The 57,211-nt window shown below is 73.4% G+C and carries 53 protein-coding genes (1 of these 53 running past the window's edge); 29 read left to right on the forward strand and 24 right to left on the reverse strand.

Features of this window, described 5'->3' with window-relative positions; all coding sequences use genetic code 11:
- Positions 1-2: 2 nt before the first annotated feature.
- The 5 genes from PP1_RS01660 (at position 3) to PP1_RS01680 (ending at position 5,113) form a co-directional block, all read left to right on the forward strand.
- A complete protein-coding gene (locus tag PP1_RS01660) occupies positions 3-1,136 on the forward strand; it encodes a M24 family metallopeptidase (RefSeq protein ID WP_010228284.1) in 1,134 nt (377 codons plus the stop codon).
- Positions 1,137-1,238: 102 nt separating this feature from the next.
- Positions 1,239-1,433, forward strand: coding sequence for a PspC domain-containing protein (locus PP1_RS01665; RefSeq protein WP_010228285.1), 195 nt, complete (start codon positions 1,239-1,241; stop codon positions 1,431-1,433).
- A gap of 296 nt (positions 1,434-1,729) precedes the next feature.
- On the forward strand, positions 1,730-2,575 hold the full coding sequence (locus PP1_RS01670) for a PIG-L deacetylase family protein (protein ID WP_060575952.1): 846 nt from the start codon (positions 1,730-1,732) through the stop codon (positions 2,573-2,575).
- 62 nt (positions 2,576-2,637) lie between these two features.
- Positions 2,638-4,347, forward strand: a complete 1,710-nt coding sequence (gene lnt, locus PP1_RS01675) for an apolipoprotein N-acyltransferase (RefSeq protein ID WP_249265985.1) — start codon at positions 2,638-2,640, stop codon at positions 4,345-4,347.
- Positions 4,340-5,113, forward strand: coding sequence for a polyprenol monophosphomannose synthase (locus tag PP1_RS01680; protein ID WP_033200745.1), 774 nt, complete (start codon positions 4,340-4,342; stop codon positions 5,111-5,113). Before lnt ends, PP1_RS01680 begins: the two co-directional genes overlap by 8 nt.
- 25 nt (positions 5,114-5,138) lie before the next feature.
- Here the strand turns inward: PP1_RS01680 and PP1_RS01685 are convergent, their stop codons facing one another.
- The 5 genes from PP1_RS01685 to ligD form a co-directional block, all read right to left on the reverse strand.
- Positions 5,139-6,881 (reverse strand): DUF885 domain-containing protein, encoded by a 1,743-nt coding sequence (locus PP1_RS01685; RefSeq protein ID WP_060576636.1) that lies wholly within the window; start codon positions 6,879-6,881, stop codon positions 5,139-5,141.
- Between the two features lie 77 nt (positions 6,882-6,958).
- Positions 6,959-7,300 carry an RNA polymerase-binding protein RbpA gene (locus PP1_RS01690; protein ID WP_010243772.1) on the reverse strand — a complete coding sequence of 114 codons (342 nt, stop codon included), beginning with the start codon at positions 7,298-7,300 and terminating at the stop codon, positions 6,959-6,961.
- Positions 7,301-7,546: 246 nt separating this feature from the next.
- A complete protein-coding gene (locus PP1_RS01695) occupies positions 7,547-8,863 on the reverse strand; it encodes an MFS transporter (RefSeq protein ID WP_050802589.1) in 1,317 nt (438 codons plus the stop codon).
- Between the two features lie 43 nt (positions 8,864-8,906).
- Positions 8,907-9,680, reverse strand: a complete 774-nt coding sequence (locus PP1_RS01700; protein WP_010243774.1) for a glycerophosphodiester phosphodiesterase family protein — start codon at positions 9,678-9,680, stop codon at positions 8,907-8,909.
- Between the two features lie 5 nt (positions 9,681-9,685).
- Positions 9,686-11,650, reverse strand: coding sequence for a non-homologous end-joining DNA ligase (gene ligD, locus PP1_RS01705; RefSeq protein WP_337819660.1), 1,965 nt, complete (start codon positions 11,648-11,650; stop codon positions 9,686-9,688).
- A gap of 109 nt (positions 11,651-11,759) precedes the next feature.
- On the opposite strand from ligD, the gene PP1_RS01710 reads away from it, so the two are divergent.
- Positions 11,760-11,984: a DUF3072 domain-containing protein gene (locus PP1_RS01710; protein WP_010231609.1), complete on the forward strand. Its 225-nt coding sequence runs from the start codon at positions 11,760-11,762 to the stop codon at positions 11,982-11,984.
- Positions 11,985-11,993: 9 nt separating this feature from the next.
- On the opposite strand, the gene PP1_RS01715 is transcribed toward PP1_RS01710, so the two are convergent.
- Genes PP1_RS01715 through solA form a run of 5 tightly spaced genes read right to left on the reverse strand, consistent with a single transcriptional unit; the run spans position 11,994 to position 17,136 of the window.
- Positions 11,994-12,218, reverse strand: a complete 225-nt coding sequence (locus PP1_RS01715) for a hypothetical protein (RefSeq protein ID WP_010231607.1) — start codon at positions 12,216-12,218, stop codon at positions 11,994-11,996.
- Complete coding sequence (locus PP1_RS01720) at positions 12,215-13,153, reverse strand: PDR/VanB family oxidoreductase (protein ID WP_010231605.1); 939 nt, start codon at positions 13,151-13,153, stop codon at positions 12,215-12,217. Before PP1_RS01720 ends, PP1_RS01715 begins: the two co-directional genes overlap by 4 nt.
- A 10-nt stretch (positions 13,154-13,163) precedes the next feature.
- A complete protein-coding gene (locus PP1_RS01725; protein ID WP_075314228.1) occupies positions 13,164-14,603 on the reverse strand; it encodes an aldehyde dehydrogenase family protein in 1,440 nt (479 codons plus the stop codon).
- Positions 14,600-15,922 (reverse strand): aromatic ring-hydroxylating oxygenase subunit alpha, encoded by a 1,323-nt coding sequence (locus PP1_RS01730; protein WP_010244114.1) that lies wholly within the window; start codon positions 15,920-15,922, stop codon positions 14,600-14,602. Before PP1_RS01730 ends, PP1_RS01725 begins: the two co-directional genes overlap by 4 nt.
- A 29-nt stretch (positions 15,923-15,951) precedes the next feature.
- Positions 15,952-17,136: an N-methyl-L-tryptophan oxidase gene (gene solA, locus PP1_RS01735; RefSeq protein WP_010244112.1), complete on the reverse strand. Its 1,185-nt coding sequence runs from the start codon at positions 17,134-17,136 to the stop codon at positions 15,952-15,954.
- Between the two features lie 141 nt (positions 17,137-17,277).
- Here solA and PP1_RS01740 point away from each other — a divergent pair, with 141 nt between their 5' ends.
- Positions 17,278-18,204 (forward strand): LysR substrate-binding domain-containing protein, encoded by a 927-nt coding sequence (locus PP1_RS01740; protein ID WP_075314227.1) that lies wholly within the window; start codon positions 17,278-17,280, stop codon positions 18,202-18,204.
- Positions 18,205-18,229: 25 nt separating this feature from the next.
- On the opposite strand, the gene PP1_RS01745 is transcribed toward PP1_RS01740, so the two are convergent.
- From PP1_RS01745 to PP1_RS01755, 3 genes are all read right to left on the reverse strand, one after another.
- A complete protein-coding gene (locus PP1_RS01745) occupies positions 18,230-18,655 on the reverse strand; it encodes a hypothetical protein (protein WP_010244110.1) in 426 nt (141 codons plus the stop codon).
- 102 nt (positions 18,656-18,757) lie between these two features.
- Positions 18,758-20,032, reverse strand: a complete 1,275-nt coding sequence (locus tag PP1_RS01750) for a sensor histidine kinase (RefSeq protein WP_010244109.1) — start codon at positions 20,030-20,032, stop codon at positions 18,758-18,760.
- Positions 20,032-20,745, reverse strand: coding sequence for a response regulator transcription factor (locus tag PP1_RS01755; RefSeq protein ID WP_010244107.1), 714 nt, complete (start codon positions 20,743-20,745; stop codon positions 20,032-20,034). The genes PP1_RS01750 and PP1_RS01755 overlap by 1 nt, the downstream gene beginning before the upstream one ends.
- A 541-nt stretch (positions 20,746-21,286) precedes the next feature.
- Here PP1_RS01755 and PP1_RS01760 point away from each other — a divergent pair.
- The gene (locus tag PP1_RS01760) at positions 21,287-22,078 is read left to right on the forward strand and encodes an MBL fold metallo-hydrolase (protein ID WP_249265984.1); all 792 of its coding nucleotides are present in this window, start codon (positions 21,287-21,289) and stop codon (positions 22,076-22,078) included.
- A gap of 67 nt (positions 22,079-22,145) precedes the next feature.
- Here PP1_RS01760 and PP1_RS01765 read toward each other — a convergent pair whose 3' ends face one another.
- The 5 genes from PP1_RS01765 to PP1_RS01785 all read right to left on the reverse strand — a co-directional run bounded on the left by PP1_RS01765 (position 22,146) and on the right by PP1_RS01785 (position 27,478).
- Complete coding sequence (locus PP1_RS01765) at positions 22,146-23,240, reverse strand: ABC transporter ATP-binding protein (protein WP_010244104.1); 1,095 nt, start codon at positions 23,238-23,240, stop codon at positions 22,146-22,148.
- Between the two features lies 1 nt (position 23,241).
- A complete protein-coding gene (locus PP1_RS01770) occupies positions 23,242-24,042 on the reverse strand; it encodes a carbohydrate ABC transporter permease (protein ID WP_010244102.1) in 801 nt (266 codons plus the stop codon).
- A complete protein-coding gene (locus PP1_RS01775) occupies positions 24,032-24,958 on the reverse strand; it encodes a carbohydrate ABC transporter permease (RefSeq protein ID WP_010244100.1) in 927 nt (308 codons plus the stop codon). The genes PP1_RS01770 and PP1_RS01775 overlap by 11 nt, the downstream gene beginning before the upstream one ends.
- Positions 24,955-26,259, reverse strand: coding sequence for an ABC transporter substrate-binding protein (locus PP1_RS01780; protein ID WP_050802600.1), 1,305 nt, complete (start codon positions 26,257-26,259; stop codon positions 24,955-24,957). The genes PP1_RS01775 and PP1_RS01780 overlap by 4 nt, the downstream gene beginning before the upstream one ends.
- Before the next feature lie 265 nt (positions 26,260-26,524).
- On the reverse strand, positions 26,525-27,478 hold the full coding sequence (locus PP1_RS01785; RefSeq protein ID WP_010244095.1) for a LysR substrate-binding domain-containing protein: 954 nt from the start codon (positions 27,476-27,478) through the stop codon (positions 26,525-26,527).
- A gap of 166 nt (positions 27,479-27,644) precedes the next feature.
- Here PP1_RS01785 and PP1_RS01790 point away from each other — a divergent pair, with 166 nt between their 5' ends.
- The 9 genes from PP1_RS01790 to PP1_RS01830 all read left to right on the forward strand — a co-directional run bounded on the left by PP1_RS01790 (position 27,645) and on the right by PP1_RS01830 (position 36,312).
- Positions 27,645-29,162 carry a S10 family peptidase gene (locus tag PP1_RS01790; RefSeq protein WP_010244093.1) on the forward strand — a complete coding sequence of 506 codons (1,518 nt, stop codon included), beginning with the start codon at positions 27,645-27,647 and terminating at the stop codon, positions 29,160-29,162.
- A gap of 134 nt (positions 29,163-29,296) precedes the next feature.
- The gene (locus tag PP1_RS01795; RefSeq protein ID WP_060576638.1) at positions 29,297-30,835 is read left to right on the forward strand and encodes an amidase; all 1,539 of its coding nucleotides are present in this window, start codon (positions 29,297-29,299) and stop codon (positions 30,833-30,835) included.
- A 73-nt stretch (positions 30,836-30,908) separates the two neighbouring features.
- Complete coding sequence (locus PP1_RS01800) at positions 30,909-31,268, forward strand: ArsR/SmtB family transcription factor (RefSeq protein WP_010244089.1); 360 nt, start codon at positions 30,909-30,911, stop codon at positions 31,266-31,268.
- Between the two features lie 16 nt (positions 31,269-31,284).
- Entirely contained in the window at positions 31,285-32,757 is a 1,473-nt protein-coding gene (locus PP1_RS01805) for an ABC transporter substrate-binding protein (RefSeq protein ID WP_010244087.1), read from the forward strand.
- A gap of 68 nt (positions 32,758-32,825) precedes the next feature.
- A complete protein-coding gene (gene nthB / locus PP1_RS01810; protein ID WP_010244085.1) occupies positions 32,826-33,509 on the forward strand; it encodes a nitrile hydratase subunit beta in 684 nt (227 codons plus the stop codon).
- Positions 33,510-33,559: 50 nt separating this feature from the next.
- Positions 33,560-34,177: a nitrile hydratase subunit alpha gene (gene nthA, locus PP1_RS01815; protein ID WP_010244083.1), complete on the forward strand. Its 618-nt coding sequence runs from the start codon at positions 33,560-33,562 to the stop codon at positions 34,175-34,177.
- A 184-nt stretch (positions 34,178-34,361) separates the two neighbouring features.
- Complete coding sequence (locus PP1_RS01820; protein ID WP_139323879.1) at positions 34,362-34,610, forward strand: SH3-like domain-containing protein; 249 nt, start codon at positions 34,362-34,364, stop codon at positions 34,608-34,610.
- The gene (locus PP1_RS01825; protein WP_139316779.1) at positions 34,610-34,858 is read left to right on the forward strand and encodes a hypothetical protein; all 249 of its coding nucleotides are present in this window, start codon (positions 34,610-34,612) and stop codon (positions 34,856-34,858) included. Before PP1_RS01820 ends, PP1_RS01825 begins: the two co-directional genes overlap by 1 nt.
- Positions 34,855-36,312 carry an amidase gene (locus PP1_RS01830; RefSeq protein WP_010244075.1) on the forward strand — a complete coding sequence of 486 codons (1,458 nt, stop codon included), beginning with the start codon at positions 34,855-34,857 and terminating at the stop codon, positions 36,310-36,312. Before PP1_RS01825 ends, PP1_RS01830 begins: the two co-directional genes overlap by 4 nt.
- A gap of 163 nt (positions 36,313-36,475) precedes the next feature.
- Here the strand turns inward: PP1_RS01830 and uxaC are convergent, their stop codons facing one another.
- Complete coding sequence (gene uxaC, locus PP1_RS01835) at positions 36,476-37,888, reverse strand: glucuronate isomerase (RefSeq protein ID WP_010244073.1); 1,413 nt, start codon at positions 37,886-37,888, stop codon at positions 36,476-36,478.
- A gap of 99 nt (positions 37,889-37,987) precedes the next feature.
- Between uxaC and PP1_RS01840 the strand changes: the two genes are divergently transcribed.
- Entirely contained in the window at positions 37,988-39,262 is a 1,275-nt protein-coding gene (locus tag PP1_RS01840) for a lactate racemase domain-containing protein (RefSeq protein ID WP_010244071.1), read from the forward strand.
- Here the strand turns inward: PP1_RS01840 and PP1_RS01845 are convergent.
- Positions 39,241-40,248, reverse strand: coding sequence for a LacI family DNA-binding transcriptional regulator (locus PP1_RS01845; RefSeq protein ID WP_010244069.1), 1,008 nt, complete (start codon positions 40,246-40,248; stop codon positions 39,241-39,243). The genes PP1_RS01840 and PP1_RS01845 overlap by 22 nt on opposite strands.
- A gap of 123 nt (positions 40,249-40,371) precedes the next feature.
- On the opposite strand from PP1_RS01845, the gene larE reads away from it, so the two are divergent.
- Positions 40,372-41,238, forward strand: coding sequence for an ATP-dependent sacrificial sulfur transferase LarE (larE, locus tag PP1_RS01850; protein ID WP_010244067.1), 867 nt, complete (start codon positions 40,372-40,374; stop codon positions 41,236-41,238).
- The gene (gene larB, locus PP1_RS01855) at positions 41,235-41,912 is read left to right on the forward strand and encodes a nickel pincer cofactor biosynthesis protein LarB (protein WP_010244065.1); all 678 of its coding nucleotides are present in this window, start codon (positions 41,235-41,237) and stop codon (positions 41,910-41,912) included. Before larE ends, larB begins: the two co-directional genes overlap by 4 nt.
- 7 nt (positions 41,913-41,919) lie before the next feature.
- Here larB and larC read toward each other — a convergent pair whose 3' ends face one another.
- From larC to PP1_RS01875, 4 genes are all read right to left on the reverse strand, one after another.
- Entirely contained in the window at positions 41,920-43,134 is a 1,215-nt protein-coding gene (gene larC, locus PP1_RS01860) for a nickel pincer cofactor biosynthesis protein LarC (protein WP_010244063.1), read from the reverse strand.
- A 3-nt stretch (positions 43,135-43,137) separates the two neighbouring features.
- On the reverse strand, positions 43,138-44,526 hold the full coding sequence (locus tag PP1_RS01865) for a mannitol dehydrogenase family protein (protein WP_010244061.1): 1,389 nt from the start codon (positions 44,524-44,526) through the stop codon (positions 43,138-43,140).
- An 86-nt stretch (positions 44,527-44,612) separates the two neighbouring features.
- Positions 44,613-45,614 carry a LacI family DNA-binding transcriptional regulator gene (locus PP1_RS01870; RefSeq protein WP_010244059.1) on the reverse strand — a complete coding sequence of 334 codons (1,002 nt, stop codon included), beginning with the start codon at positions 45,612-45,614 and terminating at the stop codon, positions 44,613-44,615.
- 116 nt (positions 45,615-45,730) lie between these two features.
- On the reverse strand, positions 45,731-46,915 hold the full coding sequence (locus PP1_RS01875; protein ID WP_010244057.1) for a Gfo/Idh/MocA family protein: 1,185 nt from the start codon (positions 46,913-46,915) through the stop codon (positions 45,731-45,733).
- Between the two features lie 201 nt (positions 46,916-47,116).
- Between PP1_RS01875 and PP1_RS01880 the strand changes: the two genes are divergently transcribed.
- The 9 genes from PP1_RS01880 to PP1_RS01920 form a co-directional block, all read left to right on the forward strand.
- Positions 47,117-47,944, forward strand: a complete 828-nt coding sequence (locus PP1_RS01880; RefSeq protein ID WP_010244055.1) for a sugar phosphate isomerase/epimerase family protein — start codon at positions 47,117-47,119, stop codon at positions 47,942-47,944.
- Positions 47,941-48,963, forward strand: a complete 1,023-nt coding sequence (locus PP1_RS01885) for a Gfo/Idh/MocA family protein (RefSeq protein WP_010244053.1) — start codon at positions 47,941-47,943, stop codon at positions 48,961-48,963. The genes PP1_RS01880 and PP1_RS01885 overlap by 4 nt, the downstream gene beginning before the upstream one ends.
- Positions 48,964-49,022: 59 nt before the next feature.
- Positions 49,023-49,874, forward strand: coding sequence for a sugar phosphate isomerase/epimerase family protein (locus tag PP1_RS01890; RefSeq protein ID WP_010244051.1), 852 nt, complete (start codon positions 49,023-49,025; stop codon positions 49,872-49,874).
- A 105-nt stretch (positions 49,875-49,979) separates the two neighbouring features.
- A complete protein-coding gene (locus tag PP1_RS01895) occupies positions 49,980-50,903 on the forward strand; it encodes a formylglycine-generating enzyme family protein (protein ID WP_075315076.1) in 924 nt (307 codons plus the stop codon).
- Between the two features lie 267 nt (positions 50,904-51,170).
- Positions 51,171-52,643 (forward strand): ABC transporter substrate-binding protein, encoded by a 1,473-nt coding sequence (locus PP1_RS01900; RefSeq protein WP_075314226.1) that lies wholly within the window; start codon positions 51,171-51,173, stop codon positions 52,641-52,643.
- A gap of 30 nt (positions 52,644-52,673) precedes the next feature.
- Positions 52,674-53,615, forward strand: a complete 942-nt coding sequence (locus PP1_RS01905; protein ID WP_010244045.1) for an ABC transporter permease — start codon at positions 52,674-52,676, stop codon at positions 53,613-53,615.
- A complete protein-coding gene (locus PP1_RS01910; RefSeq protein ID WP_083697139.1) occupies positions 53,612-55,441 on the forward strand; it encodes a dipeptide/oligopeptide/nickel ABC transporter permease/ATP-binding protein in 1,830 nt (609 codons plus the stop codon). Before PP1_RS01905 ends, PP1_RS01910 begins: the two co-directional genes overlap by 4 nt.
- Positions 55,438-56,262 (forward strand): ATP-binding cassette domain-containing protein, encoded by an 825-nt coding sequence (locus tag PP1_RS01915; protein ID WP_010244041.1) that lies wholly within the window; start codon positions 55,438-55,440, stop codon positions 56,260-56,262. Before PP1_RS01910 ends, PP1_RS01915 begins: the two co-directional genes overlap by 4 nt.
- Positions 56,259-57,211, forward strand: the 5' portion of a protein-coding gene (locus PP1_RS01920) for a sulfatase family protein (RefSeq protein ID WP_010244039.1). It continues 670 nt past the right edge of the window; the window shows 953 of its 1,623 coding nt (coding positions 1-953); it begins with the start codon at positions 56,259-56,261; the stop codon falls past the right edge of the window. The genes PP1_RS01915 and PP1_RS01920 overlap by 4 nt, the downstream gene beginning before the upstream one ends.

The raw sequence follows: 57,211 nt of genomic DNA on the forward strand, positions 1-57,211 counted from the left end.
CCATGACCGACGCCGTCCCCACCGAGCTGCTCGCCGACCGGCTGCGCCGGGCGGGTGAGCACGCCGCCGACCAGGGCACCGACGTGCTCTTCCTGACCCCCGGCACCGACCTGCGGTACCTGACCGGGTTCGACGGGTCCTCGCACGAGCGACTGACCTGCCTCGTCGTCCCGGCCGCCGGGCACCGTGCGCCGCCCGCGCTCGTCGTCCCCGCGCTGGAGGCGCCCGGCTTCGCCGGCGTGCCGCTCGAGGCGCTGGGCATCGACCTCGTCACCTGGACCGACGGCGAGGACCCCTACCTGCTGGTCAGCGACCTCGCCGGGGGCCCGACCCGGATGTCGGTCGACGACGACATGGCCGCCCGCCACGTCCTCGGCCTGCGCAACGCCTTCCCCGACGTCCCCCAGGTGCTCGCCGGCTCGGTGCTGCGCGAGCTCCGGATGTGCAAGGACACCGGGGAGATCGCGCGGCTGCGCGACGCCGGCGCCGCGATCGACCGGGTGCACGCCCGGATGGGCGAGTGGCTGCGTCCCGGCCGCACCGAGGCCGAGGTGGGCGCCGACGTCACCGCGGCGATCCTCGCCGAGGGGCACACCGAGGCCGCGTTCGTCATCGTCGGCTCCGGTCCCAACGGCGCCAGCCCGCACCACGACGTCTCGGACCGGGTGATCGAGGCCGGCGACGTCGTCGTCATCGACATCGGCGGTCCGCTGCCCGGTGGCTACAACTCCGACTGCACCCGCACCTACGCGGTGGGCGGCGAGCCCGCCCCGGAGGTCGCGAGGACCTACGCGGTGCTGCAGGAGGCGCAGGAGCGCGCCGTCGCCGCGGTGAAGCCGGGCGCGACCGCCGCCGACATCGACCGGGCCGCGCGCGAGCACATCGCCGCCGCCGGCCACGGTGAGCACTTCATCCACCGCACCGGGCACGGGATCGGGCTCGACGTGCACGAGGAGCCCTACATCGTCGACGGGAACGACCTGGTCCTGCAGGAGGGCATGGCGTTCTCGATCGAGCCCGGCATCTACCAGGCCGGGCAGTGGGGTGCGCGGATCGAGGACATCGTCGTCGTCACCGCGGGCGGAGCGGAGCGGCTCAACAACAACCCGCGCGACCTCGTCGTCCTCCGGGGGTGATCCCCGGGGTGGTCCCCGGGTGATCCCCGAGCGCGGCCGGCCCCGGAACTGCCACCCTGTGAGGGGTACACGCACTGACATCCGAAGGAGCGTCCGTTGAACATGCCGCAGTCCCGCAGTCTCGTCCGGCCGCGCAACGGCACGGTGATCGCCGGGGTCTGCGCGGGCCTCGCCGACCGGTTCGGCCTGGGCCGCGGCACGGTCCGGCTGCTGTTCGTCCTGTCCTGCCTGCTGCCCGGCCCGCAGTTCGTGATCTACATCATCCTGTGGATCATCATGCCGAAGGCGCAGTACTGACCGACCGGTCCGCCCCCCGGCGGTGGACGGGCGTGTGCCGCCCGTCGCCGCCGGGGTGCCTGTGGGCGCTCTCGCACGCCCCGCCGTCGCCTCCGCGGCACCGTGCTGCCATGATGGCCGCGTGATCGACCCGACGACCGCCGCCGCGCGCACCTCCGTGCGCGTCGTCGCGTGCTGCTGTCGTCCGGGTCCGTGCCCGCGACGCTGACGTCCCCCGCCTCCGCGTCCGGCACCGGACCCGTCCCGGTCCCGTCCCGCCCGGCCGTCACCGGCCCCGCACGCGAAGCGATCACACCGTGCCCCTGCACCACCCCGCACCCCTGAACGGTGCGCACACCCCCGACCTCTCCGGCGAGACCGTCGTGGCGCTGCACGCCCACCCCGACGACGAGTCGATCTTCACCGGGCTCACCCTGCGCCGCCTCGCCGACGCCGGCGCCCGGATCGTGCTGGTCATGGCGACCGGCGGCGACCTGGGCGGCTCCCGGCTGCCGCTGGCCGACGGGGAGACCGTCACCGCGCGGCGCCGCCGCGAGCTGGAGGACGCCGCCGCGCTGCTGGGCGTGTCCCGGCTCGTCCTGCTCGGGCACCGCGACTCGGGCCTGCCCGGCGGGCCCGGCACCGCGCACCCGCACGCCCTCGCCGGCGCCGACCCGGTCGTCCTCGGACGCACCGTGGCCGAGCTCGTCGACGCCGAGGGCGCCGGCACCGTCGTGCACGACGACGACGCCGGCATCTACGGCCACCCCGACCACCGCGCCGCGCACGCCGCCGGCGCCGTGGCCGTCGCGCTCACCGGCGCGACCGGCTACCGGATGACCGTGGACCGGGAGCACCTCGCCGTCTCGGCCCGCGACGGGCACCTCGTCCACGGCGCCGCCCGGGCCGCGGGCGTGCCGTTCGGCCGGGTCACCGCCGAGATCGCGGTCGCGGTCGCCGGGACCGCCGCCGAGCTCGCTGTCAAGCGGGACGCGATGCTGGCGCACGCCAGCCAGATCGACCCGGCCGGTGTCCCGGGGGACGGCTTCGCCGCCGCCTACGGCTACGAGTGGTTCCTGCGCGGGGAACGCGACGGTGCCCCCGCCGCACCGGGCGTCCTCGACGCCCTCGGCAACGCCCACCTGCTCGCCGGCGCCCGCTGAGCGGACCCCGGTGATCGATCCGGTCACCGGGGGCTCACGGTCGCGGTCGTACCCTCCTCGGTGTGGCGTCCGTGCGCGTGCCCCCAGCTCCCGGCCCGGTGGCCGGTGACCCCGCAGTGAGCCGCCGCCGGCGGTGGCTCGCCTCCGGTGCCGTCGCCGCCGTCGCGGCCGCCGCCGGGGTGCTGCTCTACCTGTCCTTCCCCCCGCGCGACGGCCTGTGGTGGCTGGCGGTGCCGGCGTTCGCCGTGCTCGGCCTGCTGCTGCGCGACGCCCGCCCCGGCCGCGGCTTCCTGGCCGGGTTCGCGTTCGGGCTCGGGTTCCTGCTCCCGCTGCTCGTCTGGGTCGGCGCCCTGGTGCAGACCCCACCGTGGCTGGCGCTGTCGGCGTTCGAGTCGCTGTTCCTCGGCCTGACCGGCGCGGTGATGGCGCTGGTGTCGCGGGTACCCGGGCGGCTCGGCGTGCTGTGGCCGGTGTGGGCCGCGGCCGTGTGGGTCGGGGGCGAGCTGCTGCGCGGCAGCGTGCCGTTCGGCGGGTTCCCGTGGGGCCGGGTCGGGTTCTCCCAGCCGGAGTCCCCGCTGCTCCCGGTGGCCGCGATCGGCGGTGTGCCGCTGCTGTCGTTCGCCACCGTGCTCGCCGGGCTCGCGCTCACCGAGCTGCTCCGGCGCGCGGTCGCGGGCCGGGTCCCCGGCCTGCCGGCACCCCGTCCCGCCGGTGACGGCCGCGCGGGCGCGCTGCGGGCGGTCGCCGTGCCGGTCGTCCTGCTGCTGCTCGTCGGGGTGGCCGGACCGCTCGCGGCGCTGGTGCCGCCCTCGCCGGGGCCCCCGGCCCGCACCGTCACCGTCGCCGCGATCCAGGGGAACGTCCCCCGGCTCGGCCTGGACTTCAACGCCCAGCGCCGGGCCGTGCTCGACAACCACGCACGCGAGACCGAGAACCTCGCCGCCGAGATCGCCGCCGGCCGGCAGCCGCAGCCGGACCTGGTGATCTGGCCGGAGAACTCCTCCGACATCGACCCGCTGCGCAACCCGGACGCCGCCGCCCGGATCGACGCGGCCGCCCGCGCGGTCCGGGCCCCGATCATGGTCGGGGCCGTGCTGGTCAACCCGGGCCGGACCACGAGCAACGCCGCGCTCGTGTGGGAGGCGGGCACCGGCGTCGTCGACCGGCAGGACAAGCGGCGCATCCAGCCGTTCGGCGAGTACATGCCGTGGCGGTCCTTCTTCCGCCTCTTCTCGTCCTACGTGGACAGGGCGGGCTACTTCGTCCCGGGCGGCGGCGACGGCCTGGTGGACCTGGCCGGGGTCCCCACCGCGGTCGCGATCTGCTGGGAGATCGCCTTCGACGACGCGTTCGGCGACGCCGTCGACGCCGGCGCGCAGCTGCTCGCCGTCCCCAGCAACAACGCGACCTTCGGCTTCTCCGAGATGACCTACCAGCAGATGGCGATGTCCCGGGTCCGCGCCGTGGAGTTCGACCGGCCGGTCGTCGTGGCGACCACCAGCGGGGTGTCCGGGATGATCACACCGCAGGGTGCCGTCACGGCCCGGACGGGCCAGTTCGTCCCCGGAGTCCTGGTCGATCGCATCGAGCTGCGCACGACGACTACGCTGTCCGCACGGCTGCGCTCCGGACCGGAGTGGACGCTGACCGTGATCGGCCTCCTCGCCGCCGGTGCCGCATGCGTGGCGGTGCGGCGGGAACGGGGCGAGGCAGTAGGGTCGGCGGAGCCGTCGGAGCGGCGCGCGCGGGCGGGGAAGGACGAGGATGGCTGAACCACCGGGCCCGGTGCTGGTCGTCGTGCCGACCTACGAGGAGCGGGAGAACCTCGGTCCCGCGGTCGCGCGGCTGCACGCGGCGGTCCCGGCGGCCGACGTCCTCGTCGTCGACGACGCCAGCCCGGACGGCACCGGTGAGCTGGCCGACGAGCTCGCCTCGGCCGACGAGCGGGTGCGTGTCCTGCACCGGGCCGGCAAGGACGGCCTCGGTGCCGCCTACCTCGACGGGTTCCGGCACGCCCTGACCGGCGAGCACCAGGTCGTCGTGGAGATGGACGCCGACGGCTCGCACGCCCCCGAGGACCTGCCCGCCCTGCTGGCCGCGCTGGGCGACGCCGACGTCGTCCTCGGCTCCCGGTACGTGACCGGTGGCCGCGTCGTGAACTGGCCGTGGCACCGCGCGGCGCTGTCCCGCGGCGGGAACCTCTACTCGCGGCTCGCCCTCGGCGTCCCGATCCGCGACATCACCGGCGGCTACCGCGTCTACCGGCGCTCCGTTCTGGAGCAGCTGCACCTCGACTCGGTGGCGTCCCAGGGCTACTGCTTCCAGGTCGACATGGCCTGGCGCGCCGTCCGGGCCGGCTTCCGCGTCCAGGAGGTGCCGATCACCTTCACCGAGCGGCAGCGCGGCGCGTCGAAGATGAACGGCGCGATCGTCGCCGAGGCGCTCTGGCGGGTGACCTGCTGGGGTCTGTCGCACCGCCTGGGCCGCGACCTCCCGCAGGAACCGGCCGGCCCGGTCGCCGAGGGCGCCCGCTCCTGAGCGGACGCCCCCGGGGCACCGGGGCTCACGAGCGCGCGGGGAGCTCCGCCAGCTCGGGGACCAGATCGTCGAGGCCGAGGGTGCCCTGCGCCAGCGCGGCGGCGTGCCAGGCGGCCAGGTCGAAGGTCTCGCCACGGGCCCGGTGCGCCTCGCGGGCACGCTCGCGGCCGGTCAGCCAGGCACGCTCGCCCAGCTTGTAGCCGATCGCCTGGCCCGGCCCGCCCAGGTAGCGCAGCAGCTCCGAGTCGGCCAGTGCGTCGCCGCCGCCGACGTGCATACCGAAGAACTCCCGTCCCAGCTCCGGGGTCCAGGTCAGGCCCGCGCCGACCGGGGAGTCGTCCGGGACCGGCAGCGACAGGTGCATCCCGAGGTCGATCACCACGCGGACCGCGCGCAGCATCTGGCCGTTGAGGTAGCCGAGCCGTGAGCCCGGGTCGGTGTGGTGGCCCAGCTCGTCCATCAGCAGCTCGGCGTAGAGCGCCCACCCCTCGACGTCCGCGCTGACCGCGCCCACCAGCGACGTCTGGAACGTCGACAGCTCGGAGGACCGCAGCGCCCAGGACGCCAGCTGGAGGTGGTGCCCCGGGACGCCCTCGTGGTACCAGGTGCTGATCAGGTCCCACATCGGGTAGCGGTCGTCGGGCGTGGCGGGGAGCCAGGTCCGGCCCGGCCGGGAGAAGTCCAGCGACGGCGGCGTGTAGTACGGCGCCGCGGCGCTGCCCGCCGGGGCGAGGCGGGACTCGACGTCGCGGATCCGGCCCGACAGGTCGAAGTGCGTGCCGTCGAGCTCCGCGATCGTGTCGTCCATGATCTTCTGCAGGTGTGCCCGGGCGGCCTCGCCACCCTCGACGACGCCGCTGGCGCCGCCGTCGGAGTCGAGGAAGGCCATCGCCTCGCGGGTGGTGCCGCCCGGGACGATCCGGTCCGCCTCGGCGGCCATCTCGTCGCGCAGCCTGCGGAACTCCGACCAGCCCCAGGCGTACACCTCGCCTGGGTCGATGTCGGCGCCGTTCCAGAAGCGGGACGCGATCCGGTACCGGTCGGCGCCGACGCCGTCCGGGGTGCCCTCCGCCGCGGGCAGGTACTCCTCCCGCAACCAGTCCCGCAGGCCGGCGAGCGCCTCCGACGCCTGCGCCGCGCCCCGGTCCAGGTCGGCGCGCACCCCCGGGCCGACCTCGGCCTGCCCGGCGAACCCCGCGAACCAGCCCCGCCCGCCGGCGTCGGCGTTCCAGGACTCGATCTGCTCCGCGACCCGGGCGACCTGCCGGGGCGCCGCCAGCAGTCCCTGACGGCGGCCCTCGGCCAGCGAGGCCCGGTACTGCTCCATCGCGGCGGGCACCGCCGCCATGCGGGCGGCGACGGTGGCCCAGCCGGCCTCGTCGTCGACGGGCATGAGCGTGAAGGCGGTCCGGATCGTGGCGAGCGGCCCGAACAGCTCCTGGACCGCGCGCAGCGGCTCGCCGGACGCGGCGTGGTCGATCTGGGCGCCGAGCCGCTCGGTCAGCAGCCGGGCGCAGCGCCGCTCGTCGGGATCGGCCGGGTCGGGGAGCGCGGCGAGCCGGTCCAGGGTGTCCCGGCAGGCGGCGACGACGGCGGCGGTCCCGTCGGGGGAGAGGTCGGGCAGCTCGTCCTGCCGCTCGGTGTACCCCAGGTCCCCGGCGAGGATCGGGTCGAGGCGGGCGAGGCGGCGGACGTGGTCGTCGGCCAGGTCCCGGACGGCCCGGTCGGCTCCGCCGGGGCGGGAGGCGCTGCTGCTGTGATCGCTCATCGCCGCCATCATGCCCCGGACACGACGGAGCCCGGACCCCCGCGGGGGTCCGGGCTCCGTACGACTGTGCTCCGAGCTCAGGCGATCTCGGCGCGCCGCTCGCGCAGAAGCTCCAGCCGCTCGTTGAGCAGCTCCTCCAGCTCGGCGATGGAACGCCGCTCGAGAAGCATGTCCCAGTGGGTACGCGGGGGCTTCTGCTTCTTCTGCTCGGGCTCGACACCGTCGACCCGGCGCCCGACGCCGCCCTGGGGCGACTCCCAGGTCGCCGGAGCCTCGGCGTCGTTCGCGAACGGCACCTCGAACTCGTGACCGGACTCGGACACATACCGGACCATCTGCCGCGGCGCCAGGTCGTGGTTGCGGTCGGTCTCGTAGCTGACAGCCCCGAGCCGGCTGCCACGCAGAACGCGGTCGGCCATGCGTCGTCACCCTCCTTGCGATCTGTCGAGGCGGCGGCACCTCGACGGTTACGTCGCCGCCACCGGGTGTAACGTTCGTGGCGTTACGCTATTCCGGCGGCGGGGCAGGCGGATCACCCCGGTTCTTACCCGGGGGTAACCCTCTCTGCGCCCGATGGGCCAGTGTTCCCTACCGGAGCCCGTTACACACGCTGATGTGACGTGTCAGCCATGTGTGATGGCACTCACACCAGGGTCGACGAGTGTTCACGTGCCCGATCGTGCCTGTGCACGGGCCGGGGAGCGGACCGGCAGCAGCGCGAGGAACCCGGCCAGGAGCACGACGACGATGCCGATCGTGCCGGCCCGGTCGGAGCCGAACAGGTAGGTGAACAGACCGATCAGCGCCGGGGCGAGGAACGAGACGGCCCGCCCGGTGGTCGCGTAGAGCCCGAACAGCTGCCCCTCCCGGCCCTCCGGGCACATCCGCAGCAGGTACGACCGGGACGACGCCTGGGCCGGTCCGACGAACACCCCCAGCACGAGCCCGAAGATCCAGAACATGGTCGGGCCGGACACGAACAGCAGCACGACGCCGACCACGGTGAGACCCGCGAGCGAGCCCGCGACGACCGCCTTCGGGCCGAACCGGTCGTCGAGCCGGCCACCGGCGAGCGCGCCGAGCGCGGCCACCACGTTGATCGCGACACCGAAGATCAGCACCTGGCCCGGGTCGAGCCCGTACACGGTCACGGCCAGTACGCCGCCGAAGGCGAAGATCGCGTTGAGCCCGTCCCGGTAGAGCGCGCTGGCGCCCAGGAAGTACACGGTGTGCGGGCTCGACCGGTAGAGCCCGACCAGGTCGGTGACGAGCCGGCGGTAGGAGCCCGCCACGCCCAGCCGTGGTGACCCGGGCGACGCGGGCCGCGTCTCGGGGAGCAGCAGGAACATCGGGACCGCGAAGACCGCGAACCAGACCGCGGCGACCAGTACCGAGATCCGCACGTCGAACCCGCCGTCGGTGGGCACGCCGAGCAGGCCGCCGTCGCCGGACAGGAAGCACACGTAGACCAGCAGCAGCAGGACGATCCCGCCGACGTAGCCGAGCGCCCAGCCGAATCCCGACACCCGCCCGACCGTCGCCGGGGTCGAGACCTGGGCCATCAGCGCGTAGTACGAGACGTACGCCAGCTCCGCGAAGATCGACGCCAGGCCGAGCAGCAGCAGGCCCAGCCACAGGTACGACCAGTCGTCGCGGACGGCGAACATCGCGGCCATCGACAGCACGACGAGCGCCGTCCAGATCCCGGTGGACCGCAGCCGGTGCCCGGCGCGGTCGGCGCTCTGCCCGATCACCGGCGCCATCAGCGCGATGAGGACGCCGGCTGCGGCGGTGGACCAGGCGAGCCAGCTGTTCGCGGAGACCGGGCCCGGCAGGCCGGCACCGACGGCGTCGGTCAGGTAGACCGAGAACACGAAGGTCAGGGCGATGTGCTGGAAGCCCGACGAGCCCCAGTCCCAGAGCCCCCAGGCCCACACGCGGGATCGGCGGGGCCCGGTCTCGGGCAGTACTGCTGCGGTCACCGGGCGAGGGTATCGGCGGACACCGGGGCCGGCCTCCGTGCGATCACGCAGACCCGGCGCGCTCGCCGAGCACCTGCAGCAGCAGGTCCGGGCGGTCGGACAGCAGCCCGTCGACACCGAGGTCGAGCAGCCGGTGCATCTCCGCCGGCTCGTCGACCGTCCACACGTGCACCTCGTGGCCGCTGCGGTGGGCCGCCGCGACGAACCGGCGGTCGGACGCGACCGGGATCGGCCCGAAGTGGGTCGGCACCTGCGCGAACTCTCCGCCGATCCCCGGGAGCAGCAGGCCCGGCACACCCCAGGCGCGGGCGCGCAGGCCGGTCACCGCCCGCTGCCCCATCGAGGTGCAGAGCCTCGGGCCGGCCTGCGACCGGGCGCGTGCGAGGCGGCGGTCGTCGAACGAGCCGAGGCAGACCCGGTCCCAGGCGTCCGCCGCGTCGAGCACCGCCAGCGCGGGGCCGACGACGTCGTCGGACTTCAGCTCGATCGTGATCCGCACGCCGGGCAGCGCGGCGAGGACGTCGGCGAGCCGCGGGAGCGGCTCCCGGTCCCGCACCCGGACCGTGTCCAGCTCCGCGGCGGGCAGTGCGTCGATCCGCCCGGTCGTGCCGGTGGTGCGGTCCAGGGTCGGGTCGTGGTGCACGAACGGCACGCCGTCGGCGCTGGCGTGGACGTCCATCTCGACGTAGCGCAGTCCGTGGTCGGCGGCCGCGACGAACGCGGCGACCGTGTTCTCGCAGCCGTCGAGCTCGCCGAGGTGCCAGCCCCGGTGGGCGTAGGCGCGCGGGTACGGACCGTCCAGGTACGGGTGCGGCACGGCGGTCAGCCTGGCACCTCGAAGATCGCCCCACCACGGGGGAGCCGGAAACCCTCGGTGTCCAGCAGGGGACGCATCAGGTCACCGTGGGTGTCCAGCCGGCCGGGCAGGTCGTCGCAGGTGAACACCAGGTCCCCGGCCTCGCGGCAGGCGTCCACCTCGTCCCAGGTGACGGGGGTGGCCACGGTCGGCCGCTCGCGCCCGCGCAGCGAGTACGAGGCGATCGTCGTCTTGGCCGTGTTGTTCTGGCTCCAGTCGACGAACACCTTTCCCCGGCGACGGGCGCGGGTCATCACCGCGATCGCCTCCCGCGGGTGCTCGGCGGCGAGCCGCTCGGCGACCTCCCGGGCGAACTCGGAGGTGCGCTCGGGCTCCGTGACCCGCACCGGCAGGTAGAGCTGCATGCCCTTGCCGCCGGACGTCGACGGGTACACCGGCAGCCCGTGCTCGTCGAGCAGCGCGCGCAGCCGCAGTGCGATGCGGCAGCAGTCGACGACGGTCGTCCCCTCACCGGGATCGAGGTCGAACACGACACGGTCCGGTGGGTGCCTGGCGTCGCGCGGGCCGAGCCGCCACTGCGGGACGTGCAGCTCCAGCGCCGCGAGGTTCGCCGCCCAGGCCAGCCCCTCGGCGTCGGTGATCACCGCGAAGTCGGCCGACTCGGACCGGCCGCCGGGCGTGCCGACCCGTGCCGTGCGCAGCCACGACGGCGCGTGCCGGGACACGTTCTTCTCGAAGAACGACGACGACTCCACCCCGTCCGGCCAGCGCTTCAGCGTGGCGGGGCGGCTCTCCAGGTGCGGCAGCATCGCCTCGGCGACGGCGAGGTAGTGCCCGAGGACCTCGGCCTTCGTCGTGCCGGTGGCCGGGTACAGCACCTTGTCCGGGTTGGTCAGCGACGCGCGGCCGTAGCCGTCGCGGTGCGCCGCCCCGCTGCTCCTGCGCGTGGTGTCCCGTCTCCCGGTCACCGGCACCTCCCGCCAGTCGTCGCTCGGCCCCTCGGGGTAGGGCGACCCCTCCCGGACGGCGACGACGCCCGGCAGGCCCTGCTGCCGGACGGCGTCGAGCAGCCGCGCGCCCGCGTTCGGGTACAGCGGGACGGGCCTGCGGTGCGGCCCGTCGAGGGGGAGCGCCTCCAGCAGCGCCCGGCGCTCGTCGAGGGGCAGCGCACGGACGTCGCGGCCGCCGGTGTGCAGGACGTCGGCGATCCACAGCTCGCCGCGGCCGGTCAGCTCGGCGTCGAGCAGGTGCCCGCCCGCGCCGAGCTCCGGGCCGAGGTCCCGGAGCGCCGCGGGTGTGTCGACCGGGTCGCCGGGGGAGCCGTCGTCGCCGATCGGGCGCAGGGTGAGCCGGCCGCCGTCGCTGCGGACCAGCATCCGGCGGCCGCCGAAGACGGGGCGGACGCGCCAGCCGTCCCCGGCGGGCAGCCGGCGGGCCGCCGTCGGGACCGCGGCGACGGGGTCGTGGGGGAGCGGCGCCCCGGCAGGCGCGGAACCGGCGGGCTGGTCGCGGGTGCGGCGCAGCAGCCACCGGTCCGCCCGGCCGGCCCCCTGCCCGCCGTCCCGGTGCAGCAGGACGAACCGGCCGCGGGCGCGTTCGCCGTGCAGCACGACGGCGACCTCGTTGTCGTTCCACTTCTCGGTGTCGTAACGCCCGGAGTCCCAGACCGTCATGTGCCCGCCGCCGTACTCGCCGCGCGGGATGTCCCCGTGGAAGTCGAGGTACTCCAGCGGGTGGTCCTCGGTGCGCACGGCCATCCGGACGGTCTCGCTGTCCTCGGGCAGGCCCTTCGGCACCGCCCAGGACGCGAGCACCCCGCCACGCTCCAGCCGGAGGTCCCAGTGCAGCGCGGTGGCGTGGTGCTCCTGGATGACGAACCGGTCGTCGCCACCGGACTCCGGGTCGCCGTCGGGCACCGGCTCCGGGGTGCGCCGCGGGTCGCGCCTGCGGCGGTACTCGTCGAGCGGCACACGGGGAGCCTAGCGATCGCGGGGCCCACGGACCTGCCGTGCGACGCGATGACGGCGCCGGCGGGTGTCCACCGCGCGGGGAGCGCGCATCGAAGATACGTTCGATCCCATGACGAACGACCACACGACCGACGACACCGAACCGGGCACCGCCGAGAAGGACCCGGGCGACTGGACGACCGGCGACGAGCCGATGACGGGGCCGCAGCGCTCGTACCTGGAGACGCTGCTGCAGGAGGCCGGCCACGGGACCGCCGAGCTCGACGGGCTCAGCAAGGCCGCGGCGTCCCGCCGGATCGACGAGCTGCAGGAGGCCACCGGCCGCGGGCAGTGAGGGGCCGCGCTACTCGTCCCAGACGATGCCGACCGAGTCCAGGCGGGGCCGGTCGAACCCCCAGAGGAACTCCAGCGTCCCGCCGGTGTCGTTGTGGATGCCGTGCGGGGCGTGGGCGGGGTCGCGCGGGTCACCGCCGGCGGCGACCCAGGTGCTGTCGGAGGGGTCGCCCTGGTCGACGACCGGCTCCTCGGCGGCCCGGACGTGGAACCGGCTCCGGTGGTGGGCGGTCACAGGTCGATCCGCAACGCCGGGCAGCCCTGTTCGGCGCGCGAGACGCAGATCATCATGCAGTCCTGGGCGGCGCGTTCGTCGTCGTCGAGCACGGAGTCCCGGTGCTCGGCGCGGCCGCCGAGCAGCCCGGCCTCGCACGTTCCGCAGGTCCCCTCCCGGCAGGACCAGTCGGCGCGGATCCCGGCCTCCTCCGCGACGTCGAGGACGCTGCGGTCCGGCCCCACGACGGCGGTGACCCCGCTGGCGACGAACTCGACCTCGAAGGTCCCGTCCCGGCCGGCGGGTGCGGACGTCCTCGGGGCGAAGCGTTCGACGTGCAGGCTCCCGGCCGGCCACGCCGCCGTCCGTGCGGCGACGGCGTCGAGCAGTGCCTCCGGGCCGCAGGCGTAGACGAGGGTGCCGTGCGGGGCGCCGTCGAGCGGGGTCGCGAGGTCGGGCAGGCCGACCTCGTCCTGCGGGGCGATCACGACCCGGTCGCCGTAGCGGGCCAGCTCGTCGGCGAAGGCCATCGAGGACCGGCTGCGCCCGCCGTAGAGCAGCGACCACCCGGCTCCGGCCCGCTGGGCCCGGTCGATCATCGGCAGCAGCGGGGTGATCCCGATGCCCCCGGCGACGAAGACGTAGTGCGCCGCCGCCACCAGCTCGAAGTGGTTGCGGGGGTCCCCGACGTCGACGATGTCGCCGCCGTGGAGCTTGTCGAACACGTGCCGGGACCCACCGCGGCCGTCGGGCTCGCGCCGTACCCCGATGCGCCAGCGGGTCCGGTCGGCGGGATCGGAGCACAGTGAGTACTGGCGCACGAGCCCGTCGGCGAGGCGGAGGTCGACGTGCGCACCCGGTGTCCAGGGCGGGAGCTCACCGCCTCGGGCGCGGACCAGCGTCAGGGACACGACGCCGTCGGCCTCGTCCCGGCGGTCCTCCACCATCAGGTCCATCGTGGCCTCCTCATCCGCTCGTGCGGGCGACGACGGTCTTGGTGCTCAGGTAGCTCTCCAGCGCGACCAGCCCGCGTTCGCGGCCGGTGCCGCTGAGCTTGGTGCCGCCGAAGGGGACGGCGGTGCCGCCCCCGAAGTACTCGTTGATCATCACGTAACCGGCGTCGACGCGGCCGGCCACGCGCAGTGCCCGGTCGATGTCACGGGTGTGGATGCCCACGCCCAGGCCGTAGTCGGTGCCGTCGGCGAGGCGCACCGCGTGGTCCTCGTCGTCGAAGGCCAGGACGGCCAGTACGGGCCCGAAGATCTCCTCCTGCACGATCCGGGCGTCCGGTGCGAGGCCGGTGAACACGGCGGGGGCGAGGTAGTGGCCGTCCGGCGGGACCGGTCGTGGCGGGCCGACGAGGCGTCCCTCGGCGTGCCCGAGCGCGACGTAGCCGGCCACGCGACGGTGGTGCCGGGCCGAGACCAGCGGCCCGAGGTCGGGGTCGTCGGCCCCCGGTCCGATGGTGAGCGCCGCGGCACGGGCGGCGACCCGTTCGACGAGGTCGTCGTGCACGGAGCGTTCGACCAGCAGCCGGGACCCGGCGTCGCAGTACTGGCCGCTGTTGGCGGTGAAACCGGCGACGACCTGGTCGGCCACGTCGTCGAGGTCGGTGTCGGCGAACACGATCTGCGGCGACTTCCCGCCCAGCTCCGTCACCACCGGGGTGATGTGCTCGGCCGCGGCCCGCAGCACCGCCCGGCCGGTGGCGACCGACCCGGTGAAGGTGAGCGACCCGATCCCCGGGTGGCCGGCCAGAGCCCGCCCGGCCTCGGTGCCCAGGCCGGTGACGACGTTGCAGGTCCCGGGCGGGTAGCCGGCGGCGGTGACGAGCTCGGCGAGGCGCAGCGCGGTCAGCGGGGTCTGCTCGGCGGGTTTGACGACAGCGGTGTTGCCGGCCGCGAGGGCCGGGGCGAGGCTGCGGCACAGCATCGACAGCGGGGCGTTCCACGGGACGACGTGGGCGCTCACCCCGACCGGCTCGCGGACGGTGAAGGCCAGCGACCCGGGCCCGAGCGGGATGGTCTCGCCGTGGAGCTTGTCCGCGGCGCCGGCGTAGTAGTGCAGGTAGTCGACGCAGCCCGCGACCTCTGAGCGCGACAGCGAGATCGGCTTGCCGGTGTCGAGGGTCTCGAGGCGCGCGAACTCCTCGCGGCGGTCCCCGAGTGCCGTGGCGAGCGCCCGCAGGGCCCGGCCGCGGTCGGCCGGGGTGGTCCCGCGGATCGTGCGCGCGCAGGCCCGGGCGGCACGGACGGCGTCGTCGACGTCGGCGGCACCGCCACGCGCGACGTGCGCGACGGTCGCGCCGGTCGAGGGGTCCTCCACCGCGAGCGTGCGCCCGTCGCGGGCCGCGACCCAGGCACCGTCGACGTGGTGGGCGGGGTGGACGTCGAGCGCGGCGGTCATGCCGGGTCCCCGAACATGGGCGTCATGACCTCGTCGTCGCCGCCGGGGACCCGGTCGATGCCGACCATCCTGTCGACGACCATGTTCTGGAAGCGGTGCAGCGGCTCCTCGAAGCGGAAGCACATCCGCCCGCCGCGGTAGGCGGGGTCCGCCATACCCTCCTGGACCCGTTCGACGATCTCGACGTCCTGGCGGTTCACCAGGTCCCAGAACTTCTCGAGCTGGTCGAGGCCCTCCTGCAGGCCGGGGGAGCCGGTCGACTCGGGGTGGGTGAGCAGGACCGCGGTCTCGATCGTGCGGTCGGCGGCGACGGGCCGGTTGAGCAGCACGAACGCGTGGTTCGGCAGCACGACAAGCGCGCAGCTGGGGAACAGCCAGACGAACCGGCCGGCCTCGCGGTCCTGGGGGCCGAGCGTGCTCAGCGGGGCCAGCCCGTCCCAGCCGCCGGCCTCGGTGTTGCGCGACACCGGCGTGGTGCACATCCCGGTGTAGCGGCCGGGCCCCTGCCAGCGGTAGTGGTCGGAGACCTGCGAGACCTGGTTGAGCTCCGGGTGCACCCAGGGCAGGTGGTAGTACTCCATGAAGTTCTCCCCGACGAGCTTGTAGTTCGCGGCGACGTCGTAGGAGGACCGGCGCTGCGGCGTCCAGTCCTGCAGCCGGTGGTCGGCGAATCGCCGGGGGAGGTCTCCGAGGTGGTCGCGCAGCGGTGCGGGGTCGGGGGCGAGGTTGACGAACAGGAGGAAGCCCCAGGCCTCGACGGAGACGGGGAGCAGGCCGTAGTCGGCGCGGTCGAATCCCTTCGCGCCCGAGGTGTCGAAGACGGCCTCCTGGCCCGGGGGCACGTCGGAGCCCTCGAACAGCGGCGTGCCCAGGCACGTGCCGTCGGTGTCGTAGGTCCAGTTGTGGTACGGGCACCGGATCCGGCCGCGCCTGCCGACCTCGCGGGCACCGGCGTCGAGCAGCTTCGTGGCCCGGTGCCGGCACACGTTGTGGAAGCCGCGCAGCTCGCCGTGCCGGTTGCGCGTGACGACGACCGAGCGTCCCGCCACGTCGACGACGACGCAGGCGCCCGCCGTCTCCACGTCGGCGACGAAGCCGACGGCGACCCAGCCGGAGGCGAACACCTTCTCCTGCTCGAGCGCGAAGAACGCCGGCGAGGTGTAGGCGTCGGGCAGCAGGGTCGAGGCCAGCTCCACCGGGAGGCGCGTGTGGCGGTAGGTGGACTCCTCGGTGAACAGCGCGGGATCGACGGGCCGGGCCGGCAGCGCGTCGCCCGGGGCGGTGGCCGGGGCCGTCGTCGCCGTGACGTCGAGTGTCATCGTGTGTCTCCCTTCGGGTGGGGGCGGGCTCAGACGTGGAAGCTGCGGGGGAACGCCGGGTCGGTGAGCGCGGGGCGGCCGGCGGAGAACGCGTCGACGGCGTGGGCGGGCTCGCGGTCCAGGGCGAGGTCGGCGAGCAGCCCGCCGATCAGTGCGGCGAACTTGTAGGCGTGGCCGGCGCCGTTGGCGACGACGATCTGCGGGGATCCGGGCAGCCTGTCCAGGATGAAGTTCTGGTCCGGCGGCACGGTGTAGAGGCAGGTCCGGGAGTACAGCTCCGGCCCGCGGAAGCGCGGGATGTGCCGGACGAGGAAGTCGTCGTAGCGGTCACGGCGGACCGGGTCCGGCTCGAAGGAGCGGTCCTCGGCGGTGGTCTCCTCGCCGCCCATGTGCTGGCCGAGCTTCGTGGCGACCTCGCCGTAGACGGGGAACCCGTAGAAGTTGTGCCGTCCGTGCCACATGAACACCGGGAACCGGGAGGTCGAGAACTCGGCGAGGTGCGGGGTGGAGTAGTAGGTGACCTGCTCGCGCAGGACGGTCAGCGGGAGCTGCACACCGGTCCCGGCGAGCACCTGGTTGGTCCAGGCGTCGGCGGCCACCACGACACGGTCGGCGCGCAGGGTCTCCCCGTCGGTGACGACGGTGACGCCGTCACCGTCGGTGCGGATCGCCCGGACCGGGGTGTGCGGGCGGACCTCGGCACCGCGTGCCCTGGCGAGCGCGATGTGCACCGCGTTGGCCCGGGCGGCGTCGACGATGCCCGAGTCCGCCTGGTAGAGGGCCTGCTCGCCACCCTGGACGCGGAACTGCGGCCAGCGGGCGGTGAGCTCGTCGGCGTCGAGCAGCTCGTACCCGACGCCGAAACGGTCGAACATCGCGGTGTAGCCCTCGATGTTGCGGGTGCCCGTCGCCGCGCTCCGGCGGGCGACCCGGTCCTCGATCACCAGCCCGCCGGTGCGGGTGAGGATCTGCTGCCCGGACTCGGCCTCGACCTCGGCCCACGCCTTGTAGGCCGGAGCGGCGAGTGCGGCGTACTGCTCCTGGTGCTGGGCGAGCCGGATGATGCGGGAGTGGTCCTGCGAGGCCCCCCGGTGGTGCCCGAGCTCGAACTGCTCGAGGCCCAGCACACCCGGCCCCAGCTCGGCGGACAGGCGGTGCAGTGCCGCCGAGCCCAGTCCGCCGAGGCCGACGACGATCGCGCGGTAGGTCGTCATGTCGCTACTACTCCTGCCGTGCCGAGGACACCCTCGGATCGCTGGTGAGGGGGTGTGCATGTGGTGCCGGCCACAGGATGCGTGCGGACGTCGTTACACGTCCATCGAAGATTTGAACTCGCGATCATGTACGTTTTTCGAATGATCGATCGGAGGCTCCGGGTGCTCGCGGCGATCGCGCGGCACGGGACCGTCACCGCCGCGGCCGAGATCTGCCGGATGACCCCGTCCTCGGCGTCGCACCAGATGCAGGGCCTGGCGCGGGAGCTGGGGGTCACGCTGCTCGAGCCCGACGGGCGGGGCGTGCGGCTCACCGCGGCCGCCCGGACCCTCCTGGCGCACGGCGAGACGCTGGCCGCGCAGTGGGAGCGGGCCCGCGCCGAGCTGGCGGCGCACCGCGACGGGGACGTCGGAGGCGTCGTCCGGTTCTGCGGGTTCTCCACCGCGGCGGCGGCCGTCGTGCCCGAGGTCATGGGGCGGCTGCGTGAGAGCCACCCGGCCCTGCAGGTCGCGCTCCGCGAGTGCGAGCCGGCCCGGGCGTTCGACCTGCTCGCCGCGGGCGAGGCCGACATCGTCGTGGTCGTTGCGACGTCGGCCATCCCCCCGGCGTCGGACCCGTCGTTCGACCAGCGTGCGCTGTTCGACGAGCCCCTGGACCTGCTCGTGGGCCCCGACCACCCGTTGGTCGAGCGGCCGGACGTGGCGCTGCACGACCTGGCCGGTGACCGGTGGATCTGCAGCAGCCCCGGGCGCGCCTACCACCAGCTCGTGACGATGGCGTGCTCCAGCGCGGGCTTCGCCCCGGACATCGCCCACTACGCCGACGAGTGGGACACCGGTGCCGCCCTGGTCGCCCGCGGCTTCGGGGTGGCGCTCGTACCCCGGCTGGCCGACCTGCCGGCCCGGCACGACACGCGCCGGCTGCGCATCGGCACGCCACCGGTGCCGATCCGCCGGGTGATCGCCGCGGTCCGCGCGGGCGCGCAGGACCAGCCCGCCGTCGCCGCCGGTCTCGACAGCCTGAGTGCGGTGTGCCGGTCGCTGGCGGACCGGCTCGCCGCGGCATGACGGCCCGGGCCGCCCGGGGGAGGCGTCAGAGTGGGACGTGCACGTCGAACGCCGTCGTCACCAGCTGGTCACCGACCTTGCGGAGGATCCGTGGCCGGGCCGTCTCCACCGTCGCGCAGCCGGCGAGAGCCGAGTTCCGGTCGAGCAGCACCTCGCCGGCGCGCCGCAGGACGTCGCCCGGAGCCCGGTGCGCGTGCTGTCCGTCAGGTCCTGTCACGTGCAGCCACAGCCGTTGCCGCACGGTTCCGCGCGGGGTCGGTTCCGGTGCGGACCAGGACAGCAGCAGGGTGTCGGTGGTGTACCGGGGCTCGTCCGGTTCGTCCGGGACGAGCACCCGGACGGTGCCGTAGTGGTATCCGTGCCCGGCGAGCCCGTCGTCACCGGCCAGGGCGAGGAAGGCACGGTCGCGTGCCAGCTCGGCACGGTGCCGGTTCGGTACGACAGAACGCATCGGGCTGCTCCCTCGTCGCCGTGGTCTCACCGGCAACGGTAGGACGACGGGCACCAGCGCCGGCCCAGCGGCGGGTAAGCGGACGGTAAGAAGCGCTCTCCGTCAGTGGCCGTCGGTCGCCTGCTCGGCGACGGGGAGCAACAGCGTCACCACCGACGGTGACCGCCGGATCGTCAGGCGGCCGCCCTCGGACTCGGCGAGGCGACGGGCGAGTGCGACACCCATGCCGGACCCGTTGCCGGCGAGCGCGGACTCCGGGACACCACCGCCCTCGTCGGTGACGTCGAGCGCCACCGCGCTCGGCCCGGCCTCGCGGGCGACGAGGGAGACGGCACCGGCGCCGTGCTGGGCGGCGTTGTCGAGCAGGACGCCGACGATCTGGCGGACGGCCGCCGCCCCCGCGGCCGGGTCGGGGAGGTCGTCGGGCCGGCGTGTCGTGAAGACGCGCCCCGCACGGGCGAGGCGGTCGCGCCACTCGGCCTCGGCCTCGCCCAGCAGCCGGGCCAGGTCGACCGGGGCGGACCGTCCCCGTCGCTCGCGGGCCAGCGTGAGCAGCTCGTCGATGGTGCGCTCCAACCGGTCGATGGACGCGAGGCCGTCCTCGACGGTCGCTCGGGTCAGCCGGTCCGGACGGTCGAGCGTCGACTCCAGCCGCAGCCGGAGACCCGCCAGCGGTGTCCGCAGCTGGTGCGAGGCCTCGGCCGAGAACGCGCGCTCACGGGCCAGCAGCTCGTCGAGACGGCGCCCGGTCCCGGCGAGGGCGGTGCCCACGAGATCGACCTCGGGGATGCCGGTGGGTTCGGGCCGCACCGCGAAGTCGCCGTCACCGAGCCGGGTCGCCTCGGCGGCGAGCGTCTCCATCGGACGGGAGAGCCGCCGGGCGAGACCGCGCGCGAACAGCCAGACCGCGGCGAGGATCAGCGCGGCCAGGCCGAGCATGCCGGACCAGATCGGGAGGAGCATGGCGGTGACGGTCCCGGCCGGGCTCGCGACGCGGACCACGCCGACGACGTCGTGGGTGTCGGACACCGGTGCTGCCACCACGAGCTGGTCCGGGGGACCGGAGACCAGACCGCCACGCAGGACGCGGTCGACCGGTCCGTCCCCGACCGGCGGGCCCGCGCCGAGGACGAGGTCGCCGTCCTCGTCGTAGAGCGCGACCGAGGTGTCGTCGGGCCCGGCCGGCAGCTCCGTGGGATCGAGGTCGTGGCTCATGTCCTCCTGCACCGACAGGGCGCCGAACTCGGCGAGTCGCTGGAGCGAGGACCGTTCGTCCGCCGTGGCGTACTGCTGCAGGCCCAGGGCGAGCGGCACCCCGAACAGGACGAGTGCCGCCGCGGCGGCGGTGACGGCGAGCCGCACGATCCGGGAGCGCATCAGCCGTGGTCACCGGCGGAGCCCGGTGGGTCGAGGCGGTAGCCGTGCCCGCGCAACGTCGTGATGGTCGGGACCTGCGCGCCCGGACGGCCTGCCAGCCGTCGCCGCACGGCGGCGACGTGGACGTCCAGCGTCTTCGTCGATCCGAACCAGTGCTCGTCCCACACGTCGGCCATGAGCCGGTCGCGGCTCACCGCGACGCCCGGCTCGCGGGCGAGTCGTTCGAGCAGGTCGAACTCGCGGGCGCGGAGGTCGATCTCGTGCCCCGCCACGCGGACGCGGCGGCTCCCGGTGTCGATGCGGAGGTCACCGATCTCGATCCGGCGGGTGACGCCGACGATCCCACCGCGCCGCAGGTGGGCACGCACACGGGCCAGCAGCTCCGCCAGCCGTACCGGCTTGGTCAGGTAGTCGTCGGCCCCGGCCTCCAGGCCGACGACGACGTCCATCTCCTCGGCCCGCGCGGTCAGGATGATCACGATGGCGTCCGGGCACCGGTCCCGCAGCCGTCGGCAGACCTCGTTGCCGTCGAGATCCGGCAGGCCCAGGTCGAGCAGCGCCAGGTCGACCGGCTGCCGGTCGGCGGCGGCCAGTGCCGTACCGCCGTCGGGGGCGGCGACCACGTCGTAGCCCTGCTCGGTCAGGGCACCGACGAGGACGTCACCGATCGTGGGGTCGTCCTCGACCACGAGGACCCGCGGCTCGGACGTCATCGGCTGCTCGCACTCCTCCCGTGATCTGCCCTGTGTCGGCGGTCACCAGAGTTCCAGGCCGGGACGCTACCGGAGCGGAGGACGTCCGGCGCCCTCCTCAGATGTCAATGTTTCATTGACGCCAGCAGATCGTCAACGAAACGACGACCGACGACCCCGTCACGACGGCGGCAGCCGGAGCCGGGCCACGGTCCGCGACACGGCAGGAACGGCCCGGACGACGTCGATCCGGCAGGAGATCCGGGCGACGCGTACGGGTACTACGCACGGAGGCCGCCGCCCGCCGGCACATCGTCTTGTCTCGCCGGCTCTGTCGATCCTGGCGGTTCGCGGCGGAGGTGATGACCACGAGACTGCGGTGGTCGCACCGGGGTGCGACTCCATGATCGCTCGTCGTTCCTACCAGCCCCGATGCACGGATCCGGTGCGGCGATTGATCCGCATGATCGCGCACGTCGGATTCGCGAACGGAGGTGGCCTGCGCCGTGGGTGGCATCAGGATCGAGTCGTGATGCTCACTGTGCTCGGATGCCGTGCGGCGATGCCCGCCGACGGACAGGCCAGTTCGGCCTACCTCGTGTCCACCGACTCGACCCGTGTCCTGCTCGACTGCGGACCAGGGGCGGTGACCGCGCTCGGCGCGGTCTCCACGCCCGCAGCGCTCGACGGGATCGTCATCAGCCACCTGCACACCGACCACTGCTACGACGTGTTGCCGCTGGGCAAGGCGTTGCTGATGTCCCGGATGCTCGGGAACGACCGTTTCCCGACCCTGCCGACGGCCGGGCCGCCGCCCGGTGACCGTCCGATCCCGCTCCATGTCCCGAAGGGCGGCCGGGCGGCGCTGGAGCGCCTCGCCGCGGTGTTCCCGATCCCCAGCCGGCCCGAGCTCGACCGTGCGTTCGGGGCGGCGTTGGAGATCCGGGAGTACGAGCCGGGAGAGGAGCTGACCATCGGCGACTGCCGCGTCGTGCTGCGGCCGCTGCACCACACGATGTCCAACTGCGGTGTCCGCGTGACCGATCCCGCGGGGTCGAGCCTGGTCTACAGCGGCGACACCTCGGACGTCGCCGGGCTGAGCGAGCTCGCCCGCGGAGCGGACCTGCTGCTGTGCGAGTCCACCCTCGAGTTGCCCGACGACACCTCCGACGGGCACATGAGTGCGGCTCGTGCGGGGCGGGTGGCCGCCGCGGCCGAGGTGGGCCAGTTGGTGCTGACCCACTTCGTCACCGCGGATCCCACCTGGCTCGATGCGCGCCGTGCCGAGGCGTGCGAGTCGTTCGCCGGCCCGGTGCATCTCGCCGCGCCGGAGCGTGTGTTCCCGGTCTGCTGAGCACGCACTCCCGGAACCTGTGGGTGGGCCGGGGCGGGGCGAGTGATCGTCCCGGCCCACCCACAGGTCAGGCGCGGGACCCGATGCGCCGCCCGGTCCCGGGATCGAAGCGGTGCAGGTCGCGCGCTGCGATCGAGACCCGCACGTGGTCACCGACCGCGCGCCTGCTCGCGATCGGCTCGGTGAACGACCACCGGCCTTCGCGGCTGCGGCAGTGCACGAGCCTGTCGTGGCCGGCGAACTCGACGACGTCGACGGTGCCGTCGAGCACCATCGCGTCGACCTCGGGCGTGTCGCCGTCACCGAGGACGACTCCGTCCGCCGGGCGCCACCCCCACCGGGCGCGGTCGTGATCGAGCACGTTCATCGGCGGGCTGCCGACGAAGGTCGCGACGAACTCGTCGTGTGGGCGTCGGTAGACCTCGTCCGGTGCGGCGGCCTGCACGACTCGCCCGGCCCGCATGACGATCAGGTGCGTGGCGATCGACAGTGCCTCGGACTGGTCGTGGGTGACCATGACCAGGGTCGCGCCGAGCTCGCGGTGCAGCCGTGCCAGCTCGGTCCGGGCCTGGGCGCGGAGCTGGGCGTCCAGGCTCGACAGCGGTTCGTCGAGCAGCAGCACCGGGCGGCGGCGCACGATCGCTCTGGCGAGTGCGACCCGCTGCCGCTGGCCACCCGACAGCTGCGCCGGGCGCCGTTCGAGCAGGCCGGCCAGACCGAGCTGGGCACTCACCTCGTCGACCCGCCGGTCGATCTCGGCGCGCCCGGGGCCCGCACCGCGCGAGTGGCGGGCTTCGAGCCGCATGCCGAACCCGATGTTCGCCGCGACCGACAGGTGCGGGTAGAGCGCGTAGTCCTGGAAGACCATCGCGAGTCCACGTCCACCGGGAGCGGTGTCGGTGACGTCGGTCCCGCCGATGCGCACGCGGCCCTCGCCGGGGGAGAGCAGTCCTGCGACGACCGAGAGCAGTGTCGACTTCCCGCAGCCCGAGGGGCCCACGATCACGGTCAGGGAACCGTGCGGGACAGCGAGGTCGTCGACGTCGAGGGCGAGTGTGGGGCCGTAGCGGTGACGTACCCCGAGCAGCTCGATGCCCGCTGCGGTCGTGACGGCGGGCACGGTGGGCTGCCCCGGGTCCGCGGTCTCCTTCTGCAGGGTCACGTCAGCGCCTTCCGGCTCGGAGGAACGCGGCGGTGATCCGTCGCGAGAACACGGCGTAGACCGCGATGACGGGCGCGCACGCCAGCACCGAGGCCGCGAGCAGCGGGCCGGGGTTGCCGCCCTCCTGGTTGTCGAACAGGGCCAGGCCCTGCTGGATCGTGGTGTTCTCCGGGCTGGGGGCGACCAGAGCGGGCCACAGGTACTCGTTCCAGGTCGTGATGAACACGAGGATCCCGACCGCGCCGAGCGCGGGACGGAGCTGGGGGAGCACGACGTACCAGAGCGTCTCCGCCGGTCGCGCCCCGTCGATCGCCGCGGCGCCGAGCAGGTCGGCGGGCAGGGATCGCACGTGCTCCCACATCAGCAGCACGGCCAGACCGCAGGAGGCCAGCTGGGGCACGATCAGGCCCGGGTAGGTGTCGCGCCACCCCAGGCCCGTCGCGATCAGGAACTGGGGGATCACCATCGCCTGGAGCGGCACGATCAGCGACACGGTGACCGCGCCGAGGACCAGGCGCCGGCTGCGCACCCCCAGGCTCAGCATGGCGTAGGCGGCGAGGACGGCGACCAGCAGCTGGGCCGCGGTCACCCCGAGTGCGGTCACCAGGGAGTTCAGCAGCAGCCGACCGATCGGGAACAGGGTGAGGGCGTCGAGGTAGTTGGCGGCCGACACCGGTGACGGGCCGATCTCGAAGATCGCGTTCGGTGCGCGGAAGGAGGTCAGCAGGGCCCAGATCAGGGGGAACGACACAGCCAGCCCGGTGATCGCGAGCGGTGCGTGCCAGCGCAGCTCAGCGCGCATCGTGGCTCCTTCTCCGTGCCGACGCGATCGCGCCGAACGCCACGGCGAGGGTCGCCGTGATGGTGACCGCGAGTGCGGACGCGGCGCCGGCGTCGAAGAAGTCGAAACCCTCGGCGTAGAGCCGGTAGTAGATGTTGTCCGTCGCCCCGTCGGGCCCGCCCCGGGTCAGGACGGCGACGTTGGTGAACACCCACTGGCCGGCCACGACCACGCACAGCGCGGTGAGCAGGACGACCGTGCGGGCGAGCTGGGGCAACACGACGTACCGCGTCGTCTCCCAGCCGGTGGCGCCGTCGATGCGGGCCGCCTCGATCGAGCGGCGGTCGATGCCGGCCAGTGCTGCCGAGAACAGCACCATGTTCAGTGCGACGATCTTGCCCGCGGTGATCACGACGATGACGGGTAGCGCCGTGCGCGGGTCACCCAGCCAGTTCGGGCTCGGCAGCCCCGACCCGGACAGCACGGTGTCGACCAGCCCCTGCTCCGGGCTCAGCAGGAACTTCCAGGAGATCGCGGTGGCCAGCGGAGCCAGCACCACCGGCGAGAACAGCAGGGCCCGGTAGGCCTCGGCCGCGCGTCCGGGGCGGCGCCACAGCATCAACGCCAAGGTCATCGGGATCACGGTGGCGAACGGCAGCATGCCCAGGACGTAGAACCCGGTGCGCACGATCGCGTTCGTGGTCTCCGGCCGGCCGAAGAGCTCGACGTAGTTCTCCACGCCGACGAACTCGGGGTCCGGTGAGATCAGGTTCCAGTCCAGTACCGACAGCACGCCGGTCCACAGCAACGGGCCGTAGACCCAGATCACCAGGGCTGCGATCAGCGGTCCGAGGTAGAGCCAGGGGCGGGCCCGCCGGCCCGCACGCGGGGCAGGGGGCGGCGCCGCCGTGGCCTCCGCGTCGATTGTCGCGTTCACCGCGTCGACAGCCCGCGGATCTTCTCGGCCGCGGCCCGCAGGGTCGTGGCCGGGTCCGCGCCGCGCAGGACGATGGGTTCCACCGCCTCGTCCTGCAGTGTCACGACCGCGCGGTTGGCCTGTCCGCCGGGGAAGACCTGGTAGGGCTCCACGGTGTCGAGCTGCTTCACCGCGGGCAGCAGCCGGGGGTTCCGGGCGAAGTGGTCCCCGAGGTGGGCGGGGTCCTCGGCCAGTGCCGGGCGCAGTGGCAGGTAGCCGATCTTCTCCGCGTACACGGTGTAGGCCTCGGCGCTGGACATGAACCGCACGAACTTCCACGCCGCCTGCCGGCGGTCCTCGTCGTCGGTGAGCACGGCCAGACCGGCGCCGGAGTAGGTGGGCTTCGGCGCGCCCCGCCCGAACGTGGGGAATCCCGCGGTGCGGAGATCGAACCTGCCGGTCGAGGCCGTCTCCAGCGAGACGAGTGCGCCGGTGCTGGCCAGCAGCATCCCCAGCCGCCCGGAGCCGAACAGCGAGAGGGCGTCGGCGGTGGAGACGGCCGGCTGCGCTCCGGCGGTGGTGAGCTCCTGGACCTGGCTGAGCGCGTCGACGGCCTGCGGGCTGTCGACGGTGATCTCCCCACCGGGCCCGACCATCGATCCACCCGCGGTGTTGATGATCGACTGGGTCAGGTAGTCGGACTTGCCGACGTCGGCGACGGCGAGGTAGGCGCCTGCCCGACCGCTGCGGGCGATGGCCAGGGCGGCCTCGCGGACCTCGGCCATCGACGTCGGTGGGGTGTCGGGATCCAGGCCCGCGGCCCGGAACAGGTCGGCGTTGTAGTAGAGCGTGGGGATCGACATGGTGAACGGCATCGCCTTGACCACGCCGTCGTCGGCGACCGCTGCCATGAGGTTCGGTGCCATGCCCTCGGCGTGAGCGGCCCACTGGTCCCCGGCGATCTCCTGGACGGGGGCGACGGGGAGATCGGCGTAGGCCTCGGCCATCTTGCTCCACCCGATCTGGGCGACATCGGGTGGACTGCCGGCCGCGGTGTCGGCCTTGAGCTTGGTGAGCACGTCGGCGACCGCGACCGGCTGGGTGCGCACGGTGATCCCGGGGTTCTGCTCCTGGAAGCGGTCGATCAACCCCTGCATGGCCTGGCCGCCGAGGTCGGGGGTCCCGATGCTGTAGCCGAGGAAGGTCAGCTCGATCGGCTCGGTGCCCTCCGGGGCCGTTCCGTTGCTCGCACCGCAGGCGGCGGTGGCTGCCAGTCCCACTGCGGCGAGCAGCGCTGCCGCGCTCCGCGCTATCCGGTTCATCGTCCATCCTCTGTTCGGCTGCGGCGGGGCGCCCGCCCAGCGTGATCGTCGCGGTGCCGGGTGCGGCGGTCGGCCACGATCAGGACGTTCCGATCGGTCCATCGGTGGTGCCTCTCGACCGGGGCGGTGGTGCCTCCCGATGAGGTCCGATTGCCGGGCGCTGCCCGGCCGCCGGGACGACCGGCGCCGTCGAGGTCCGGGATGTGCGGGGAGCGGGTCGGGCCCTGGCCCGGCCGTGCGGCGGGACGCGCCGAGGCCACCAGGGTCAGGCGCCGACCGCACTGCGCGCCGGAGCCGATCGGCGTGCCGTGCGTGTCGGACCGGACGGAGCGTCGGCCCTGAGACACCGGACGAACTCCTCGACCAGCGGGTTGTCCACGTCGGATCGCCACACGGCGTACAGGTCGAGAGTGGGCACCGGGTCGACCAGGGACACGGTGACCGGTCTGATGCCCACCGCGGAGGCGCAGACCGCGGCCGCCCGGGCCGCCGAGCAGAACCCGATCACGTTGCGGGCGGCGACGACGATGGAGGTGGCGACGGGATCCTCGACGTGGTCGACCACGTCGAGGGTGAATCCCGCGGCGCCGGCGGTGTGGGTCAGCACGTCGTACATCGCGGGGCTCTGCTCACGGTGGAAAAGCAGGCACGGCTGCCCACGGAGATCGTTGAACGACACCTGCCGCAGCGAGGCCCAGGGATGACGATCCCCGACGAGCGCGACCAGCGGGACGCGCAGCAACCGCTGGTGCCCGAGGCCGGCGTCGGCCGGCGGGCCGTAGATCATCGCGACGTCGAGGTCCCCGGAGTGCAGGGCCCGCAGCTGCAGCCCGGTCCACATCTCGCGCGGGGCGACCACGACGTCGGGGAGCTCGGCGCGCAACCTGGCGATCACGCGGGGCAGGACGCCCTGTGCCGCCGGGAGGTTGCAGCCGACCCGCACCGTCCCGGCCCGGCCCGCGGCGGCGTGGTGGGCGGCATCGCGCGCCCGCTCGACCCGGTCCAGTACCCCGCGGGCCTCGGTGACGAATGCCCTCCCCGCGGCGGTCAGGGCCACCTCGTGCGAGGAGCGGCTGACCAGCCGGGTGCCGACACTCTGTTCGAGACGCTGGATCTGCTGGCTCAGCGAGGGTTGGGCGAGATGCAGGCGTCGTGCCGCCCGGCCGAAGTGCAGTTCCTCGGACAACGTGAGGAAGGAGTGCAGATGCCGCAGTTCCATGTGGTCTCCTCGGCCGTGGTCAGCCGACCGTAGGTGAGCCGGCGCAACGCGGCGTGAACGACGACCGAACACGGCCGGGGCAGGTCTGTGACGAGGCTTGACCGTGCCGCGACGGCACGGACTGTGATGGTCGGGACGAACCACCCCACAGCTGGAGGAGCCCCGGATGACCCGCGCCGACGTCGACCACGACACCCCCGCAGCAGCAACGAGGACGGGGACGACGCACGAGCCGCCCGCGGGTGCGTCGAGCACCGGCACGTGGAACGGGATGGAGTACCGGGCGACGGCGCAGTGGCTGGTGCTGCGCAAGGACGACAAGCCCACCGCGGAGATGTTCTCCGTCGCCTACCTCGCCGGCTCCGGCGAGCCCCGGCCCGTCACCTTCGTCTTCAACGGCGGCCCCGGTGCCTCGTCGGCATATCTGCACCTCGGCGCGGTCGGCCCGCGGCGGGTCGACTTCCCCGGTGACGGTTCGATGCCGCCCTCACCGCCGCGGCTGGTGGACAACGACGAGTCGTGGCTCGCGTTCACCGACCTCGTGTTCATCGACCCGGTCGGCACCGGGTTCAGCCGGATGATCGAGAAGAACGGCACGGAGAAGCAGGAGCAGGACGCGGACGCCTACTTCGGCACCGAACGTGACCTGCAGTCATTGTGCGAGTTCATCAGGCGCTGGCTCAGCGAGAACCGGCGATGGAGCTCGCCGGTGTTCGTCGCGGGGGAGAGCTACGGCGGTTATCGCGCCGGGCGATTGACCCGCATGCTCGGCGAGAGCGCCGGGATCGGCCTCGCCGGCGCCGTGCTCATCTCCCCGGCGCTGGAGTTCGCGGGCATCGGCGCCGGGGTCTTCGGTGGCGACTACGAGGTGCTGCCGTGGGTGGACGTGCTGCCCACCATGGCCCTGGCCGCCCACCACCACGGGCGCTCCCGGGCGTTCGGTCCCGATGTCTCGGCCGACGAGGTGCGTCGTGCGGCGGAGCAGTTCGCGACCGGCGACTACGCCGTGTTCCTCACCCGTGGTGCCTCCGGCGAGGCGGGGGAGCGCGAACGTGTCATCGGGCGCCTGGCGGACCTGCTCGGGCTTCCGCCGGAGTTCGTGGCCCGCGCGGAGGGCCGGGTCCGGGTGCACCAGTTCGCGCGCGAACTGCTGCGCGAGCAGGGACGTGTGGTGGGACGGTTCGACGCGACCGTCACCACGTCGGACCCGTTCCCGGACCGGGACGTGTTCACCGGCGGCGACCCCACCCTGACCGGGGCGGCACCGGTCTACACCACCGCGGTGAACCACCTGCTGCGCTCGGAGATCGGGTTGGCGACCGATCGTGAGTACCTGCTGCTCAACACCGACGTGGTGCAGAAGTGGAAGGACGACGGCGCGAGCCTGTACCTGCAGCCCCTGCAGGGCGCGACCGACGACTTCCGCTACGGGATGGCGTTGAACCCTCGGCTGCGTGCGTTCATCACGCACGGAGTCCACGACCTGCAGACGCCCTACTACGCGGCCGACCGGCTGCACAACCTGATGCGCCTGGACCCGGCGACGGCCGAGCGTCTCACGGTGCGCCACTTCGACGGTGGCCACATGTTCTACGCCTGGACCCGCAGCCGGCAGGACTTCACCTCGGCGATCGCGGACTTCGTCGCGGAGTCGACGGCGTCGCACCGGCCCGCCGCGTCCTGAGGTCCGCCCCCGCCGGATCCGCTCGATGGGGGCCGGCGACGGCTCCCGGCAACATCATCTTAATGTCGACATACGTTGACATGTTGTCGGAGCGTTCCTAGGTTCGTCGCACCAGCCGTCCCGGAGGAGTGCTCGTGACCATCCCCGTGCCTGATCATGCCCGCCTCGCCGCGTTGGCCGAGCACTTCCGGTTCGGCCTGGACGAGTCCGGGGTGGCCGAGTTCCATCCGGCGGTCGGCGCCACGCTGGCGGCGTCGGAGCGCGTGGAGGAGCTGTATGCGCGCACCGCGCCGACGCCTCCGCAGCGTGAGACCTGGGCCCCGCCGGAGAACCCGCTCAACGCGTGGGCGGTACGTACGGCGATCACCGGGTCCGAGAGCGGACCGTTGGCCGGGCGCACGGTCGCGGTCAAGGACAACGTCGCGGTCGCGGGCGTGCCCATGCTCAACGGCTCCTCCTCGCTGGAGGGGTTCGTGCCGGCCCGCGATGCCACCGTCGTGACGCGGCTGCTCGACGCCGGAGCCACCGTGTCGGGCAAGTCGGTCTGCGAGAACCTCTGCTTCTCGGGTGGGAGCTTCACCTCGTGGCCCGAGCCGGTGCGCAACCCGTGGGATCCGGCGCGCAATGCCGGGGGGTCGTCGAGTGGCAGCGCGGCGCTGGTCGCGACGGGCGAGGTCGACCTCGCCGTCGGTGGGGACCAGGGCGGGTCGGTGCGGATCCCGGCGTCGTTCACGGGGATCGTCGGGCACAAACCGACCTTCGGGCTGGTGCCCTACACCGGCGCCTTCCCGATCGAGCAGACCATCGACCACCTCGGTCCGATGACCCGCACGGTGGCCGACGCGGCCCGCATGCTGGACGTCATGGCGGGCGTCGACGGCTATGACTCGCGTCAGCCGACGGTTCTCGCCCCGGCCGGCCACCTCGCGGCGCTCGAGCAGGGTGGGGCGGGTCTGCGGATCGGAGTGGTGGCCGAGGGCTTCGGCACCCCGGTCTCGGTGCCCGGTGTCGATGGCGCCGTCCGCGCTGCGGTCGACGCCCTGTCCGCGGCCGGGCTGTCCGCCGAGGAGGTCTCGATCCCGTGGCACCGCGACGCCATGGCGGTGTGGAACGTGATCGCCACCGAGGGTGCGGCCTATCAGATGATCGACGGCAACGGTTACGGGATGGGGGCCTTCGGCCTCTACGATCCCGAGCTGATCGCCCACTACGCACGCGGTCGCCTCGAGCGCGGTTCCGAGCTGTCGAAGACGGTCAAGCTGGTTGGGCTCTCGGGGCGCTACACCTACGAGCTCGGCGGCGGTCGCTACTACGCGATGGCCCGCAACCTGTCGTACGAGCTCCGGGCGGCCTACGACGACGCGCTGTCGACCTACGACGTGCTCGTGATGCCGACCCTGCCGTACGTGGCGCGCGAGCTCCCGCCCTCCGACGTCCCGCTCGCGGGTTATCTCGACACCGCGTTGTCCATGATCGGCAACACCGCGCCCTTCGACGTGACCGGGCATCCGGCGTGCAGCGTGCCGGCGGGCCTGGTCGAGGGGCTGCCGGTCGGGATGATGGTGGTCGGCAAGCGGTTCGACGACGCGACCGTGCTGCGGGTGGCGAACGCCCACGAGCAGCTGGTCGGCGGGTTCCCGGCGCCGAGGAGCGAGGCCTCGGCGACCCGGTGACCCCCGGGAAGGGTGGACGCCCGGGCCAAAATCGGAACATGTCGACAGCTGTCGACTGATGTAGGGTCTCCGCGTGAGCGCCAACGAGAATGTCGCCTTCGACGCCCTCTCGGACCGGGTGCGCCGGCAGATCCTCTCGGTGCTCGGCGAGCGAGGTGAGCTCACGGTGTCCGACATCGCCGACGCCGTCGACGGCGTCGGGCGTACGACGGTGTCGAGCCACCTGCGGATCCTGCGTACCTCGGGGATCCTGTCCGAACGTCGCGACGGCCGGCGTCGCTACTACATGCTCAATCCCGACGGTGCGGTGCGTGACGCGTTCCTCTACCTGCAGTCGTTGATGCAGGCCGGGGTCGCACTCGACAAGGCGGACGAGCAGGTCGCAGACTTCGGGTCCCGTCCCGCGTCCGACGTTCGCCGCGACGTGTCCTAGATGGCAGGTGCCTCGTGTGAGTACTGCGACGCTCACCGCGGAGTCGGTCGTCGATCTGCCGCCACACGAGGCCTTCTCCCTGTTCGGTAGTGCCGAGGGCTCGAACTGGTTGTTCGACGCGCGTTGTGACTCGGTGGCCGTGGGTGCGCCGGTCCGGATGACCCTGCCGATCGACGCCGACCCGGACCGGCGCCGGGTGGAGCTGCTGGGCACGATGTCCGCGGTGCGTCCCGGCCGGGCGATCGTGATCGACCACGTCCAGCCGTGGCCGGGACGGATCCGGCTGAGTTTCGTGCCGCAGGCGCCGGGCGTGACCAGGGTCCGGGTCCGGGCCGAGGTGTCCGAGTCCGGCGTGGGATGGCTGGTGCGGCACCGCGGGATCATCCTGCCCTTTCCCGATGCGGGCGAGCAGACGCTCCGGGTGGGTCTCGTCACGAGCAAGTCGGGGCCGGCGGCGGTCTACTCGATGGCGACCGAGTACCTGGCCCGGCTGGCGGTCGAGGAGGTCAACGAGGGCGGGGGAGTACGCGGGCGGATGCTCGACCTCGTCGTCGCCGACGACGAGACCGACCCCGAGATCGCGGCGATCGAGGCGGGCAGGCTCCGCCGCGCGGGGTGTCATGCCGTCTTCGCGAGCACGACGAGCCAGAGTTTCGCCGCGATCGACGCCGCGGTCGGCCGCGACGTCCTGGTCGTCCACTCGGTCATGAACGAGCGGGGAAACAGCCGGCGCGGAGCGGCGGTGCAGCTGGGGGAGCGCCCTGACGCCCAGATCGCGGTGATCGCGGACCGGCTGATGACCACGACCGGGGCTCGCGACTGGTTTCTGGTCGGAGAGCGCTACAGCTGGTCCTACGGTGCGCACCGGGCGGCCCGCATCGCGGTGCCGCGGGTGAACGGCCGCCTCGTCGGCCAGTCCTACACCTCGGTGGGGACCACCGACTTCTCGCCGGTGATCGAGCAGATCCAGCGCTCGGGCGCCGACGTCGTGATGTCGTCACTGATCGGCGCCGACGAGGTCGAGTTCGAACGCCAGTGCGCCCGGGCGGGCCTGCGCGACACCACGCGCACGCTGTCGCTGGTGATGGACGAGCCGACCCGTGAGCACATCGGCGCCTCGGCGGCCGAGGGCATCTGGACGGCGATGGCCTACTTCCAGGACGTCGCGGCCGAGGGCAACGACCGGCTCCTCGCGCGGTACCGGGAGCGGTTCGGGCAGTGGGCCCCGCCGGTCTCGACGATCTCGGAGACGGCCTACGAGGCGATCGTGCAGTACGCCGAGGCGGCCCGGCGCCGTGGGAACGACGGCGATCCGCTGTCCGCCCGGGCGCTGGTGGAACACCTCGAAGGCGTCGACGGCGGGGCGATCGGTACCCGCAACCTGCTCGCGCCCGCGCTCCATCTCGCGCGGGTCGGCGCGGACGGGGTGAGTGTCTTCGAGGAGGCCGGGTCGGGGACATCCACTCGTAACACCTCTATGTGTCGATAGATATCGACATTATGTCTGCCCGTGGTTAGTGTCGGCGACCACACCGGGCGACGGAAGGTGCTTGCGACATGGACGGCGTGCACGATCTGGGTGGCCGGCAGGGTTTCGGGCCGATCGATCCGGAGCCCGACGAGCCGGTGTTCCACTCCGACTGGGAGCGCCGGGTGCTGGTGATGTTCCCGGCGATGGCCGGAGCGGGCGCGTTCAATCTCGACCAGTTCCGGTACGGGATGGAGCAGATCCCGCCGGCGGAGTATCTCGCCTCGACCTACTACGAGCACTGGATGCACTCGATGATCCACTGGGGCATCGAGGCGGGGATCTTCGATCCCGAGGATCTCGAACGTCGCACCCGCCACTACCTGGAACACCCCGAGGAGGCCGCGCCGAAGGCGGCGAAGGCCGACCTGACCGAGGCGCTGCGGCAGCTGATCCCCACCGGCGCCGACTACCGTCGCGAGACCGATTCCGGGCCCGCGTTCGGCGTGGGCGACCGGGTCCGCGTGCTGGACCACGTCTCGACCATGCACACCCGCCGTGCCGGCTACGTGCGTGGACGGACCGGAGAGATCGTCGCTACCCACGGCGCCTACGTCTATCCCGACAGCAACGCCGCGGGACTGGGCGAGGACCCCCACCACCTCTACACGGTGCGATTCCGCTCCGAGGAGCTGTGGGGCGCGGGCGAACCGGGCGCGGCGAACGCGGTCAACCACATCGATCTGTGGGAGCCCTACCTCACCGCGGTCTGAACCGCTCGCTCCCTTCCTCCCCCTGACACCGAGCACATCAGAGGACGATCATGTCACTGCACCACGACCACTCGACGATCACCGAGGACGACCGGATCGCCGCTCGCGTCAAGGCCATGGAGGCGATCCTGGTCGAGAAGGGAATCATCGGCTCGGACGCGATCGACTACATGTCCTCGGTCTACGAGAACGAGGTCGGCCCGCAGCTCGGGGCGAGGATCGTCGCGCGGGCGTGGGTCGACGCGGAGTTCAGGTCCCGCCTGCTCTCCGACGCCACCGAGGCGTGCAAGGAGTTGGGTGTCTCGGGCATGCAGGGCGAGGAGATGGTGGTCCTGGAGAACACGGGCACCGTCCACCACCTCGTGGTCTGCACGCTGTGTTCGTGCTACCCGTGGCCGGTGCTGGGACTCCCCCCGAACTGGTACAAGTACCCGGCCTACCGGGCCCGAGCGGTCCGTGATCCGCGCGGCGTGATGGCCGAGTTCGGCCTGGACCTGTCCGAGAGCGTCGAGGTGCAGGTGTGGGACTCCAGCGCCGAGCTGCGCTACTGGGTGCTGCCCCGGCGCCCCGCCGGCACCGACGGGTGGTCCGAGGACCGGCTCGCCGAGCTGGTCACCCGCGACTCGTTGATCGGGGTCGCGGACGTCACCGGCCCGGCCGCGGCGTGATCGGGATGGAGCGACTGAACCGGACGCCGTCACCGGAGACCAAGCCGCGGGTCGACTCGCTGGTCGAGGCCCTGCCCTTCAACGAGGCGATCCCGCGCCGCTCGGGTGATGTCGCGTTCGACCACGCCTGGGAGATCCGGGCCTTCAGCATGACCGTGGCCCTGCACGAGGAGCTCGGCTTCCCGTGGGCGGAGTTCCAGGACAGGCTCTCGTCGCCGCCATCCAGGAGTTCGAATCGGGGCGCCCCGACCTGGAGCACTGGAGCTACTACGAGCGGTGGATGGCCGCACTCGAGGTCCTCGCGCGCAGCAAGGGCTGGGTCTCGCAGACGGAGCTCGAGCAGCGGACCGAGGAGATCCTCGCGCTCCCGGCGAACTACATGCACCAGCATGCCGTCCGCGAACCGGTCGCCGTGATCACCGGGGCACGGTGATGGCCGACGACCTCTCCGAGGACATCGACGAGGGCGCCGTGAACGCTCATCACGTCGCCGCGATCGCAGCGCTGGCCGGGCTCCCGCTGGAGCCCTCCCGCCTCGCGCCGGTGGCCGCGCTGCTCTCGGCCTGGATCCCCGGTGCGAACGCGCTGAGTGCCCGGATGCAGTCCGCCGAACTCGACGGGCTGATGCCCGCCGTGGTGTTCACCCGTCCCGGGATCCACGACGAGGAGGGCGGGCAGTGAACGACGGAGCGGCGGACGACCGGGCGCCGGGTGACGATCTCCTCGACCGCACGCTGACCGAGGTCGCCCACCTGGTCGCTGCCGGCGAGGTGTCCCCGGTCGAGCTCGTCGAGCGGTCGCTGCGGCGGATCGAGCAGATCGCCGGGACCAACGCGTTCATCTCCGTCGACTCCGACGACGCCCTGGCCGTGGCCCGGGCGAGCGAGACGATGATCTCCGCCGGTCACCGGATCGGACCGCTGCACGGTGTCCCGGTCGCGCTCAAGGACAACGTCTCCGTCCGCGACAAGCCCACGACCGCGGGCAGCGCCATCCTGGCCGACCACCGCCCGGCCGAGGACGCGACGGTCACCCGCCGACTGCGGTCGGCGGGAGCGATCATCGTCGGCAAGACCAACATGCACGAGTTCGCGTGGGGCGGGACCTCGGCGAACCCGCACTACGGGTTCGTCACCAACCCGTGGGACACCGGCCGGATGCCGGGTGGATCCAGCGGCGGCTCCGGCGTCGCGGTCGCGACCCGAGCCTGCTTCGGTGCGCTCGGTACCGACACCGGCGGATCGATCCGGCTGCCCGCGGCGCTCAACGGCATCACCGGGCTGCGTCCGACGATCGGGCGGGTCAGCAACGCAGGCGTGATCCCACTGGCCTGGAGCATGGACACCGTCGGTCCGATGGCCCGCACCGCGGCGGACTGTGCGGTCATGTTCACCGCGCTGGCCGGTCACGACCCGGCCGATGCCGGTTCGGCCGACCGGGCGGGGGAGGACTACTCCCGCGATCTCGGTGCCGGGCTCGACGGGCTCCGGGTCGGGATCATCGAGGGCTACTCCCTGCACCACGTCCAGCCCGCGGTCGACAAGGCGCTGCGCGCAGCACTGGACGTCCTCGTCGCCGGCGGCGCCCGCACGAGCGAGGTCTCGATCGCCGACATCGAGGGCAACATCTCCGCCCAGCTCACCGTCGAGGCGTGCGAACCCAGCACCTACCACCAGCGCTGGTTGCGCGAGCGCCCCGACGACTACGGCGACGACGTCCGGCTCCTGCTCGAGGCGGGGGAGATGCTGCCGGCCACCCAGTACCTGCAGGCCCAGCGCTACCGGACGCTGCTGCGCTCGCAGACCCTCGCCGCGCTGTCGCGGGTGGACCTGCTGGTGTGTCCGACCCTGCCCTTCACCGCGACCCCGCTCGGGGAGGTGACCGTCGAGATCGATCCGGGACGAGCGGAGGACATGCTCTCGGCGATCATGCAGTTCACCGGGTTGCCGTCGCTGACCGGTCTGCCGGCGATCAGCGTGCCCTGCGGCTTCGACGATGCGGGACTGCCCATCGGTATGCAGCTGATCGGCCGTCCGTTCGCGGAGTCGACACTGCTGCGGGCCGCGGCCGGGTTCCAGGCGGGCACCGGGTTCCACACTGCGGCCCCCCGGGTCGGGCGGGACCGAGCCCGGTAGCTGCACTGCTCGGCGTCGAGGCGGCCGTAGACGGCGAGGCGGAATCCCAGGTGCGCCACTTCGAACTCCTGGCCGTTCTCGCGGGCCAGGTGCAGGCACTCGGTGGTCGCGGCGACGGTACGTGGAGCCGTTCGGTACACCCGGCTCGCCCCGCCGCGTCTGCTCACAGCTTGAACACGGCGCGCGGGTTGTCCTGCACCAGAGCCCGGATCGTGTCGCCCGCCTCGTCCTCGGCGAGGCGGTGCCGCACGACGAGGTCGGCGAGGTGGGCGGCGTCGAGGCGGCGGGACATGTCGTGGCGCGCCGGGATCGAGCAGAACGCGCGGGTGTCGTCGATGAAGCCCGAGGTCCGGCTGAAACCGGCCGTCTCGGTGACCGCGGAGCGCCAGCGTCCGATCGCGTCGGGGGCGTCGAGGAACCACCACGGCGCCCCGACGTAGACGGAGGGGTAGAACCCGGCCAGCGGCGCCAGCTGCCGGGAGAACACGGTCTCGTCGGTCGTGAAGACCACGAGGTGGAACCCGGAGCTCGTGCCGAACCGTTGCAGCAGCGGACGCAGCGCCTCGGTCAGCTCGATGCCGGTCGGGATGTCGTGCCCGCGGTCCGGGCCGAACCGCTCGTAGGTGGGCCGGTGGTGGTTCCGCAGGATGCCGGGGTGCAGGGTCATGACCAGCCCGTCCTCGGCGGACATGGCGGCCATCTCGAACAGCAGGTGCCGGCGCAGCGCCGTCGCCTCGTCGGTGGAGGCCTCGCGGCGCAGCGCTCGGGCGAAGATGTCCGCGGCGACGGTCTCGTCGAGCGGCTCGGTGCCCACGTCGGCGTGGCTGTGGTCGGCCGAGGTGGCGCCGTGGTCGACGAAGTACCGGCGTCGCAGCCGCAGCGCGGTGAGGAAACCGTCATAGTCGCCGGTGTCGGTGTCCGCGGCCACCCCGAGGGACGCCACGGCCTCGGGCCACGCGTCGTCGCCGGCCTCGAGGTAGCGGTCGGGCCGGAACGTGGGGACCACCCGCCCGTCCCAGGACGGGTCGTCGCGCAGGACGCGGTGCCAGTGCAGGTCGTCGGCCGGGTCGTCGGTCGTGGCCAGCACCTCGATGCCGAACCGGCGGTACAACGCCCGCGGCCGGAACTCCGGGGTGCGCAGCGCGGCCGAGATCCGGTCGAAGAGGTCGTCGGCGTTCGCCTGGGCGGGCCGCTCCCGTACACCGAAGATGTCGTGGAGCTCGGACTCGAACCAGTACTGCACGGGTGTGCCGCGGTAGACCGGCCACCGCTCGCAGAAGATCCGCCAGGCCTTGCGCGCGGTGCCCTCGTCGAGCGGGGAACCGGCGGCGACGCCGAGCTCGTCGAGCCCGACACCGGACGAGTGCAGCAGCCGCGTGACGTAGTGGTCCGGGCTGATCAACAACGACGTCGGGTCCGGGAACGGGGTGTCCTCGGCGAGGATCCGCGGGTCGACGTGCCCGTGCGGGGAGATGATCGGCAGGTCCCGGACGGACCGGTACAGCTCCCGCGCGACGTCTCGGGCGGCCGGGTCGGGCGGGAACAGGCGGTCCGGGTGCAGCTGCAGGGCTGGCATGGCCCACACCCTCCGAGCGGGCCGGCGCGGCGGGCAAGCTGTTGCCATCGCTTGCGCCCGCCGTTGTGGGCCGGGCCGGGATCCGGCGACGGTGGCGCCATGGTCAGCGTGAGCCCGGCGGTGCCGATGATCGGATCCGCGGACACCGTCCTCGCCCCCGAGGCGGTGAGCGCCTTCGTCGCCGAGCAGCTCGAACGGCTCCCTGTCGACGGCCGGTCGGTGTGCGTGATCGTCCCGGACGGGACGCGGAGCTGCCCGCTGCCGCTGCTGGTCGACCGCATCCACCGGTCGCTGGCCGGACGCGCCGAGCGGCTGGTCGTGCTGATCGCGCTCGGGACCCACCAGCCGATGACGGACGACGGCCTCGCGTCCCACCTGGGCTGTGACGGCGACTCGCTCGCGCAGACCTATCCGGGCACGACGGTGCTCAACCACGAGTGGTGGGACCCCGGCACCCTGGTGTCGGTGGGTGTCGTCCCCGCCGAGCGCGTCCACGAGCTCTCCGAGGGCAGGCTGCACCAGGAGGTCGACGTCCGGATCAACCGGCACGTCGTCGAGGCCGACCTCGCGCTCGTCGTGGGGCCGGTGTTCCCGCACGAGGTCGTGGGCTTCTCCGGCGGCAACAAGTACTTCTTCCCCGGCGTCGCGGGCCCGGAGATCATCGACCTGTCGCACTGGCTCGGCGCGCTGATCTCCAGCTCGGAGATCATCGGCACCCTCGGGATCACCCCGGTCCGTGCCCTGATCGACGAGGCCGCCGCGATGATCCCGGTGGAGCGGCACGCGCTGTGCCTGGTGGTGCGGTCCGGCTCCGTCGACCTGCACGCGGTGGCGTCCGGCCCGCCGGAGCAGGCCTGGGCCGCGGCCGCCGCCGTCTCGGCCGGGACCCACGTGCAGTACCTGGACCGCCCGGTGCGCCGGGTCGTGTCGGTGATGCCGGAGAAGTACGACGACATCTGGACCGCCGCGAAGGGCTTCTACAAGCTCGAACCGGTCGTGGCCGACGGCGGCGAGGTCGTGATCTACGCGCCGGGGATCACGACGGTGTCGGTGAGCCACCCGGAGATCGAGGAGATCGGCTACCACTGCCGGGACTACTTCACCGCCCAGTGGGAACGCTTCCGCCACGTCGGGTGGGGGGTGCTCGCCCACTCGACGCACCTGCGCGGCGCGGGCACCTACGACCCGGTCGAGGGGGAGCGGCTGCGGGTCCGGGTCACGCTGGCGACCGGGATCCCGCGCGAGACGGTCGAGCGCGTGAACCTGCAGCACGCCGATCCCGCCGGCATCGACCTGGAGCGCGAGCGCCGCGATCCCGGCACGCTCGTCGTGGACCCGGCCGGTGAGGTGCTCTACCGCCTGCGCGAGCCGTGAGCGGGCGCGGGGCCGGTCGACTGGCGCACCACCAGCCGGACCGGTAGCCGGGCCGAGCGGACCGTCGCACGTCCGGTCGAGGCCAGCTGCTGGAGCAGGTTGCGCATCGCCGAGGCACCCATCGCCTGGAGCGGTGCGCCCACCGACGTCAGCTGCGGGCTGACCAGCCGACCGAGCGGGATGTTGTCGAACCCGACGACGCCGATGTCCTCGGGGACCCGGGTCCCGTTGCGGCGCAGCGCCTGCAGCAGGCCGATCGCGAGCAGGTCGTTGTAGGCCACGACGGCGCTGACCCCGGCACCCGCGACGTCGTCGGCGAGACCGGCGCCCGCCCGGAGCGTCGGGCCCGCCGCGGCGAGACCGACCAGGCCGACGCCCAGCGCGTCCGCCGCCTGCTCGACCCCGGCACGGCGCTCCGCCTCGACCGGGGAGTTCCGCGGGCCGCCGACGTAGGCGATCGTGCGGTGCCCCAGGCCGTGCAGGTGCTCGACCACCAGCAGCGCGGCCCGCGCGTCGTCGAGTGCGATGCTCGGCACCGACACCGCCGAGCGGTTCAGCACGACGGTCGGCCGGGTCGCGGCGACGGCGGCCACCTCGTCGTCGGTCAGGCGCGAGCTCGCCAGCACCACGCCGTCGACGACCGGAAGGACCCGGCGCAGCACGTCGGCCTCGCGGGTCACCGACTCGCGGGTGTCGCACAGCAGCATCGTGTATCCGCCCTCGGCGGCCTCCTGCTCCGCGCCGCGGACGATCTCGGCGCTGTGCGGGTTGGTGATGTCCGACATCACCAGCGCGACCACCATCGACGACCGGTCCGCCGACGCCGTCCGGGCCTGCCTGCTGTACCCGAGCTCCGTCGCGACCCGCCGGACGAGCTCGGCGGTGTGCGCGCTGACCCGCGCGGGACGGCCGAGCGCCCGGGACACCGTCGACGGCGCGACCCCCGCGGCGCGTGCGACGTCGTAGATGGTGGGCCGCGTGGTCACGGCGGGCGAGTCTAGCCCCGGGGCACCCGCGGCAACTGCTGGCAACGCGTTGCCGCGGGCACCCGCGGGCTGCCTCAATGGACGGTGAGCCGTAGCCGCGGACGCCGGGCGAGGAGCAGGTGGATGAGCCACGACAGGGTGACCGACGGGTGGCGCGACAGCCTCGGCGCCGCCGACCGGGCGGCGGCAGGCCGCGTGGGCGACGAGCTGCGCGGCGCCGGCCGCGTCGGGGTCGCACTCTCCGGCGGTGTCGACTCGTCCACGCTGCTCGCCCTCGCCGCCGACGCCCTCGGGCCGGAACGAGTCCGTGCACTCGTCGGGGTCTCGGCGAGCCTCGCCGCCGACGAACGGGCCACCGCCCACCGGGTCGCCGCGGCGACCGGCGTCGAGCTCGTCGAGGTCGCGACGGCCGAGCTCGACCGACCCGACTACCGGGCGAACGGCCCGGACCGCTGCTACGCGTGCCGGGACACGTTGTTCACCACCATCGACGAGACCGTCCTCGCCGAGCACGACCTCGACGTCGTCGCCTACGGGGAGAACCTCGACGACACCCGGCGTGCCGACCGGCCGGGTGCCCGCGCGGCGACCGAGCACGGCGTCCTGCGTCCACTGGCGTCCGCCGGGCTCGACAAGCCGGCGGTGCGCCGGATCGCACGGGCGATGGGCCTGCCGAACGCCGACAAGCCCGCCGCACCCTGCCTGGCGTCGCGCATCCCGCACTTCGAGCAGGTCACCGAGGACAAGATGGCGCAGATCGAGCGCGCCGAGCGGGCGGTGCGCGCGCTCGGGTTCGACGACGTGCGGGTGCGCCACCACGGCGAGGTGGCGCGGGTCGAGCTGCCCGAGGACCTGATCGCGGACGCGCTGGGGCCGCGTCGCACCGACGTGCTCGCCGCCGTGCGCGATGCCGGGTTCCGGTTCGTCACGGTCGACCTCGCCGGGCTGCAGTCCGGCGCCTTCACCCTTCCCCTGGTGTCCGCGCGGTGACCGGGCCCGAGCACGTCGCACCGGTCGGCGACTTCGCCCGGCTCGACGTCGGCCGCGAGGCCCGCCGCGGCCACGGCGAGGCCGTGTTCTGCGAGGGCAAGACCACCGACCAGGTCCGCGCGATCACCCGCGAGATCGTCGCCCGCGACATGCCGACGCTGTTCACCCGCGCCGGCGACGACCACGCCGCGGTGATCCTCGACGTCGCGCCCGACGCCCGGCACGAGCCGGAAGCCCGGATGCTGGCCTGGCCGGCGGAGCCGCCGGAGCCCGCCGGCGGACGGGTGGTCGTCCTCTCCGCCGGCACCTCGGACCTGCCCGTGGCCCGCGAGGCGGTCGTCACCGCGACCCACCTGGGCCGTCGGGTGGAGCTCGTCGCCGACGTCGGCGTGGCCGGCCTGCACCGGCTGCTCGCCCATCAGGACACCCTGCGCGGGGCCCGCGCGATCGTCGTGGCGGCCGGGATGGACGGTGCGCTGCCCACGGTCGTGGCCGGGCTGGTGTCGGCGCCGGTCGTGGCGGTCCCGACCTCGGTCGGGTACGGGGCGTCGTTCGGTGGGGTGGCGGCGCTGCTGACCATGCTCAACGCGTGCGCACCGGGTGTCGCGGTCGTCAACATCGACAACGGCTACGGCGCGGGCCACCTGGCCGCGCAGATCGCGGCCCCGCACTGAGGGCCGGTCAGCCGGCGGGTACGGGCCCGCCCGGCCGGAGCCCGCTCGCGTCGGCGGCGGCCACCGCGGCCTCGAGCACCTGACGCAGCGGCAGGTCTCGTGCCGCGGCCAGGGCCGCCACGTCCTCGTACTCGGGTGCGGTGTGCACGATCCGGCCGTCCTCGACGCCCAGCTTGATGCGTACCGGGGCCGACTCGACGGTGACCGTCGCCCAGGTCCGGTCGAGCGCGTGCCGGGCCACGGGCCACTGGCGGACGCCCAGCGTCGAGGTGGCGCGCAGCACGAACGCCCGCAGCTCGTCGGCCCGCCCGGGGTCGGTGAGGACGTGCAGCGTGTGTGCCGGGCGGCCCTTCTTCATCAGCACGGGGGTGAGCCAGGCGTCCGCGGCACCGCGCTCGAGCAGCGACCGCAGCACCTCCGGCCAGACCCGGGGGTCCATGTCGTCGACGTTGGTCTCCAGCACGAGCAGGTCCTGCCCGCCCGGGCGCGTCGCCGGGCAGGGCTCGCCGAGGACGACGCGGACGACGTTCGGCCGGCCGTCGGTGTCCCGCGCCCCCGCGCCGTACCCGGTGCGCCCGACGGTCATCCGCGGCATCGCGCCGCAGCCACCGGCGAGCCCGCGCAGCAGCGCCATCCCGGTCGGTGTGGCGAGCTCGCCGTCGCCGTCGCCGCCGACCTGCCAGCCGCGGCTCAGCTCGAGCACCGCGGGCACCGGTACCGGCAGCAGACCGTGCGCGGTGCGTACCCGGCCCGAGCCCAGCGCGACCGGGCTCGCCGTCACCTCCGACACCGCCGACACCCCGAGGTCCGCCAGGGCGGCGCAGGTCCCGACGACGTCGGCGATCGAGTCCCAGGCCCCGACCTCGTGGAAGTGGACCTGCTCCACCGGGACCCCGTGGACCCGCGCCTCCGCCCGGGCCAGCACCGAGAACACCGACAGCGCCGGCTCCCGCACGTCCGATGGGAGGTCGCTGCCGGTGAGCAGCTCGCGGATGCCGGCCCAGGACCGGTGCGGGTGGTCGTCGGCGGTGCTGCGCACCTCCACCCGGGTGGCCCGCAGCCCACCGCGCCGCACCTCGCCGACGTCGACGGTGACCTCGCCCGGGATCAGCGACCTGATCGGGCCGCGTACCCGCTCGAGGTCGGCGCCGGCGTCGAGCAGTGCGCCGAGCAGCATGTCCCCGGCGACGCCGGAGCTCACGTCGATCCACGCGACGGGCACGACTCAGCCTCCCGTCGATGCGGCGAGGTCGTCGACGTGGGCGACGACGGCCGCCACCAGGTCCTCGTCGCGGGCGAGGCCGGGGTCGAGGATCTCCAGCACCCGCGGTGCCGCCTCGTGGATCGGGCCCGCGGCGGCGGTGGTGAGCGTGCCGGCGATCGGGTCGCCCGCGCCCGTGCCACGGCGCAGGGTCAGCAGCCAGGCCGCGAGGGGCCGCAGCACGGGCCCGGGGATCCGGCCGGCGGCGCGCTCGGCACGCAGGACCGGCAGCACCCGCACGGGCAGCTTCTGGGACCCGTCGGCGGCGATCTGGGACAGCCGGTGCCGGATGCCGGTGTTGGCGAACCGGGTCACCAGGGCGTCCCGGTAGGAGGCGAGCTCGGCCCCGGGCAGCGGGACGTGCCGGCCGGCGACGTCCCACCAGGCCTCGACCCACCCCCGCACGACCGGGTCGGCGATCGCCTCGGCCACCGTCTCGTGACCGCGGGCCGGTGCGGCGTAGGCCAGCAGCGAGTGGGCGCCGTTGAGCATCAGGAGCTTGCGGCGTTCGTGGACGGTCACATCGGTCACGAAGACCGCGCCGGCGTCCTCCCAGCGTGGGCGGCCTCCGGGGAAGTCGTCGTGGAGGACCCACTCGCTGAAGGGCTCGGTGCTCACCGGCGCCCGGTCACGGACACCGGTGCCGCGGTGCACCTCGTCGAGGTCCCGTTCCTCGGTGCGTGGGGTGATCCGGTCGACCATGGCCGACGGGAACGCGACGGTGCCGGAGATCCAGTCGGCGAGCCCGGGGTCGACCGCGGCCGCGGCGTCGTGCACGACGCGGGCGACCATCTCCCCGTTGCCGTCGACGTTGTCGCAGGACAGCACGCTGCAGGCGCCGGCGCCGGCGTCGCGCCGGGCGGCGAGGCCCGCGACGAGCCGTGCGGGCACACTGCCCACCGGCGCGGTCCACGACCGGGCGAGCGCCGCCAGGTCGGCGGCCACCTGCGGGTCGGAGTGGTCGAGCCCCCCGCCGGGGCCGCGCCGGTAGCCGGCCTCGGTGACCGTCAGCGACAGCACCCGGGTCCGCGGGTCCGCGACCAGCCGGAGGAAACCGTCGTGCTCGGCGCCGGACAGGCAGGCCGAGAGGCTGGAGACGGTCTCGAACGACGGACCGTCGGGGTGCCGGGTGAGCAGGGTGTACTGCCCGTCCTGGGCCTGCAGGGCCCGTGCGAGCTCCACGCTGCGCCCGCTGAAGGCCGCGATGCCCCACCGGTCCCGGTCGGGGGCGTGCTCGGTGTACCAGGCCAGGTGGGCCCGGAAGAAGTTCCCGAGTCCGACGTGGACGATCCCGATCGGTGCCGCGGCGCGGCTGCCGGGCCGGCCGCGGCCCGGCGTCTGAATGGTGGTCACCTGTGCTCCCGTCCTCGCCGGGGCCACCGTCGCCCGCCCGGCGGCCCGTGGGCAACGGGTTGCCACCTCTTGCCGGGGCGTGCTGCTCACACCGCCATGCGGGCGCGACGCGGGCCCGTCGACTCCCGGACCACCAGCCGCGCGGGCATCTCGACCGACAGCGGCTCCGGGGCGGTGCCGTCGATCGACGACAGCGCGGTGGTGACCGCGGTCCGCCCGATCGTGCGCAGCGGGGTGGCGATGGTGGTGAGGTTCGGCAGGACCAGACCGGCCAGCACGGTGTCGTCGAAGCCGACCACGCTGACGTCGGCCGGCACCGACAGCGACGCCGCCGCCAGCCCGCGCCCGACGCCGACCGCCATCTGGTCGTTGAAGGTGATCACGGCCGTCGGCGGCCGGTCGGACAAGCCCTCGGCGAAACGGATGCCGCCCTCGACCGTCGGCGCCGCCGGCCCGCTGCGGTGCAGGGTCACCCCGGCCGCGCGGGACGCCTCCAGCAACGCCCGCCACCGTGCGCCGTCGGCCCACGACGCGGCCGGGCCTCCCAGGTACTCGGCGGCGTCGTGGCCGAGCTCCCGCAGGTGGGTGATCGTCGCCCGCGCCGCGGGCCCGTAGTCGGTGGACACGCTCGCGACGTCGCGGACCGCACGGTTGAGGACGACCGTCGGCTTCTGCTTGGCCAGTACCCGGATCGCCGAGTCCGACAGCCGCGAGCTGGCGAGCACGACGGCGTCCACCCGGGGCAGTGCCCGCTCGACGAGCGCCCGTTCCTGCGGGCCCGACTCGTGGGAGTCGGCGACCGCGATGGCGAGTCCGGCATCGAATGCGGCGTCCTCGGCACCGTGCACGAGCTCGAACACGAACGGGTTGCTGATGTCGGAGGTGACCAGGAGCAGCACACCGGTCGGCGCGGAGTCCGTAGGGGCGTTGACGGCGAGGCGGCGATAGCCCAGTTCCTCGGCGGACCTGCGCACCTTCTCGGCGGTGCGGGTACTGACCTGGCCCGGCCGGGCGAGTGCCCGCGACACCGTCGAGGGCGCCACGCCCGCGGCGGCGGCGACGTCGTAGATCGTGGGCCGCGTCCCCAAGCCTTCTCCTCCGGCTGGTCGGTGCGCTGGGGCCGGATCGCCGTCGCTGCGCGGAGCGGGTGGGTCGCCGGGAAGCTATCAGAGCCCGGGACCGCGCGACCCGCGCCGACCCGGGGTCACCGGGCGGGCTCGGCGCCTCCGGCGCGCTCGGGGAACGAGCCCTCGGCCGCGATCCGCTTGTTCAGCTCTGCGAGGTAGAGGTCCTCGTCGAAGTCGAGGGGGACCTCCCGGCCCAGCCAGCTCGACAGGTGGATCGCGTTGGCCAGCCGGACGCCGTCGATCCCGTCGCTGCCCGCCGCGAGCAGCGGTGTCCCGTCGAGGATGGTGGCGGCGAAGTTCGCGAGGACGCCGGTGTGCTGCGCACCCCAGACCGACTCGAACTCGAGGACCTCGCGCGAGTAGTACGTGCTGCGGTCCAGCTTGCCGGTGAAGAGCTTGCGGACGTCCTCGGCCGACATCGACTCCGACAGCTCGCGCTCGTCGGCGACCAGGCGCGTGACGGTCGCCGTCCTCGACCCGTCGACGACGATGCGGCCCCGGTCGCCGAGGATCTCCAGCCGGTCGGTGCCCTCGATGTCGTGTACGGCGGTGACGAAGGTGCCGGTGACGCCGTCGCCGTAGTCGGCGACGGCGGTGACCTCGTCCTCGACGGCGATGTCGCGGCGGAAGCCGTAGGCGACCTTGGCGTAGACCGAGCGCGGGACCCCGCAGATCCACTGCCACAGGTCGAGCTGGTGGGGAGCCTGGTTGACCAGGACACCGCCGCCCTCGCCGCCCCAGGTGGCGCGCCATGCGGACTGGTCGTAGTAGCCCTGCGGGCGCCACCAGGTGGTGATCATCCAGTTCGTCCGGCGGATCGCGCCGATCTCGCCGGCGTCGACGATCTCCTTGATCCGCTGGTAGAGCGGGTTGTTGCGCTGGTTGAACATGATCGCGAACGTCAGCTCGGGGTGCCGGGCGGCGCACGCGTTGAGCTCGGCGACCTGCCCGGTGTAGACACCGGCCGGCTTCTCCACCAGCACGTGCAGGCCCGCCTCGAGGGCCGCGATGCCGATCTCGGGGTGCAGGTAGTGCGGCACCGTGGTGACCACGGCGTCCACCTCACCGCCGGCGAGCAGCGCCCGGTAGTCCTCGTGGACCGGTACCCCGTACTCGCTGGAGGCCGTCGCACGCCTGTCCGGGTCGGTGTCCGCGACCGCGCCGATCTCCATCCCGGGGACCCTGCCGTCCCGGATGAAGGAGGCGTACATCGATCCCTGCGCCCCGAATCCGATGATTCCGAGCCGGACCTCTCCGGACATGCGTGGACCTCCCTCGTGCACGGCTTCGTGACGGCGACCACGGTGGGGGAGCGCGGGGTGGACGGCCACGGGTTGCCACATGTTCCGTCGCACCGTAGCCAGGCACCGATGCAACAAGTGGGAACAAGTGGGCGGTGCCACCGGGCAGCGGTCACGGTGATCGTGCGACCGAACAGCGCTCAGTGAGGAGCAACCGGAAACATGTGGACACTCTCGGGCTTCGCCGACGAGATCTCCTCCGACCTCGACGAACAGGTGGCGCTACTCGGCAAGCTCGGCATGTCCCACCTGGAGTTCCGCAGCGCCTGGGGTACGAACGTGCTCGACCTGGACGCCGGCGCGCTGTCCCGGGCGAAGGGGATCGTCGACGACGCCGGACTCGCCGTGTCGAGCATCGGCTCCCCGATCGGCAAGATCCACGTCGAGGAGGACTTCACCGCGCACCTCGACCGGGCCCGGCACGCCCTCGACGTCGCCCACCACTTCGGCGCCCCCTACATCAGGGTCTTCTCCTTCTTCGTCAGCCCTGGTGACGACCCGGACCGCCACCGCGACGAGGTGCTGCGCCGGATGCGGGCCCTGGCCGATCTGGCCGAGCAGCGCGAGGTGATCCTCGTGCACGAGAACGAGAAGGAGATCTACGGCGACGTCCCGCGCCGCTGCGCCGACATCCTCGCCTCCGTCGCGTCGCCGAACCTGCGCGCCGCGTGGGACGCCGCCAACTTCGTCCAGGTGGGCGTGCGGCCCTTCACCGAGGCCTACGCCGCCGTCCGCCCCTACCTGGAGTACGTCCAGATCAAGGACGCGCTGCTGGCCGACGGCGAGGTCCGCCCCGCCGGTCGCGGCGACGGCGAGATGGTCGAGACCCTCCGCGCGCTCCGCTCGGACGGCTTCGACGGCTTCTTCTCCCTGGAACCGCACCTGTCGCAGGCCCACAGCCTCGGCGGATTCTCCGGACCCGAGCTGTTCACCGAGGCCTGGGAGGCGTTCACCGGGCTGCTCGGCGCCGAGGGCATCGAGTACCGGTGAACGCGGTGACCACGGCGGCCGTCATCGGCTGCGGCGACGTCGCGCCGGTGCACCTCGACGCCATCGCCCGGGAGGCGGGCATCGAGCTGGTGGCGGTCTGCGACACCGATCCCGTCGCCCGCGCGGCGACCGCCGAGCGCCACGGCGTACCGGGCTACGCCGACCACCGCACGCTGCTCGCCCGCGCTCGCCCGGACGTGGTGCACGTCTGTACACCGCACGACCAGCACGTCCCGGTCGCCCTCGACGCACTCGACGCCGGGGTGCACGTACTCCTCGAGAAGCCGCTCGCGCACACCGTCGACGAGGCCGAGCGTCTCGTCGCGGCCGCCGGGCGCGGTCGTGCCCGGGTGGGGGTGTGCTTCCAGAACCGCTACAACGCCACCGCGCAGGCCGCGCACGAGATGCTGCGCTCCGGGGAGCTGGGCGCGGTGCTCGGCACCGTCGCGACGGTCATGTGGACCCGCACCCCGGACTACTACCGTGCCAAGCCGTGGCGCGGGCGGTGGGCCACCGCGGGCGGCGGGCTGCTCATCAACCAGGCGATCCACACCATCGACCTGGTGCAGTGGCTCGCCGGGGACGTCGTCGAGGTGTCCGGCAGCGCCTCGACCCGGCTCTACGGCGACCTCATCGAGGTCGAGGACACCGCCGAGATGCTGCTCTCGCACGACGGCGGGGCCCGCAGCGTCGTCGTCGGCTCCCTCGCGAACGTCGTCCACGCACCGGTCACCATCGACGTCACCGCCGAGCGGGGCAGCCTGTCGATCCGCGGCGACCTCACCGTGACCCGGGCCGACGGCACGGTGCACACCGTGCCGGAACGACGGGCCGCGCTGAACGGACGCTCCTACTGGGGGGTGTCCCACGAGCACCTGATCCGGGACTTCTACGCCCGGCTGGGCGACGACGAGCCGTTCTGGATCGGCCCCCGCGAGGCGATGAAATCGCTGCGCATCCTCACCGACGTCTACGCCCGGAGCGGCATCGGCCGGATCCGGCACACCGCCACCGGCTGACGACCGGCCCGGCCGCGCCCACCCGTACCCCACCCGACCTCCGTGCTGAAGGGGAACCCATGCCCACGATCGGCGTCCAGATGATGATGCTCAAGAACCACGTCGAGGACGTCGGGCCCCACGAGGTCCTGCGCCGGCTCTCGGAGTCCGGCTTCTCCGCGGTCGAGGTCTCCCAGATCGCGATGACCCCGGAGAACGTGGCCGAGATGGTCCGCGCCCGTGACGAGCTCGGCATCGACTTCGGGGCGCTGTCCGCCGGCATGGGCGGCGGCCCGAACGAGTCCCTCCTGGACGACTTCGACAAGATCGTCGCGGACACGAAGGCCCTGGGCGCCTCGCGGCTGCGCATCGGCATGATGCCGTACCCGGCGATGGCCTCGCACGAGGCGCTGCTGGAGTTCTGCGGCCGGGCCGAGAAGGTGTCCGCGCGGCTCGCCGACGAGGGGATCACCCTCTACTACCACAACCACCACGTCGAGTTCGCCAGGCGCGGAGGCAGCACGCTGCTCGACGTCATCCGCGCCGAGGCGCCGACGATGCGGCTCGAGATCGACGTGCACTGGGTGCAGCGCGGTGGCCGCGACCCGGTCCGCACGCTGCAGCAGTACGCCGGCCTGGTGGACCTGGTCCACCTCAAGGACTACCGCATCGGCGAGCTGGACCCGTCGGCGTTCGACGCCCTGGCCGACGGCGACCGGGCCGGGTTCATGCGCTCCTTCACCGACGTGGTGCAGTTCGCCGAGGTCGGCGAGGGCAACCTCGACTGGGCCGAGATCATCGACCAGTCGCTGGACTCGGGTGCCGAGTACCTGTTCATCGAGCAGGACCAGCAGTACGGCCGCGACCCCTACGACTGCCTCCGGACCTCCCGCGAGAACCTCGTCGCGCTGGGCTACGGGCACCTGATCTGACCGGTGCGGCGCCCGCGGCGGGGACCTGGACCCTCCCGTCGGAGGTCTCGCGCCCACGGACCGCTGCCGGTGGTGTGTGCGGACGCCGTGCACAATGAGGCGATCATGAGCGGTGGTTGCTGCGTTCCCGGCCCGCGGGACACCTCCGTGGCGCCCGCGCCGCCGGGGGGTTCCGGTGCGCGCGACGTCGCCGAGACCGCGGTCGAGGTCCCGGGTGGGTCGTTCCTGATGGGCACCGACTCCGCCGAGGGCTACGGCACCGACGGCGAGGGGCCCGCCCGGCGGGTCGAGGTCGGCCCGTACCTGATCGACACGGTGGCCGTGACCAACGCCCGGTTCGCCGAGTTCGTCGCCGCCACCTCCTACGTGACGGAGACCGAGCGGATCGGCTGGTCGTTCGTGTTCGTGGGGTTCCTGCCCGCGGCACTGCGCCGGACCAGCCCGCGCCCGCGGCAGACCCCCTGGTGGGCCGGGGTGACGGGCGCGACCTGGTCTGCGCCGGAGGGCCCCGGCAGCACCGTCGGCGACCGGGCCGACCACCCGGTCGTCCACCTGTCGCACGCCGACGCCCGCGCCTACGCCGCATGGGTCGGCGGGCGGCTGCCCAGCGAGGCGGAGTGGGAGTACGCCGCGCGTGGCGGCCTGGAGGGCGCGCGCTACCCGTGGGGCGACGAGCTCACCCCGGCGGGCGAGCACCGGTGCAACATCTGGCAGGGCGACTTCCCGGTCCGCAACACCGCCGAGGACGGCTACCGGGCCACTGCGCCCGTGACGGCGTTCGCCCCGAACGGTTACGGCCTCCACAACACGGCCGGGAACGTCTGGGAGTGGTGCGCCGACCACTTCGGGCCGCGCAGCGGGGACGCCCGGGTGATGCGCGGTGGCTCGTACCTGTGCCACGAGTCCTACTGCAACCGCTACCGGGTCGCCGCCCGCACCGCGAACACCCCGGACAGCGCCGCCGGTCACCTCGGGCTGCGGGTCGCCTGGGACGTCGCGTGCCCTGCGGAGGGGGCTCCGGGCAGCTGACCGCTGCAGCTCCGGCGCCGGGCGACCGAGCCTGCCGGCCACGGTGGACGCCGTGGCGGGCCGTCCCGTGCGGACCGGCGGCGCGGCCCTGCAACTGCTGGCAACCCGTTGAAGCGCCGTTCGATCCCGTGCCGTAATCCCTCCACGCGCCCCGACGCGCGGTCCGCACGAACCCGAGAGGGCATCCGGACCCTCAGTACCCACACGAGGTTGTTGACGATGAGGTCAGGCCGAAGAGTTCTTCCCATCCTGGTCACGGTGGTGGGCATGCTGGCGGCAGCCGGGTGTGCCGGAATCGGGACCCCGGCCTCGCCGGCCGGTGTCCTGAACATCGGCCAGGTCCAGGACGTCGCGACCTGGGACACCGGGCAGGGCCACAACGGGCACCGCCTGGTCGCGTTCCAGACCGCCTACGACACCCTGATCCGGCGCGAGCCGGACGGGACGCTCGTGCCGATGCTCGCCACCGCGTGGGGCTACACCGACGACACGCAGACGACACTCGCGCTGACCATCCGCGAGGGCGTCACCTTCAGCGACGGCGAGGCGCTCGACGCCGAGGCGGTGCGGGCGAGCCTGGAGCACTTCCGGACCGCCAACGGACCGCAGGCCGTCCAGACGGCCGACGTCGCCGAGGTGCGCGTCACCGGGCCGTACCGGGTCGAGATCGAGCTCGCGCAGCCGAACCCGGCGCTCGAGTTCTACCTCAGCCAGGCCGCGGGCATGATCGCGAGCCCCGCCGCGCTCGGGGACCCCGCCCTCGACCGCACCCCGGTCGGGTCCGGCCCCTACGTCATGGACGAGGCCCGCTCGGTGACCGGTGACCGGTACGTGTTCCGCGCCCGGGACGGCTACTGGGACCCCTCGCTGCAGCAGTGGGACGAGGTCGTGCTCAAGGTGCTCGCCGAGCCGACGGCGCGGATCAACGCGCTCGTCGCCGGGCAGGTCGACGGGACGCAGCTGCTGCCCCGCAACACCACCCAGGCCGAGAACGCCGGCCGCGAGATCGTGAACCGGGACGTCAACTGGGCCGGGCTGATGCTGTTCGACCGCGACGGCGCGGTCGCCCCGGAGCTGGCCGACGTCCGCGTGCGTCAGGCGATCAACCTCGCCTTCGACCGGCAGGTCGCCGTCGACGGTCTGCTCGGTGGGTACGGCACCCCGACCAGCCACGTCTTCGGTGAGGCCAGCACGGCCTTCGATCCCGCGCTCGACGACTACTACGGCTACGACCCGCAGCGTGCGCGCGAGCTGCTGGCCGAGGCCGGCCACCCCGACGGCTTCACCCTGAGCATGCCGTTCAGCGCCAACACCAACGACGCCATCCCGTTCGTCGTACAGCCGCTCGCCGACATCGGCATCACCGTGCGCGCCGCGAGCGTGCCCGGCCAGGCGGCGCAGTCGGAGATCGGCAGCGCGCGCTGGCCCGCCGCCTACTTCCCGATCTTCCAGGGGCCGACGTGGATGGCGGTGGAGCAGATGCTGGTGCCGCAGACGCTGTACAACCCGTTCCGGTCCGAGGACCCCCGCCTCGACGGGATCCTCGACCGTCTGCGCGTGGCCGGGCCCGACGCCGTCGACGAGGCGCAGGAGATGGCCCGCTACGTCACCGAGCAGGCCTGGTTCGCCCCGTGGGCCCGGATGGGCAACACCTACGCGTTCGACGGCGGGAAGGTCCGCGTCGAACCGCAGATCGGCCAGGTCGTCCCCTCCATCTACAACTTCCACCCGGCCGGCTGACCGCCGCCCCGTCGCACCCCGGAGGTCACCGTGCTGCCCTTCCTGCTCCGCAGGCTGGCATCGGGCGTGGTCGTGCTCGCCGCCGTCCTCTGCCTGACGTTCCTGCTGCTGTTCTTCTCCACCGACGACGTCGCCGCGAACATCCTCGGCGAGCAGGCGACACCTGACCAGATCGTCGCCAAGAACGCCGAGCTCGGCCTCGACCGACCGCTCCTCGAACGTCTCGTGGACTGGTGGGCGGCCGCCCTGACCGGTGACTTCGGCGCCTCCTGGTTCAACGGCCAGACGGTCGTCGCCGCACTCGCGACCCGGCTCCCGGTCACCCTGACCCTGGTCCTGCTCTCCATCGTCCTGATCGGCGTCATCGCGACCGCCCTGGGCATGACCGCGGCCGTGCGCCGGGGCCGCGCCGACCGCGCCGTGCAGATCGGCGCCGCGATCGGTGACGCCCTGCCCAGCTTCCTCATCGGCCTGCTGCTCGTCGGCCTGTTCGTGGTGACGCTGCCCTGGTTCCCGGCGGTGAGCACGATCGCGCCCGGCGCCGGCATCGGACCGTGGGTGGTGTCGCTGACCCTGCCGATGACCGCCCTGCTCATCAACGGTGTGGCCGCGTCGGCCCAGCAGGTGCGCGGTGCGGTGCTCACCCAGCTGTCCCGCGACCACGTCCGCACGTTGCGCAGCCGCGGGCTGCCCGAGCGGGAGATCCTCTTCCGGCACGTGCTGCGCAGCGCCGCCCCGGCCGGCCTGACCGTCCTGAGCCTGCAGTTCATCGGCATGCTCAGCGCCGTCGTCGTGATGGAGCAGGTGTTCGCGCTGCCCGGGGTCGGGACGCTCGCGGTGCAGGCCACCACGACGGGGGACCTGCCACTGGTCATGGGGGTCGTCGCATACACGACGGTGATCGTCGTCGTGGTCAACCTGCTCGTCGACCTGGCCAACGGCTGGCTCAACCCGAAGGTGCGTGTCGCATGACCGAGCCCTCCGCCCCGCCCGTCACCCCCGCCGCACCGGGACCGGCACCCCGCGGACGAGGGGGCGAGGTGCTCCGGCGGCTGCTCCGCAACCCGCTCGGGGCGGCGGCCGCGACCGTCCTCGGGCTGATCGTCGCCGGCGTGCTGCTGGCGGACGTACTGGCGCCCTTCGAGCCCGGCTACGCCGACATCCGCAACATCCTCTCGGGCGCAGGTGCCGACCATCCGCTGGGCACCGACAGCGGGGGCCGCGACATCCTCAGCCGGCTGCTGCACGGCGGGCAGACGACGTTGCTCGCGGCGCTGCTGTGCGCGGCCGTCGCGATCGCCGTCGGCGTACCGTCGGGGCTGCTCGCCGGCTACTACGCCGGTGGGATCGACGGGGCGGGCACCTGGGTCACCAACATCATCCTGGCGCTGCCGTCGATGATCGTGCTGCTGGCGGTGCGCGCCGCACTGGGCCCGTCGGTGTGGATCTCGATGATCGTCTTCGGGATCATGCTGGCGCCCGGGTTCTTCCGCCTGGCCCGCACCGCGGTGCGCGCGGTGCGCGACGAGCTCTACATCGACGCGGCCCGGGTGTCGGGGCTCTCGGACGCCCGCATCCTGCGCCGCCACGTGCTCTCGGTCGTCCGGGCGCCCCTGATCATCCAGGGCGCACTGGTCTGCGGGATCGCCATCGCCGTCCAGTCCGGACTGGAGTTCCTCGGCCTCGGCGACGCCGCCGTACCCACCTGGGGCGTGATGCTCAACGAGGGGTTCCGCAGCGTCTACGACGGCCCGATGACCCTGCTCTGGCCCGCCCTAGCGATCGCGGTGACGACGAGCGCCCTGGTGCTGCTCGGCAACGCGGTGCGCGATGCGGTGGAGGACCCGGCCCGTGCGGGCTCCGCCGGTGCCGGCGGAGCCGTCCGGCAGGCGGTCGAGCGTCGCCGCGCCGCGTCGGCCGGCACCGCCCGGGACGGTGGCGGTCACCTTCTCGAGGTGCGTGACCTGGGCATCGCCTACCCGCAGGCGGACGGGACCCTGAAGCAGGTGGTGGACGGGGTGTCGTTCACGCTCGACCGCGGCGAGGTCCTCGGGGTGGTCGGCGAGTCGGGATCGGGCAAGTCGCAGACCGCGTTCTCGGTGCTCGGGCTGCTGCCGGGAGATGCGCTGATCACCGGCGGGACCATCCGGATCGACGACGAGCTCACCGTCGGACCGGGGGACGTGGCCGTCGACCAGGACCGGCTGCGCCCCCTGCGCGGGCGGCGCATCGGGTACATCCCGCAGGAACCGATGAGCAACCTCGACCCCGCCTTCACCATCGGGTACCAGCTCGTGCGCCCGATGACGCACCTGCTCGGCGTCTCCCGGGCGGAGGCCACCGCCCGGGCCGAGGAGCTGCTGCGCAGCGTCGGGATCGCCGACCCGGTCCGGGTCATGCGGTCCCATCCGCACGAGGTGTCCGGCGGCATGGCCCAGCGGGTGCTGATCGCCGGTGCGATCTCCTGCGAACCGGACCTCGTGATCGCCGACGAGCCCACCACGGCACTGGACGTGACCGTGCAGGCCGAGGTCCTCGACGTCCTTCGGGACCTGCAGGAGCGGCTCGGCCTGGCGGTCCTCCTGGTCACCCACAACTTCGGCGTCGTCGCCGATCTCTGCGACCGCGTCCTGGTCATGCGCGACGGCACCGTGGTCGAGTCGGGCGACGTCCGACGGATACTGCGCGACCCCGACCACGAGTACACGGCGTCGCTGCTCGACGCGATGCTCGCCGACAAGCCGCCGCGCGGCCGCCTGACCGCGGCGGCGGACGAGAACCTGGAGGCGACCCGATGAGTACCCCGCTCCTGGACGTCGAGGACCTGGTCGTCGAGTTCCGCACGAAGCGTCTCGGCCCCGCCTTCCGGGCCCTGCACGGGGTGTCGTTGCAGGTCGGCGCCGGCGAGACGCTCGGGCTGGTCGGCGAGTCCGGTTCCGGGAAGAGCACCATCGGGCGCGCCGTCCTCGGTCTCGCCCCGGTGACCTCGGGGCGGATCCGGTTCGACGGCCGCGACATCGGGGCGGCCGACCGCCGGACCCGGCGGGCGTTGAGCCGTGACCTGCAGGTCGTGTTCCAGGACCCGTACAGCTCGCTCAACCCGGCCCGCACGGTCGGCGACACCCTCTCCGAGCCGCTGCAGGTGCAGGGGATCGAGGGAGGTGAGGCACGCAGCCGGGTCTCCGGGCTGCTCGACCGCGTCCATCTCCCGCAGGACGCGATGCACCGGCTGCCCCGCGAGTTCTCCGGAGGTCAGCGCCAGCGCATCGCGATCGCCCGGGCGCTGGCGCTGCGTCCGAAGCTGATCGTGTGCGACGAGCCGGTCAGCGCGCTCGACCTGTCGACCCAGGCCCGGGTGCTCGACCTGTTCCTCGAGCTGCAGGAGGCGATCGGCGTCGCCTACCTGTTCGTCTCCCACGACCTCGACGTGGTGCGCCACGTCAGCCACCGGGTCGCGGTCCTGTACCGCGGCGAGATGGTCGAACAGGGCGACGCGGAGCAGGTCACCCGCGATCCCGCGCACGAGTACACGCGAACGCTGCTGCTCGCGTCCCCGGTGGCGGACCCCGACCGGCAGGCCGAGCGGCGAGCTCAGCGGCGCGCGACGGCCGCGCGATGACCGGGCGCCCGAACATCGTGTGGATCTCGACCCACGACATCAACCCGCACCTGGGCTGCTACGCGGGCGTGTATCCGGGGGCTGAGCAGGCGCGCACCCCGAACCTCGACGCCCTGGCGGACGGGGGGATGCGGTTCGACCGGGCGTTCGCGGCGGCCCCGATCTGCGGGCCGTCGCGGTCGGCGATCATGACGGGCTGTTTCCCGACGGCGATCGGGACGATGCACATGCGGACGAAGGCGGTGATGCCGCCCCAGGTCCGGTTCGTGACCGAGTACCTGCGCGAGGCGGGGTACTACGCCACGAACAACTGGTTCACCGACTTCCAGACCTCGACGCCGCCGTCGGCGTTCGACGACTGCTCGCCGTCCGCGCACTGGCGGAACCGGCCCGACGGCGTGCCGTTCTTCGCGGCGTTCCACTCGCTCGTCACCCACGAGTCCCGCCTGTACGGGGACGACGAGCAGTTCGAGGCCCGTATCCCGCACGTCGGCCCGGAGGACCGCCACCACCCGGACGACGTCGTGCTGCCGCCCTACCACCCGGACACCCCGGCGTTCCGCACGACGTGGGCGCGGTACCTGGACCTGATCACCGAGATGGACCACTGGGTGGGCGGCCTGCTCGACGAGCTCGAGTCGGACGGCCTCGCCGGTTCCACGCTGGTGGTGTTCTGGAGTGACCACGGCGCGGGGATGCCGCGCGCGAAGCGGTGGCTCCACGACTCGGGGCTGCACGAGCCGTTGATCATGCGGTGGCCGGGTCACCTGGCGCCGGGCGCGGTGCACGGCGATCCGGTGCACCTGATGGACCTGGCCCCGACGATGCTGCAGGTGTGCGGGGCCGGCGTTCCCTCGTCGATGCACGGTGTCCCGTTGCTGGGCCCGGACGGGTCGCTGGTCGACCGCCCGAACGACTACGTGTTCGCGGGCCGCGACCGGATGATGGA

The sequence above is a fragment of the Pseudonocardia sp. P1 genome, assembly GCF_000178675.2.
Lineage (GTDB): Bacteria > Actinomycetota > Actinomycetes > Mycobacteriales > Pseudonocardiaceae > Pseudonocardia.

What these genes read in the sequence shown, in the direction of transcription:
- PP1_RS01755 (WP_010244107.1), bottom strand. Translation starts at nt 20,745, where the DNA reads ATGACGTCCGAGCCGCGGGTCCTCGTGGTCGAGGACGACCCCACGATC.
- PP1_RS01785 (WP_010244095.1), bottom strand. Translation starts at nt 27,478, where the DNA reads ATGGAACTGCGGCATCTGCACTCCTTCCTCACGTTGTCCGAGGAACTG.
- PP1_RS01780 (WP_050802600.1), bottom strand. Translation starts at nt 26,259, where the DNA reads ATGAACCGGATAGCGCGGAGCGCGGCAGCGCTGCTCGCCGCAGTGGGA.
- PP1_RS01880 (WP_010244055.1), top strand. Translation starts at nt 47,117, where the DNA reads ATGTGGACACTCTCGGGCTTCGCCGACGAGATCTCCTCCGACCTCGAC.
- PP1_RS01825 (WP_139316779.1), top strand. Translation starts at nt 34,610, where the DNA reads ATGGCCGACGACCTCTCCGAGGACATCGACGAGGGCGCCGTGAACGCT.
- PP1_RS01745 (WP_010244110.1), bottom strand. Translation starts at nt 18,655, where the DNA reads ATGCGTTCTGTCGTACCGAACCGGCACCGTGCCGAGCTGGCACGCGAC.
- PP1_RS01720 (WP_010231605.1), bottom strand. Translation starts at nt 13,153, where the DNA reads ATGGACCTGATGGTGGAGGACCGCCGGGACGAGGCCGACGGCGTCGTG.
- uxaC (WP_010244073.1), bottom strand. Translation starts at nt 37,888, where the DNA reads ATGCCAGCCCTGCAGCTGCACCCGGACCGCCTGTTCCCGCCCGACCCG.
- PP1_RS01890 (WP_010244051.1), top strand. Translation starts at nt 49,023, where the DNA reads ATGCCCACGATCGGCGTCCAGATGATGATGCTCAAGAACCACGTCGAG.
- solA (WP_010244112.1), bottom strand. Translation starts at nt 17,136, where the DNA reads ATGACGACCTACCGCGCGATCGTCGTCGGCCTCGGCGGACTGGGCTCG.
- PP1_RS01875 (WP_010244057.1), bottom strand. Translation starts at nt 46,915, where the DNA reads ATGTCCGGAGAGGTCCGGCTCGGAATCATCGGATTCGGGGCGCAGGGA.
- PP1_RS01895 (WP_075315076.1), top strand. Translation starts at nt 49,980, where the DNA reads ATGAGCGGTGGTTGCTGCGTTCCCGGCCCGCGGGACACCTCCGTGGCG.
- PP1_RS01840 (WP_010244071.1), top strand. Translation starts at nt 37,988, where the DNA reads ATGGTCAGCGTGAGCCCGGCGGTGCCGATGATCGGATCCGCGGACACC.
- PP1_RS01680 (WP_033200745.1), top strand. Translation starts at nt 4,340, where the DNA reads ATGGCTGAACCACCGGGCCCGGTGCTGGTCGTCGTGCCGACCTACGAG.
- PP1_RS01915 (WP_010244041.1), top strand. Translation starts at nt 55,438, where the DNA reads ATGAGTACCCCGCTCCTGGACGTCGAGGACCTGGTCGTCGAGTTCCGC.
- PP1_RS01710 (WP_010231609.1), top strand. Translation starts at nt 11,760, where the DNA reads ATGACGAACGACCACACGACCGACGACACCGAACCGGGCACCGCCGAG.
- PP1_RS01730 (WP_010244114.1), bottom strand. Translation starts at nt 15,922, where the DNA reads ATGACACTCGACGTCACGGCGACGACGGCCCCGGCCACCGCCCCGGGC.
- PP1_RS01790 (WP_010244093.1), top strand. Translation starts at nt 27,645, where the DNA reads ATGACCCGCGCCGACGTCGACCACGACACCCCCGCAGCAGCAACGAGG.
- PP1_RS01750 (WP_010244109.1), bottom strand. Translation starts at nt 20,032, where the DNA reads ATGCGCTCCCGGATCGTGCGGCTCGCCGTCACCGCCGCCGCGGCGGCA.
- PP1_RS01910 (WP_083697139.1), top strand. Translation starts at nt 53,612, where the DNA reads ATGACCGAGCCCTCCGCCCCGCCCGTCACCCCCGCCGCACCGGGACCG.
- nthA (WP_010244083.1), top strand. Translation starts at nt 33,560, where the DNA reads ATGTCACTGCACCACGACCACTCGACGATCACCGAGGACGACCGGATC.
- PP1_RS01665 (WP_010228285.1), top strand. Translation starts at nt 1,239, where the DNA reads ATGCCGCAGTCCCGCAGTCTCGTCCGGCCGCGCAACGGCACGGTGATC.
- PP1_RS01900 (WP_075314226.1), top strand. Translation starts at nt 51,171, where the DNA reads ATGCTGGCGGCAGCCGGGTGTGCCGGAATCGGGACCCCGGCCTCGCCG.
- PP1_RS01725 (WP_075314228.1), bottom strand. Translation starts at nt 14,603, where the DNA reads ATGACCGCCGCGCTCGACGTCCACCCCGCCCACCACGTCGACGGTGCC.
- PP1_RS01770 (WP_010244102.1), bottom strand. Translation starts at nt 24,042, where the DNA reads ATGCGCGCTGAGCTGCGCTGGCACGCACCGCTCGCGATCACCGGGCTG.
- PP1_RS01690 (WP_010243772.1), bottom strand. Translation starts at nt 7,300, where the DNA reads ATGGCCGACCGCGTTCTGCGTGGCAGCCGGCTCGGGGCTGTCAGCTAC.
- nthB (WP_010244085.1), top strand. Translation starts at nt 32,826, where the DNA reads ATGGACGGCGTGCACGATCTGGGTGGCCGGCAGGGTTTCGGGCCGATC.
- PP1_RS01685 (WP_060576636.1), bottom strand. Translation starts at nt 6,881, where the DNA reads ATGAGCGATCACAGCAGCAGCGCCTCCCGCCCCGGCGGAGCCGACCGG.
- PP1_RS01740 (WP_075314227.1), top strand. Translation starts at nt 17,278, where the DNA reads ATGATCGATCGGAGGCTCCGGGTGCTCGCGGCGATCGCGCGGCACGGG.
- PP1_RS01660 (WP_010228284.1), top strand. Translation starts at nt 3, where the DNA reads ATGACCGACGCCGTCCCCACCGAGCTGCTCGCCGACCGGCTGCGCCGG.
- PP1_RS01760 (WP_249265984.1), top strand. Translation starts at nt 21,287, where the DNA reads ATGCCCGCCGACGGACAGGCCAGTTCGGCCTACCTCGTGTCCACCGAC.
- larE (WP_010244067.1), top strand. Translation starts at nt 40,372, where the DNA reads ATGAGCCACGACAGGGTGACCGACGGGTGGCGCGACAGCCTCGGCGCC.